Source organism: Chitinophaga caseinilytica, from assembly GCF_038396765.1.
Taxonomy (GTDB): Bacteria; Bacteroidota; Bacteroidia; order Chitinophagales; family Chitinophagaceae; genus Chitinophaga; species Chitinophaga caseinilytica.
The window spans coordinates 3,855,735-3,913,405 of sequence record NZ_CP150096.1; the positions used below are offsets into that span (position 1 = coordinate 3,855,735).

The following is a 57,671-nucleotide window of genomic DNA, read 5'->3' on the forward strand; positions in this document are numbered from 1 at the left end:
AGATATAACTAAAATACGTGCCAAAAGGTTAAATGGTTCCGCAGTGAAAAAATCCGTTCCGCGTAGGTATTTCCGCCACTTTTCCGGAAGTCCGTACTGGGCTTGGATTTAACACTATGTTCATCTATCGGAATTCAAAATGATATAGATAGAAACAATATCTAGTGTTAGTAAATCTATTTGATTTATCCCTTGCAGGAACGGAACTTTGCGGCGGCGATTCACAACAGTCCGACTTGAAAATCAATAAACAGTTACAATAGTATTATGAAAAATGCAGTTTTATCAGTAGGGGCCCAATTCCCTGAGTTCGCAAAAAAGGCAGTAGTTTCCATCGAGAAAGGCAAGGAGTTCTATGAGATCTCTTCCGAAGAGATCAAAGCTTCCGGAAAATGGATGGTAATGTTCTGGTGGCCGAAAGATTTCACCTTCGTTTGCCCCACCGAGATCGCCGAGTTCAACAAGCATTACCAGGATTTCGCTGACCGTGACGCGATCCTGATCGGCGCTTCTACCGATTCCGAGTTCGTGCACCTGGCCTGGAGACAAAACCACGACGATCTCCGCGGCCTGCAGTTCCCCATGCTGGCCGATACTTCCAAATCCCTGGCAGACGAGCTGGGCATCCTGGAAGCCAGCGAGAAAATCGCTTACCGCGCTACTTTCGTGGTAGACCCCCAGGGTATCGTTCGGTGGACTTCCATCTACGACCTCTCCGTTGGCCGTAACGTGAAAGAAGTGATCCGTGTACTGGATGCGCTGCAGACCGACGAGCTCTGCCCCTGCAACTGGCAGAAAGGCGAAGCTACCCTCAACGCGTAATTTCGAGCAACGACTTTATTTCGTGGCCGGGCGGCATGCTGCTGGTCCGGCCATTTTTCTGACATTTCAAATCGATACAACCGATGTTTGGGACCAATACGACCGATACCGCACAACAGATCCTGCAGGCCGTAGGGCTGGGCGCCGCTGAAGTGCCGGCCAAACTGGCCGCGCTGGCCGCTGTGGATGCGCGTTATCTGAAAGACCTGAAAATCAACGTTTCCAATGCGCTCGACGCGGCAACCCTCGAGAAGAAGGAAGCTTTCCTCGTAGCGCTGTCTGTGGCGGTGAACGAGAAATTGCCGGCATTGCAGGGCGGTTTCGAGCAACTGGCGCTGGCTGCCGGGGCTACGGACAAGGAAGTGGCCGAGGTGATCAGCTGCACTTCGCTCATGAACGCCAACAACGTGTATTACCGTTTCCGCCACTTCGTGGAGAAGGAATTTTATACTTCCGCACCTGCCGGTATCCGGATGAGCATCATGGCCAACCCGGTGATCGGGAAGGAGTTCTTTGAGCTGCTGAGCCTGGTGGTGAGTGCGCTGAACGGCTGCCAGATGTGCGTAACGAGCCACGAAGAAGCCCTGCTGAAGCACGGTACGTCGCAGCAGCGGGTGCTGGACGCAGTGCGGCTGGGTGCGGTGGTGAAGAGCCTGGGGGTATTATTCTAATGGATCATTTGTCCATTATTTTGGACAGTGATTCCGGAGTGTTAATAAAAACACTTCCTATAATTTGATATTTACATAAATTAATGCGACTTTTGCAGTCCAAAATTTTTAGAACATGGCTAGAGTATGTCAGGTGACTGGGAAAAAACCGATTACAGGTCATCATGTATCTTTCTCGAACATTAAGACAAAGAGAAGGTTTCTGCCCAATCTGCAAACCAAGCGTTTCTTTTTGGCAGAGGAAGATCGTTGGATCACTTTGAAAGTGTCCGCAGACGGTCTGAGAACCATTAATAAGCGTGGTCTCTACACTGTTGTGAAAGAAATGCGCGCTGCAGGTAGAAAAGACGTTTAATTCATCGGTATCAACTTAACCAGTATACAAAATGGCAAAGAAAGGTAACAGGGTGCAGGTAATCCTCGAGTGCACGGAGCATAAGAACTCCGGTCAGCCCGGGACTTCCCGCTACATCACCAACAAGAACAAGAAAAACACTCCGGAGCGTCTGGAGCTGAAAAAGTACAATCCCATTCTCCGGAAGGTGACTGTGCACAAGGAAATTAAATAAGGTCGACTTTAATTGCCTGGCTGTTAATCGTTTACGTCTATATTCGATTAGCGCTTGACGATTGACAACCTTAACAATTAACGTTTAACATTTATACGAAATGGCAAAACAAGCTTCAAAGAACTCGAAAGTAAAAGACGCGAAGGCTGCGGCTGAATCCAAAGTGTGGACGAAAGTGATCAAAGCTGAACGTTCTCCCAAGAGCGGCGCTTATACCTTCAAGGAGCAGATCATCCACAAGGATACTGTAACTGAGTACTTTAACAAAAAGTAATTCGGCTTTACTAATCATACTGCACAGAAGCTGTTCGTATTAAGACGGACGGCTTTTTGTGTTTATATCCTTATCTTCGCTCCAGTTTTTTAACCACTAGCATCACCAGTATGGGATTTTTCAATAAGCTCTTTTCCCGCGAAAAGAAGGAAAGCCTGGACCAGGGCCTGCAGAAGACGAAAGAGAGCTTCTTTTCCAAAATCGGCCGCGCCATCGCCGGCAAATCCACCGTAGACGCCGAAGTACTCGATAGCCTCGAAGAAGCCCTCGTTTCCGCAGACGTTGGGGTAGACACTACCGTTCGCATCATCGACCGCATCGAAGCAAGGGTTTCGAAAGATAAGTATATGGGCACCAGTGAGTTGAACCGTATACTGCAAGAAGAAATCGCAGCCATTCTCGTGGATGCCCCCGATTCCGGGTTCCGCGACTTCTCCACCCCCGAAGGCAAAAAACCTTACGTGATCATGGTAGTAGGGGTCAACGGCGTCGGCAAAACCACCACCATCGGCAAGCTCGCATATAATTATAATAAAGCCGGTAAATCCGTCCTGCTGGGCGCTGCCGACACCTTCCGCGCCGCCGCGGTAGACCAACTGACCATCTGGAGCGAGCGCGTAGGCGTGCCCATCGTGAAGCAGCAAATGGGCTCAGACCCCGCAGCCGTAGCATTCGATACCGTGCAGAGCGGTGTTTCCCGCGGGTCGGACGTCATCATCATCGACACCGCCGGCAGGCTGCATAATAAGCTCCACCTGATGGACGAGCTTTCCAAAATCAAGCGTGTCATGAACAAGGTGATCCCCGATGCGCCCCACGAAGTGCTCCTCGTGCTCGATGGCTCCACAGGCCAAAACGCCCTGGAGCAGGCCAAACAGTTTACCGCCGCCACGGAAGTAACTTCCCTGGCCATCACGAAACTGGATGGTACCGCCAAGGGAGGCGTAGTGCTCGCCATCGCCAACCAGTTCAAAATTCCGGTGAAATATATCGGGATCGGCGAGAAAATGGAAGATCTCCAGGTGTTCGACAAAGAAGAATTCGTGGATTCGCTGTTTAGTTTAAATAGCTGATTATCATACATCATTATTGAATAGCCGGAAGTTTTGCTTCCGGCTATTTCTTTTAATTTCTATCGGAAAGAACCCAATCTTTCCACAGATAAAGGAATAATTATATTTGTAGGCCGGCAATTCGCCGGTTAACGAACGAAATGATCAAATGGCCAGAAAAACTTCGAAACCAGGCGCCGTATTCTGCATCCCCCTGGAGGAAAATTTGTTCGCATATGCCAGGCAAATCACTGCCGCGCTTTTTGAGTGTTTCGATTTTTTCGGAAATCAAAGGGAAGATGCAACTGTTGTCGCGCAGCAACCCGTATTATTTACGTTGTCTGTCCACAAATATGTACATACGGATAGTAAATGGGAGCCAATTGGAGAAGTGCCGGTGCCGGAGAATTATCCCATGCCGTTGTTTTTCCACCAGGACATTGGTAATGAAGATATTTGTCATTTGGTGGATACAAAGGGTAACCGGACTTATGTACCACGAGCAGCATGTGTAGGCTACGAGCGTCGTGCTGTTTGGGATTATGAGCATGTGGAAAGCCGGTTGATCGATCATTATCATAACCGGGAGAATAAATGGGAAAAACTTCTCAGGGTTAAGTTGTAACCTGACTTCATAGTAGTAGCGCAGTTTCATGGAGCTGCGCTGCTATTTTAAATAATTACGATAGTTGATTGATATTCTGTTGATTGAGTTGATGAGCTACTTTCTGTTTCTTCGGAAGAAACTGAGGCAACTGTGGATCAATCCCGCCGAAACGCACATCGGGCAATAGCCAAATCGGAACAGAACGGCTTTCCAGCCTTTACGGGGAGTGGTGGGTACCGGGCAATTGTTTTGCATGTTTTTTATAGAGATACCCGTTTTCCGGAAATCTCACCCTTTGCGGACAATTTTCCGGGCCTGCTGAAGGCATTTGTATTTCTGGTTGTCGAACGAATGGCGATTTTTATATCCCAGTTCTTCCGCTACTTTTTCCTGTTGCTTTTTAGGAAGCAGGAACGCCTTCGACAATAACAGCAAACAATGCTGCGTCAACCGCTTGAGCACCGCGTACAGCGGGGCCAACGGGGAATGAGCGGGTTCCGGGCAATCTGCCGGATCAGGGAGCGGTTGGGAAGACAGGCGTTCCCTTTCGCGGAGGCGCTTCAGCCATTGCCGGCGCGCCGCCGCTATGAGAAAATGGGAAGGAGGCGCCGTAAGCCGGAACAACGGGTCCGCCGCCCGTTGGCACAATGCCATAAACGCTTCCTGGAAGGCGTCTTCCGCATCCGGACGGGTACCGCCGCGCAGGAGCACCATGCGCTCCACCGCGGGGAAACATTCGGAATAGAGGGCTTCACAGGCGGGGCGGTCGCCGGTGCGCAGGGCCAGAAGCCATTCATTATTTTGTTGTGGGTCCATCATCCGGTAATACCCTTTCCCCCGAAATATCACCCAACTTTTCCTAAAAACCAATATTTTATCCAATTACCCTTTATGCGCTCGGAATGCAGCAATTCCTTAAATTTGGGATAGTGTCATTTGTTTTCACCCATTAAACCAATTCGTGTTTATGCAAGTACAATCCATAGATCGAGTTGACCATATCACACCGGAGGATTTCAGGAAACACTATTATGAGACCCGCAAACCCTTGATCATCACAGGATTGTCCAAACAGTGGCCAGCCTTCGAAAAGTGGACCTGGGATTATTTCAAGTCTATCGTCGGCGACAGGACCGTGGGCGTCTACAACAACGAAAGGGCAGGGGCCAAAACCCTCGTGAACGGGGCCGATGAATACATCACGTTCGGCCAGTACCTGGACATGGTCGCCACAGGGCCGGTGCAGCTCCGCATCTTCCTGTTCAATATTTTTCAGCACGCCCCGCAGCTGACGGGAGATTTCAACTGGCCCGACGAGCTGGCCAAAGGTTTCCTCAAAAAATACCCGATGCTCTTCGTCGGCGGTGGCGGTTCGGTTGCCCATATGCACTACGACATCGATCTCAGCCACATTTTCCATACCCAGTTCGTGGGCCGCAAACGCGTGCTGCTATTGGACAATAGCCAGTCGGAGCTCATCTACCGCATGCCCATGACCGTGGAAAGCGCCGCCAATTTCGTGGGCTGGGCCGAGCAGCTCGACGAAAACCGTTACCCCGCGCTCAAATACGCCAAGGCGTACACTACGGTGCTGGAGCATGGGGATTCCATGTTCATGCCCGGGGGCTACTGGCACCATATGGAGTACCTGGAAGGTGGCTTCGCCATGAGCCTGCGCGCCCTCGACCAATCGCTCTCCGGCAAGCTGAACGGGCTTTACCACATCGCGGGGCTCCGCAGCGTCAACAACCTTCTCATCAAAATGGCGCCGGAATGGTGGTATCATTATAAAAGGAAAGTAGCCACCCAAAGAGCCGAAAAAGCCATGCGCCGCCTCATGGCCTAACGGAAAATGCAGATATTCAAATAATTTACTTACCTTTGCGTCTTCTCAATAGCTCCACTTAGGCTCATAGTCACTTCAAACAGCTTGCCTGCTGTACTCTCAAGAGCGTGTCTGCGTGTCTTCGTGGCAATTCCGGGACGAAACCGGGAGAAATTAAAAAATTGCTTTTTGAAGACGAGAACTTTAAAGAAAGACAAGGTTAATATTATTACGCTGGGTTGCTCCAAAAACATGGTGGATTCGGAGGTATTAAGCGGACAGCTGAAAGCCAACGACATCGACGTAGTGCACGAAAATGCCAAACGCGATCATAACATCGTGATTGTCAACACCTGCGGATTTATTGACAAAGCAAAGGAAGAATCCATCAACACCATCCTCGACCAGGTAGACCTGAAGGAGAGCGGCAAGCTCGACAAGGTGTACGTGACCGGTTGCCTCAGTGAGCGTTACCGGGGCGACCTGGAGAAGGAGATTCCCGGTGTGGACGCCTGGTTCGGTACGATGGAAATGACCGCCATCCTGAAGAAATTCGATGCCGATTACAAGGCGGAACTGATCGGGGAGCGCCTGCTGAGCACGCCTTCCCATTATGCTTACCTGAAAATTTCCGAAGGCTGCAACCGCACCTGTTCCTTCTGCGCCATCCCGCTCATGCGCGGCCAGCACGTTTCCAAGCCCATCGAACAGATCGTGGCGGAAGCGGAAAGGCTCGTGAAGATCGGCGTGAAGGAAGTGATGCTCATCGCGCAGGAACTGACCTATTACGGGCTGGACCTGTACAAGCAGCGCCGCCTGGCAGATCTGCTCAACGCCCTCGCCGATGTGAAAGGGCTGGAGTGGATACGGCTGCACTACGCGTATCCCACGAAGTTCCCCATGGAAATCCTGGACGTGATGCGCGAGCGCGACAACATCTGTAATTATCTCGACATCCCGCTGCAGCACATCGCAGACCCGATGCTCAAAGCCATGAAGCGCCAGATCACCCGCCAGGAGATCGTGGACCTCATCGCCGGCATCCGCGAAAAAGTGCCCGGCATCGCCCTGCGCACCACCCTGATCACCGGCTTCCCCGGCGAAACGCTGGAAGACGTGGAAGATGTGAAACGCTTCCTCGAAGAAGTCCGCTTCGACCGTGTGGGCGTGTTCACTTACAGCCACGAGGAAAATACTTCGGCTTACGAGCTGGAAGACACGATCCCCGCTGAAGAAAAGGAACGCCGCGCGCAGGACATCATGGAAACGCAGCAGGAAATTTCCCTGGAGAAAAACCAGGAGATGGTTGGCAAAGTCTTCAAAGTAATAGTGGATAAAAAAGAATCCGGCCGATACCTGGGCCGCACGGAGTTCGATTCGGTAGAGGTGGATAATGAAGTGATCATTAACACGGACAGGAAGTTGAAACCCGGAGATTTCGTACAGGTTAAAATTACCAGGGCGTTCGACTACGACCTGGAAGGAGAGCTGGTTTAAACTTTTTGCGCCGGCGTCATTAGATCACCCGGTCCGGTTATTAAAACAACCCCGGGCCACCGAAAAAAATTACATGATTACATTCGAAACATTAGGCTTACAGGAAAACCTGCTTAAAGCCGTTACCGACCTTGGCTTTGTGACCCCGACACCCATCCAGGAGAAAGCCATCCCGGTGCTGCTGGGCGGCGACCGCGACTTTGTGGGCCTCGCACAAACGGGAACCGGTAAAACGGCCGCTTTCGGTCTTCCCCTGCTGCATCAGCTGGATTTGAAGGTCCGACAGCCCCAGAGCCTGATTCTGTGCCCCACGCGCGAGCTCTGCATGCAGATCACCAGCGACCTCAAGAACTTTTCAAAATACCTGGGCGAAATCAACATCGTTCCCGTATACGGCGGTACCTCCATCGGCATGCAGCTGCGCGACCTTAAACGCGGTGCGCACGTTGTCGTGGCAACGCCAGGCCGCCTGCTCGACATCATCGAGCGTGGAGCCATCAACTTCGACAATGTTCGCTATGCGATCCTTGACGAAGCGGACGAAATGCTGAACATGGGCTTCCAGGAAGACATCAACAGCATTCTCTCCAACACCCCTGAAGAAAAAACCACCTGGCTGTTTTCCGCCACCATGCCCCAGGAAGTACGCCGGATCGCCCAGAAATTCATGGAAGATCCGTTCGAACTGACCGTTGGCGGCAAGAACACCGGTAACGCCAATATCGAGCACGAATACTACGTGGTGCGCCCCCGCGACAAATACGCGGCGCTCAAACGCATCGTAGACTTCAACCCCGACATCTTCGGCATCATCTTCACCCGTACCAAGATCGAATCCCAGGAAATCGCGGAATCGCTCATCAAGGACGGCTATAACGCCGACGCCCTGCACGGTGACCTCACCCAGCAGCAGCGCGACAAGGTGATGAAACGCTTCCGGGAAAAGAACCTCCAGGTACTGGTGGCTACAGACGTGGCTGCGCGCGGCATCGACGTGGATAACGTTACGCACGTGATCAACTACGAACTGCCCGACGACGTGGAGAACTACACCCACCGCTCCGGCCGTACGGCCCGTGCTGGCCGCTCCGGCGTTTCCATCGCTATCATCAGCGGTCGCGATATCGGAAAGATCCGCCAGATCGAGCGCGTGATCGGCAAGAAATTCGAAAAAGCGGAAGTGCCCGACGGGTTTGCCGTTTGCGAAAAACAGCTGTTCGCCCTCGTTCACCGCGTACATAACGTAACCGTTAACGAAGAGCAGATCGATCCTTACCTGACCCGCATCTACGAAGAATTCGCGGACCTGAGCAAGGAAGACATCATCCGCCGCTTCGCATCCCTCGAATTCAACGAATTCCTCGAATACTACCAGGACGCTCCCGATCTGAACGTGAAGGAAGGCCCCCGCGGTAGCGACGAACATTCGATGACCCGCCGTAACTCCGGCAAATTCACCCGGCTGTTCATCAACCTCGGTTCGGTAGACAATTTCACCCGTGGCGATATGCTCCGCTTCATCTGCGACAACGCAGGCATCCGCGGCAACAAGATCGGCCGCATCGACCTGAAAGGCGTTTATTCCTTCTTCGAAGTAGAAAACGATGTGGTACCCCAGGTACAGACCGGTTTCAAGAAAGTGGATTACAATGGCCGTTCCGTGAGGATCGAAACTTCCCAGGACGGTGATAAACGCAAGCCCGGTGGCGGCGGTGGTTACCGTTCCTACGGCGACCGTCCCAAGCGCACCTGGACCGGCAGCGAAGACGGTACTTTCCGTCCGCGCCGCGAATTCTCGAAAGGTGCCAGCAGTGGCGGATTCCGTCCGAAACGTGGCTAATTGATTTTTCTTATCAAGAAATATTATACCCGCAAGCGTCAGTTTGCGGGTATTTTTTTACCTTGTACCAAAGCACCCAAAGCCCAGATATGACGACCCATCAACCGAACAAACAAAAGCTCCCCCGCAACGAAGAGCCTTTCAGAGAACTACAGCCCGTTGAGCCCTTTTCCCTGTTTTCCGCCAGGGATGTGGAGCAATTCCAGGCCGGTACGCACGACAGGCTGTACGAGAAATTCGGCTCGCACGGGCTTACCTATGAGGGCAAGCAGGGCACGTATTTCGCCGTGTGGGCGCCCAATGCGGCTTTTGTGTCGGTCATCGGGGATTTCAACGACTGGAACGCCTATAGCCATACGCTGTTCCCTCGGTGGGACAAGTCGGGGATCTGGGAAGGGTTCATCCCCGGGATCAAGGAACAGCAGCTGTATAAATATTTCATCCGCTCCAATTCCGGGGAAGAGCTGCGGAAGGGCGACCCCTTCGCCAACAGCTGGGAGCTGCGGCCGAAAACGGCTTCCGTCACCACGAAACTGGAATATAAATGGAAAGACGCCGCCTGGATGAAGAAAAGAGGGGAGAAGAACGGGCTGGACAGTCCGTTTTCCGTCTATGAAGTGCATCTTGGCTCCTGGCGCCGGCCCGATCCCGACGATCATGAGCGTTTTTATACCTATCGCGATATGGCGGCCATGATGGTGCCTTACGTGAAGGAAATGGGTTTCACGCACGTGGAATTCATGCCCGTGGCCGAGCACCCGTTCGACGGGAGCTGGGGGTACCAATTGACGGGGTTCTTCGCGCCCACGAGCAGGTACGGTACGCCGCAGGACTTTATGGCGCTGGTAGATGCGTTCCACCACGCGGGGATCGGGGTGATACTGGACTGGGTGCCTTCGCATTTTCCGTATGACGACCATGGCCTCTACCGCTTCGACGGGAGCCATTGCTATGAATATGCGGACATGCGGAAAGGGTTCCATCCCGACTGGAACAGTTATGTTTTCAACTATGGCCGCAACGAAGTGCGCTCGTTTTTGCTGAGCAATGCCCTTTTCTGGCTCGATCGTTTTCATATCGACGGGCTGCGCGTGGATGCGGTAGCCTCGATGATCCACCTGGATTATTCCCGTAAACCGGGGACCTGGGAGCCCAACGTGCATGGCGGCGCCGAAAACCTCGAGGCGATCTCCTTCCTCAAGGAAATGAATTCCCGCATTTACGAACGTTTTCCGGACGTGCAGACCATCGCCGAGGAATCTACTTCCTTTTATGGCGTGAGCCGGCCCGTGTTCCTCGGCGGGCTCGGGTTCGGGATGAAGTGGATGATGGGCTGGATGAACGACACGCTCGACTATTTCAAGAAAGACCCACTCTATCGTAAATGGTATCATAACCAGATCACGTTCAGCATGATGTACGTGTTCAGCGAGAATTTCATGCTGCCATTGAGCCACGACGAAGTGGTGCACGGGAAAAGCCCCATGATCTACAAAATGCCCGGCGACGACTGGCAGAAATTCGCGAACCTGCGGTTGCTGTACAGTTACATGTTTACGCACCCCGGCACCAAGCTCCTTTTTATGGGCGATGAGTTCGGGGATACGAAGGAATGGAACTTCAAATCGGAACTGGGCTGGCATTTGCTGCAGCACCCGACCCACGGCAGGCTGCGGGAATTCGTGAAGGCGCTTAACGGTTTATATACCGGGGAAGCGGCGCTTTTCGGGCAGCAGTTCGATCCCGCGGGGTTTGAGTGGATCCATTTGGCCGACCAGGAAAACAGCATCCTCGTGTATGCCCGCAAAGGCGCGAACGGAGACGTGATACTCGTGGTACTGAACATGACGCCGGTGCCCCGTGAAGAATATCCGGTACCCATTCCCTGGGGCAATACCTTCCACGAAATCCTCAACAGCGACGATGCCCAATGGTACGGCAGCGGCGTGGTGAACACGGGGCCGCTTACGCCGGTGCCCGGGCGGTTCGGGCGGCCGTACGACCTTATGCTGAGACTCCCGCCCCTGGGGGCTTCCATCCTGAAAATGGAAACGGAAAAACCGAAAAAGAGCAGGAAAAAAGCATAATACCTTCCCGAAATAATCTGGCCGAAAATTTGTGGTTGAATTCCGGTACCAAACGTCCGGAAACGCCCGGCTGCGCCTTTGGTGCGGTAAGGGCCGTTTTTTATCCGGTGGAACGAATTCTCCAGTCGCCCACCTGTATCCAAACAATAAGCAATAGCATTCGCACGTTAAATTGAGTCGCCATTATCTTGTATTGAACCAGGACCATCATCTGTATTGAACGAAAAACACCGTACGCCTCCGTCCATGCCATATTTATTGAGAACGCTTTAACCGGGTACAACATAAAAACCACATCACCTTTAAAACCAAATCTTTAGTATGAAAAACATCCTCCGAAAAGCTGGTTGGCCCGTACTTCTTATGGGCATACTGTCCGTCGTAATTTACGCCTGTAGCAAAAACGAATCCGCCGCACCCGAAAAAGTGCCCGATGGAAAACAAAAAGTCAGCCTCATGCTGACAGACGATCCCGGGCTGTTCGACAAGGTGAATATCGACATCCGTAAAGTGGAAGTTTTGACGGATACCTGCGCAACGACCGTGCGCAATGACGACGACGATGATGACGATGACGACGATTGGGACGACCGCGACCGTTGCGGTTGGTGGGAAGACTGGCACGACCGCTGGCATGACCGCGACTGCTTCGTGTGGGATTCGCTGGGCGTGAAGCCGGGCGTATATGATATGTTACAGCTGCGCAACGGCCTGGATACGAGCCTGGCAACGGGATACGTTCCGAAAGGGCGCATCAAGAGCATTCGCATCACGTTGGGGACGGAGAATTCGCTCGTGAAAGACGGGGTGACGTATCCGCTGCGTTCCATCAACGGGCAGGTGAAGATCGTGATCCGTGTGCGGCATAACGAGTGGGACGAAGTATCGCCCGACAACCTGCAGCTGTGGCTGGATTTCGACGTGCAGCGTTCCATTATCCGCGTCAGCAACGGCCGTTTCATCCTCAAGCCCTACATCCATGTATGGACGGTGAAACAAACGGGCGCTGTTTCCGGAAAAGTATTGCCGGTGGATGCGCAATCCGTGATCACGGTTTACAACAACGCCGATTCGCTGTACGCATTGCCCGGCCGTAGCGGCGAGTGGAAGGTAAGAGGCCTCAAACCCGGCACCTACAGCGTATTCGTGAATGCCGGCAACGGATATAGAGACACGACGGTAACGGATGTAAAAGTGGAAAGAGCGAGGGAAACACGCATCCCATCCATCACGCTCAAAAAATAAATGCTGATCAGCGCATAACCTATGCGTTTCCTGTATAAGGCCGTTCCCGAAAATGGAGCGGCCTTTTTACTTCCGGAAGACTTGTTGGTTGATAAAAAATATTAATTTGTGGGATCGAAAAATCATGAGTATGAAACGCACGGGCATTATGATCCTGTTAGGCTGCGGCCTTTATTTCTCCGCCGGCGCGCAAAGCGCGGAAAACCGGGTAGACGCGAAGAAGCGTAAACAGGGTGTGTGGATGGAAAGGTTGCCCGCGCTGCGGGAAGACCCGGCGTACATTCTGGAGGGCACTTACCTGAACGACCGGAAGGAAGGCGTTTGGAAAAAGACGACGGAAGATGGCGATGTGGTGGCGGAAGAAACGTATAAAAACGGCGCGCTCGACGGGCTGTGCAAATATTATTACCCCAATGGAAAAATAATGGCGACGGGCAGGATGCTGGCCATCGACCTGGAAGGACAAAAAGATACCGTTGTGACGATCGATGTTACGACGGGCGAGGAGAAGCTTGTGGAAGTAACACGTAAGGGTCATTCCGTGCGCCACGGCGAATGGAAGCTCTATGACGAAGACGGCGGCGTGCTCCGGGAAACCTATGAAAAGGGGGAGGTCAGCGAGTCGGTAATGCAGGAAAAACGGCGTGCCACACAAACTCCTTTGCCACATGAGGCACAGCCGGCGAAACGCGGTGGCAGAAAAGAATAAAAACATACCAAAACTAATCCGAAAGACGCGTTGTAACGTATATTTTTATACGGAAAGGAATCCTTATATTTATTCACCGCAACTGTGGTGAATGCCCCGTGATAACGATCCATCTATTTGATTGAACTACTGTAGCAGCCGGCCGGCAAAGCAAGACATGAAAAACCTGGCGCCGGCGACGCTTTATTTTTCCAATTTGTTTGTTTCAAAATCTGTTCGTGATGATGCAAATTTTATCCCGGCTACGAATCAGGGTCCAGGCCATTTACCGGATGGGCGTGGTACAGTCGATCGGTAAGGAAGAGGCCCGCAGGATCAGGGTGGTCAACATCGTGAGCGCGATCACCGGGTGGCTGGTGATCATTTACGGCATTGCATTTTATCTGCTGCTGCACTCGCTGCTTATTCTTTTGCCCGCTTTGCTGGTGTTTGCCCCATCATTTTTCGGGGTGATCTGGCTGAACGGCAGGCGGCGGCATACGGAGGCGCGCGTTGCCATACAGGCTATCTTCATTTCCCTGATCCTGTATTACGGGAGCATTCTCGGGCGGGTGACGGAAGTACAGCTGCTGGCCGTTTTCCTCATGAGCGTGGCCCTGCTCATCTGGAAGCCCCAGGAAAAGGGGCCCCGCATCATCTGTGCGGCCATGCCCATCCTTTGTTTGGTTATTCTCGAGTTTATTTACTACTTTCATCTTATAACGCCGCTTCCATTAAACGAAACGACACAGAATATCTACCGCTGGATGGTAATGCCGGTTGTGCTTTATCTTAACTATCTGGCCATCCATCTTTACCAGGATAATATCATGGACCTGCTGCGGATATTGCGCAACAGGAATATGTCGCTCGCCAAAAGCCGCCGGGAGGTGGAGCGGCAGCGAAAAGAGCTGGAAAAATACAGCCGGGAGTTGGAACAGCTCGTCCGCGAACGTACCTTTGCGCTGATAAAGGCCAACAATGCCAAAACGCAGTTCATCAGCGAGTTGAGTCACGACATCCGGACACCGCTGAACCTGATCGTGGGAATGACGGAACTCCTGTGCGATACCCTTTCCTCCGGCGAGCCGGACGCACCGGTCCAGGCCCGGCAAATGGCGCGGAACATGCAGGCGGCAGGCCATAATATCCTTGAACTCGTAAATCACGTGCTGGAATTGTCAAAAATAGAAGCCGGGAAAACCGATGAAGTAAGACCAGAACCCTTTTCACTCAGAGAATGGCTCCGGCACACCGTCAGCATTTACCAAAGTGTTGCCAGCAAACAATCCGTCACCATCCACCTCGAAGTAGACGGCCGCTTCCCCGAACAGATCCTCAGCGATAAGGTCATGCTCGGCCAGATCATCAACAATATCCTGTCCAACTCCATCAAATTCACGCCGGCAGGCAAAAATATCCGCGTGCGCTGCTTCCATCAGCAGAACCGCCTCTTCCTCCAGATCTGCGACGAAGGCAAAGGCATCCCCGCCGGCCAGCTCGACGCCATCTTCGAACCCTTCGAACAGGGCGACTCCGAACTGTACCGCGAATTCGGCGGCAGCGGGCTGGGCCTCGCCATCGCCAAGCGCAAAGCCGAAACCATGGGCGGCAATATCCAGGTCAGCAGCACCCCCGGAGAAGGGACCAACTTCGTCATCACCCTGCCGCTGCTCGTCAGCGAAGAAGTGACCGGCCTCCCGAAACCCGCCGTGGAACTCAGTTTGCTGCCCGCAGACACGACCGTTGTGGTAATGGACGATAACGAATTCGACCACCTCATCATGAAACACTTCCTCGCCCGCATCGGCGTTACGCGCGTAGCTTTCGCCAGCGACGGGGCAGACGGCATCGAGCTGGCCAGAAAAACCATGCCCGACGTCATCCTCATGGACCTTCACATGCCCGTGCTCAGCGGCCGGGAAACGTTCCTGGCCCTCCGCGCCGACGAAAAGCTGCGCCACATCCCCGTGGTAGCCGTTTCGTCGGACGCGTTCAAGGAGCAGGAAGCTGCGTATATCCATTTGGGTATGGACGGTTATATCCGCAAGCCGGTAGACGGCAAGGTGCTCCACGCCGTGCTGGAAAAACTGCTTCGCTTCGCCGCCCAACCCATGCCGGCCAAGCTCGCCGGCGTGCCCATGGAAGCGCCGCGTTCCGCCTGACAGATCCCATCACTTCACCCGGCCACTGTGGACCCACCGCGTGGTCTACGTAGCATTACCGATTTTCCGGTGTGCGGTTCGTTTATTGTATCCCGCTGTAGTGGCTGGTTTTAGCCTGTTTTGAATGCCCGGTCCCTGCGGCCGGGCAGGCGTATTTTATCTGCATTCCGGGCAATTTCGTTCGGCGTTCCATTTTGTCATATTAGAATTGAATAACTCCATCTCGTTGCCTCAAGGGTTTTCAGATCGGCGGGCGGGTCGTTTCTTGCTGTGTCTAAACCTTCATTTTATCAACCTAAAAGACGCTTATGAAACGATTGCTATTCATGTTGATCCTTACCGGGCTCATGCCGGCGCTGTTTGCGCAGGATGCGGTAAGGAAGGGCGTGGTGCTGGATGAGACGGGCATGCCCCTGGAGCGGGCTTCCGTTCAGATCAAGGGCACTACCTCGGGCACTTTCACCGATGCCAAAGGACAATTTTCCATCAAATCCCCCCAGAATGCGGTCCTCGTTTTCACCATGGTCGGCTTCCTGCGCGCGGAAGTGGCCGCAGCGGCCGTGGACGGCGACTATTCCATCCGGCTGACCAAAAACGAAAGCCAGCTGACCGAAGTAGTGGTGACCGCGCTCGGCGTGAACCGTAACCGGAACCAGATGCCCTATGCCGTGCAAACCATCAAGGGAGACGAAGTCGCCAAGATCAGGACCCCGAACTTCGTGCAGGGCCTTTCCGGCAAGATCGCCGGGCTGAACATCCAGCAGGGGAACGCCATGGGCGGCTCCACCAACATCACGCTCCGCGGCATCCGCTCCATCACGGGCGATAACCAGGCGCTGTTCGTGGTAGACGGTGTGCCTTATGCCAACGCTTCCGGCACCCGCAACATCCTCAATACCACCAACTCCGGGCAGCGTACCGGTAGTGGCGGCTACGATTACGGCAGCACGGCGGCCGACTTCAACGCAGACGATATCGAAACCATCACGGTACTGAAAGGCGCTGCGGCCAGTGCGCTCTACGGATCGCAGGGCGCCAACGGCGTGATCCTCATTACGACCAAAAAAGCAAACCGCGGCCTGGGCGTTACTTTCAACGCCGGCGGTACGCTGGGCATGCTCGATAAAAGCACGTTCCCGACCTATCAACGGCTCTATGGCGGCGGATATGGGGCGGATAAGGACGATGCCACCGGATATTTTTATGAAGACGACCTGGACGGCGATGGCAAACTGGACCTCATCGCGCCGATCGGCGACGATGCATCCTACGGTCACAAATTTGATCCCAACCTCATGGTGTTCCAATGGGAATCGCTGTACCCCGGCACGCCCAAATACCTGAAAAAACGCGCCTGGACGGCGCCTGAGAATAATCCCGACGCGTTTTTCCGCAAGGGGTCGGCCACGAATTTCAGTGTATTCGTAGACGGTGCTTCCGATAAAAGTTCCTTCAAGCTGGGGCTTACACGCAACGATGAAAAAGGCATTATCGAAAACAGCCGCATCCAGAAGAACCTCGTCAACATCAGCGCATCCTTCAATCCCATTCCGAAACTGACGATCTCCGCCGCCGCCAACTACACCAACATCAAAGGCAAAGGCAGATGGGGCACGGGTTACGATGGATCGGAAGGTAAAAACATCATGACCAGCCTCCGCCAGTGGTGGCAAACGAGCGTAGACATCCTGCAGCAGAAAGACGCTTATTTCGTGGACAGGAAAAACCGGCCCTGGAACATCGTGGGATACGACGATCTGCGGCCGTATTACTGGGACAATCCCTATTGGACGATCTACGAAAACTACCAGGACGATACCCGCAACCGCTTTTTCGGCAACGTTTCCGTCAACTACAAGGCTACGGAATGGCTGAACGTGATGGCCCGCGTAGCGCAGGATTATTACGACGAACTGCGGGAAGAGCGCATCGCCATCGGCAGCACCGGCGTCCCGAAATATTTGCGGTCTAACCGTTGGTTCAAGGAAACCAATATCGACCTGTTGCTGAACGCCGACAAGGAAATCGGGAATGGATTGACGCTGAAAGCACTGCTGGGCTCCAACATCCGTAAGCAACGGATCGAGAACATCCTCGCCGAAACGAACGGCGGCCTGGTGGTACCGAGGCTGTATACGCTCAGCAATACCCTCAGCCAGCCGGCTTCTCCGCTCGAATACCTGGGCAGGAGGGAAGTGCAGGGCATTTTCGGTGGAACTACCCTTTCATATAAGGATATGCTGTCGCTCGATCTGACGCTCCGCCGCGACGTTTCTTCCACCTTGCCCAAGGGTGCCAACAGCTATTATTATCCGTCCGTTTCCGGTGGATTTACCTTCAGCAAGCTGCTGCCCGCCGCTACCTGGCTGAGCATCGGCAAGCTCAGGGCCAACTATGCGCAAGTAGGCGCCGACGCCCCGATCTCCGCCGTTCGCGACACTTATTCGCAGGAGCAGATCTGGGGGCCGGTAGTGCAATACAGCACCCGTTCCACCAAAAACAACCTCGGCCTGAAGCCGGAACGTACCGAAAGCGTGGAAGGCGGCCTGGAGCTCGGTTTCTTCGACAACCGGATCGGCCTCGACCTTACCGCATATAAAACCAAAACGATCGACCAGATCATTCCCGTTGCTTCCTCCGCCGCTTCCGGCTTCCTCGCGCGGTATATGAACGCAGGCGTCGTGGAAAACAAAGGACTGGAAGTTTCGCTGACCGGCGCTCCCGTGCGCACGACCGATTTTTCCTGGAACGTAACCGCCAACTGGTCTACCAACAAAAACCGCGTGGTATCGCTGCCCGATGGCGCCGACAACCTGCAGCTGGCCAGCTTCCAGGGTAACGTGACGATCAATGCCGCCATAGGACAACCTTTTGGCATCATCCGCGGTACCGATTACGTGTATACGAACGGAAGGAAAACGGTGGATGACGATGGCCGGTACCTTATTTCGCCGACCACCAACAACATCATCGGCAATCCCAACCCGAAATGGCTCGCCGGGCTCAATAACCAGTTCCGCTACAAGAATTTCTTCCTCAGCTTCCTGGTAGACATGCGTAAGGGCGGCGATGTGTTCAGTCTCGATATGTATTACGGGCTCTCCCAGGGGCTATATACCGAAACGGCGCTTGTTAACAGTCGCGGTGTGAACTCGCGCGAACCCGTGGACAAGAACGGCGGCGTGATCATGGACGGTGTGACGGCAGACGGCAAGGAAAACGAAATATGGGTGGAAAACGAGTACGGGACGTATGGCGACTACTACAATCCCAACAAGGGTTTCGTGTATGACGCTTCGTATGTGAAACTGCGGGAAGCGGTGTTTACCTATACGTTGCCCAAAACGTTGCTGTCGAGGATCGGGTTCGTGAAGGGATTGGACTTGTCGCTGATCGGGCGCAATCTCTGGATCATCCACAAGAACCTGCCGCACGCCGATCCGGAAGATACCCTGGGATCGGGCAACCTCCAGGGCTACCAGAGCGGTTCTTACCCGACCACGCGCACTTTCACCTTCAACCTGAAATGTAAATTCTGATCAACATGAGAAAACAACTCATCACCATAATGCTCGCCGGCGCGCTGGTGTCGTGCACCAAAGACCTGACGAGCCTGAACGACGATCTCAAGAACCCGGAGGTAGTGCCTCCCGGAACGTTGTTCGCCAGCGCCGAGCGCGAACTGTTTACCGCACATGCTTCACCGAACGTGTACATCAATGTGTTCCGCGTGATCACCCAATACTGGCAGCAAACCACCTATAACCAGGAAAGCCAGTACGAGCTGGAAGGGAATGCGCTGTCGGGGGCCTGGTGGCGCGACCATTACTTTTTCGTCATCAAGAACATCCACAGCTGCCGCAAATGGGTGAAAGCGTCGGAAGTGCCGGAAGAAGTGCGCAAGAACCAGCTGGCCTTGCTGGAAGTGCTCGAAGTGACCGCCTATTATTACCTCACGACAACTTTCGGGAACGTGCCGTATAAAGAAGCGATCAACGATGATAATTCCTTCCCGAAATACGACGATGCCAAAGGCATTTATACAGACCTGCTGGCCCGGCTGACAGCAGCGATCGGCGATATGGACGATAGCGCGGAGAGCTTCGGCGATTCCGACCTCATCTACGCCGGCGATGTGGCCGCGTGGAAGAAAATGGCCGCTTCGCTCAAGCTGAAAATGGCCATCCTCATTGCGGACAGCGATGGTACTGCGGCACAGACGGCTGGTGAAGACGCTGTTGAACTGGGGGTTTTTACCAGCGCAGACGATAATTTTGCGCTGCATTTCCTCGCTTCACCGCCGTATACCAACCCGGTTTACGAGGAACTGGTACAAAGCGGCCGTATCGATTTCGTGGCGTGCAAAACCATCGTAGATACGCTGGCTTCTTTCAACGATCCGCGGATGACGCGCTTCTTCAGGCCCGTGCCTACGGTGGGCGGCTTCAAGGGGGCGCCTCCGGGCACCAAGCCGGACTATCGCCAGTTCTCCCGCATCCACCGCGATTTCAACAACCCGGAATTGCCAGGTATCATGCTGGATTATCCGGAAGTGGAAATGCTGCTGGCGGAAGCGAAACAGCGTGGCTGGAACGTATCCGGTTCGGCTGCAGACCACTATGAGGCCGGTGTGCGGGGAGCGCTCGAATCCTGGAATATCCCGGATGCCGAGATCACCCAATACCTGGCGCAGCCGAAAGTGGCGTATGATGCCGCCAACTGGAAAAAGAGCATCGGCGTACAGAAATGGATCGCGTTTTTCAACCGCGGGGCCGATGGCTGGACGGATTTCCGCCGGCTGGATTTCCCGAAACTGCAGCCCGCGCAAAACGCCATATCCGGATTCCCCGTGCGCTACCGGTATCCCGTTTCCGAACACAACATCAACCGCCGCAACTACGAAGCCGCGGCCCAGGCGATGGGAGGAGACAAAGTGGAGACCAAGCTCTGGTGGGATAAATTCTAACAGACATTTCTTTTCATCATAAGCATTATTTAGATTTTGGATGACAGCGACCGGGGATTTTCATCTCCGGTCTTTTTTTACTTCCCGGTCTCCGAATGCGGCGCGTCAACAGGTTTGGATTCCGGCGAGCCCCATTGCCGCAGCCAAATCGACAAAACTACGATCGCCGCTACCGAAAGGAATTCACTCTGCCAGTTCTGGAAAGATTCAAACCAGAATTTGGGATTGGATAAATAAGCGGCGGCAGTTTCGGTGGGAAGGCCTTTGGCGGATTGCTCCAGGTTGAAATGCCCGCGGCTTCCCATGAAATGAAGCCAGAAGGAAACGATGAAAAGGCCGAAGAACGCCAGCGAAAGGGAATGCTTGTAAAGCTGCAACCACCATCCTCCTTTGTTGACGGGCCAGGGCGCATCTTTCGAAGGTTTAGGCTCGCGGTCCACTTCTTCTTTTTTATCGAGGTCTTTGGACTCGGCCGAGCCCCATTGCCGGAGCTTCACCGTCAAAATCACGTACATCCCCATCTGCAAAAACTCACTTTCCCAATTCTCGAACGTGGCTTCAAAAAAATGCGGACTGGCCAGATATGGCAACAGATGGATGGGCGGAAGTTGAAGGTCTTTCAATTCTGCGTTAAACTCCTGCCAGCCTGTGAGCATTTGCGCGGCAAGACAAATAAACAGCAATGACAAGAACACGATGCTGAGCCCGTTACGGTAGAAAAAGGAATGATTTTTCATAACTATGACCTCCTCTGGTATTAAGAGATGAAAAAGCGTGCCATGGCTGATGGGGGGCGCCTGGAAGAAGAATGGGGAAGTTACTGCCGCAAATTGTGGTGGTATGCCACAGTTGTTATCGCAAATAAAAAGCGTTAACTTCCCTGAACAACACTATTTACCGTCTCGGTTTTTCGAACCATATCATTTCATCTCAATTGTTTCTGCATGAAATCGAATTGTATCTGTATGCTTGTTGATGATGATACCGACGACCAGGAAATTTTCCTCTACGCGCTCCGCGACCTGAACATACCGGTGTTGTGCCAGTTTGCAAGGGACGGGCACGAAGCGCTGAAGAAACTGGCCGTTGCCGGCGAAAAGCCCGACTACATTTTTCTTGACCTGAACATGGCGCCGATGGATGGGCGCAGCTGTTTAATGGCCCTGAAAGCCGATCCGCATCTCCGCGAAATCCCCGTCATTATTTATTCCACATCATCCGACCCGCGTACCCGCGACGAAATGCTGTTGCTCGGCGCAGCCGGATATTGGGTGAAGGATGTCAGTATTTCCAGGCTTTGCAGTTGGCTGAAATCATTGCTGGAAGAGCAGCATCGGGTACCGGAAGTTTCCGGCACCATTTTTTCGTAAAAACAAGAAAAGACTATGCTTTTGGACGACCCGGCCATCGTTGGAAAGGAAGAGGTCCCCGATCAGCATCTGGGGAACATGACCAACGATTGCCAGATGATTACGCTGCCTACGAAAGAAGATGCGGAACAGCTTTTCCGTGAATCGCTGGACAGGTTGCTGGAAGTCAACAACTGGAAAGAAACGAGCGAAAAGCCTTTGGCCTCATTCCACCTCTCCGATGGGTCCGGACGGCCTGTTCAGCGCAAAGCCGCCCCGGGCGATTATATCCGTATCCGGCTCCCGGGCCCAGGGAATCCTGACGGGAGCGGGTTCGACTGGGTCGTGATCGAGGCCATCACGGAACAGCGGAACATCCGTAGCGATTCATTATCTGTTGCGATGCGGGTGCGCCCGGCGCCGCAGCCGGAGAAACCGCTGCATAGGGTGTCCCATTTCTTTCAGCGGTACGCCACCAGTACGTTCATGGTTGTTTTGCAGGGCAGAACGGTGTTAGCCTGCGTGTTTGGCCGAAATGAAGTGCCGAATACGAATGTGAAAGGGCTGATCGCGAAGCTGCGCAACCTCATCGTGTCGGCCACCGCTATGTTGGGGTTTTCGCATTTCCAGTGGAAGAGCCTGGTGAACGGGATCCTCGGCATACGGAAGTAATTTTTATTTGCCTGCGCGTTTCAGGCAGGCTAGAAAGGCTTCCAGCGATTTTTCGGCATACCAATGGCGGATGTGTTCCGGATCTTCATCAAGCGCATCGAGCCGGCGCGACTCCACGATATTTTCTCCTTTCGCGATGCCGTACCACGCAAACACTTTATTGCCAGACTCCGGCACGGGCGTTACATATCCGGTGATGGAAATTCCCCAGTCGCTGCGGAACAACCTGCATGCGCCGGCGGCCATTTCTGCCGCCACCCTTTCGCTCACGCAATTCACTTCCTGCGCATGGATGGGCTCAATATGAAGATGCCTGGATTTCTGCCCGAGATTGTAAGCCGTGATTCCGCCCTGGAAAAAACGCATGGCGTCAGGAGTCGCTACGATGGCGGATTGCAGGGCGCCGCCCGTGGCGCTTTCGGCTACGGCTACCGTTTGCCCGGAACGGATGAGCCCGTCGCGGAGGGATGTAAGTAAAGACATACCGATCATGCCGGAATATCCGAAAATAACATGCCAGCCGCGAAACGGGGAATTTTTCCGCGATGAATCCTTACATTACAGGCTCGTTTTTAACCTCGATACCCAATATGACCGCTATGCTCGCATCCATCGAAGAAAAAGCATTCCATCCTGCCAGTCTGCAAATTACCAACCAGGTGAAAGACGCTGGGAGTGAAGACTATGATGGCCTTGACCTTCTTTGCAACGGCAACGTCCGCATCAAATATCGCAAGGCGAAACTAACGCCAAAAAAAGTGGGCAATTTCGTGGCGCTTTGGAAAAGAAGCACCTCCGGCGACACGGAACCTTTCGCGCTTTCCGATCCCTTCGATTTTTACATGATCGCCGTGCATAGTGAATCGCGCAGCGGATTTTTCATGTTTCCGAAACAGGCACTGGCCGATAACGGTGTGCTGACGGACGGGGCGAAAGAAGGGAAACGCGGCTTCCGGCTGTATCCCGATTGGGAGGAAGCGCCCAACCGGCAGGCAATGAAAACACAGCAATGGCAATCCGCTTACTTCGTTGATCTGGATGAAAAGGAGCCCGCTGGCAGGTTGCGGCGGATCTGCCAAATTTAAACTACACTTCTAAAACTATTTTTCATAAGCCCCCGTATCTGTGTTGTCGATTGAATAATCTCGATTTCAATTTTTGTATTCAACACCAAATACGTCACTACTATGAAAAGTACAATGAAAATGGCCATGCTCGCGGCTGTACTGGGTATCGCTTCTCCGAAGGTTTTCGCGTCGGCCGGTTTCTGTGTAGAAACCATGACTGCTGCTTTCGATTGGTCCAAATCCGCGACGGGCACATGGGCAGGCATGCATGAAGGGAAAATGCATTGGTATAAACTGGATGCCAAAGGTGGGCTTTGGCAAAGCCATGATGGCAAGAAATGGGCAGCTGATAAGGCTGGTACATGGATGGACAAGGAAGGCAAATGGTTGAAGGTCCATGAGGGCAAACTGGTTTGGAGTACAGATGGCAATGCATGGTCGGAAGTGCCCGAATGGAAGTGGGAGGGTGCCGATGGCAAATGGTATAAGTTCGATACCAACTGGAAACTGTGGGTGAACGGATAGTCCGGTACGCCCCTTGCGGGCATCAGCAAGGGGCGTCAATTACTTAAAACCGGATATACGGTTCCCCCGTATATTATGCTGTTCGAGTTATTCATAATCTTTTGAAGTTTATACCAAAATATACAGAGGAAGACCTGGTTCAGTTGTTAAAACAGCGGGACGAAACCGCATTCAGGTATTTGTACGACAATTATGCATCCGCATTATACGGGGTGATTTTCAGTATCGTTCCGGAAACGCATACTGCGCAGGATGTTTTGCAGGAAAGTTTCGTGAAGATTTGGCGATTGATGGAGCAATATGATCCCTCCAGGGGGAGGCTCTTTACGTGGATGCATAATATCGCCCGTTCCGGTGCCATAGATGCGGTACGGAGTGCGGCCTGGCGGAATGCAAGGAAGGTAGACCCTGTTCAGGATTATCATCATACGATCGCCGGGGAGCCTATAGAATATACGGGTTTAAAGAAATCGGTCGGCAAACTGACCGCAGAGCATCGGGCATTGATAGAATTATCTTATTTTCAGGGCTATACACATGAAGAGATTGCCCGGTTGGCGAATATCCCGATGGGGACGGTTAAAACGAGGTTGCGGGCGGCGATCCGGCAACTCAGGAAAATGATATCTATATTTTTATTTGCGTGAACGTATCGGCATACATACAAAGTGGGGTGATCGAAAGTTATGTACTTGGTCTTGCTACGCCAGAGGAAAGGGCGGAAGTGGAAAAGTACCGTGCCCGGTATCCTGAGATCGAAGCAGCAATTCAAAAGTGCGAAGCGAATCTGGAGGCGTATTGTTTCGATCATGCAAAGCCGCTGGAGATTAACATGTGGGACAACCTGAAACGCCGGTTTGCTGAAAGCACGGATGTAACTGGTGTCGGGCACCCTTATCCGGGAACGGGAACGTTGGTGCATGATCGGAAGCTTGTCCGCGGGGCATTCAGTTGGGGTAGGGTGGCTGCCGCGGCTGTTTTTTTATTGCTGGTAAGTGTAGCGGGAAATGTTTTGCTTTATCAGCGTTATCACCGGCTGAAGGATGATTATGCGGCGGTAATACACCGCAACGATTTACTGCTTGCGGGCAACAACGCCATCCGGGATACGATTTCCATGGTGTATTCCCACGTCCGTTCCGTTGCTGCACCGGGCACAAGGAAAATTCTTCTTAAAGGCGTGGGTGGAAAAGAGGGGGAAGTTACTATTTACTGGAATGATGATAGTCATGATGTTTTTGTGTATACCCAACATTTGCCGCCGGCGCCGAAGGGAAAACAATTCCAGTTATGGGCTTTGGTCGATGGCAAGCCTGTAGATGCGGGAATGCTTGACAATTGTCTGGGCTTTTGCCGGCTCAAACCAGTGGAGCACGCCGATGCATTCGCAATTACCCTCGAAAAAGAAGGTGGAAGCCCCACTCCCGATCTGACCCAGTTATATGTAATGGGCAATGTTGCCGGTTAAGGTAAGTTCATTCTTTTGCCATACCTTAAACGCAGTATGTAGCAGTCGCGGATGGAATCGAACCACCGTAGAAGGGGGAAGCAAATCATCGCTGCCACATTTGCCTGCATGGCAAAATCCTGAAACTTGAAGCCGCGGATGGAATCGAACCATCGTAGAAGGCGGGAAGCACATCATCGCTGCCAAAGAGCCGTCTGCATGGCAAAATCCTGAAATTTGAAGCACATCATCACTGCCGCAGCGGTCTGCATGGCAAAATCATGAAATTTGAAGCACATCATCACTGCCACAGCGGTCTGCATGGCAAAATCATGAAATTTGAAGCACATCATCACTGCCACAGCGGTCTGCATGGCAAAATCATGAAATTTGAAGCCGCGGATGGAATCGAACCACCGTAAAAGGCGGGAAGCCTTTGCCTGTCCACTCGGCCACGCGGCAAAATCTTTACGGTTGAAACAGCCAGCGTTGCACGGACTCCCGGATCCGCGAGAAATAGAAGGTGATGAGCGCCGCTGCCGACAAAATGCTCACATACACATACAAATGCCTGAAATAGAACAGGCAGGCGATGGCCACCAGCATCACGCGGGCATATTCAAGGTAGAAGAACCATTTTTTCTGTTCGAGGATAGCACCGGTGTTGACGAGGCTCAGCAGCACAAAGAGCACTGCGAATACCGCCAGGCCTGCCGGCACCCAGGCTTCCAGGAGCATGACGATAAACAGGACGCCGATGCTCACGATCGTTTGGATGACGATGTAAACCCGCTGTCCGCGCGTTTGTTCGCGGGTATGCGATTTGCGCAGCCATCGTTCTTCCAGTTCTCCGCGAATGCCGGGATCGATGTCGTCGGGTTTGCCGAAAATCACTTTCCATCTTTCCTTCCAGCTTTGCGCCCGAACGAAAGCCGTGCCCAGCTCCAGCATGAAATGGAATTGCTGCCACAGGAAGCTGTAGCTCCCCAGCGGTTTTGTGAGGCCGTAGACGCAGGGCTCTTCTTCTTTTTCTGCCACGAACGTTCCGAAGAGTTTGTCCCAGATGATGAGGACGTCTCCGTAGTTTTTGTCGAGATACGCGGTGTTGGACGAGTGATGCACGCGATGGTGGCTCGGCGTCACCAGGATGTACTCCAGCCAGCCAAGCTTACCGATCGTGCGCGTATGGATGAAAAACGGATATAAGCCATGCACGAGCAATAAGGCGGTGATCATGGCAGGAGGGAAGCCCGCCAGCGGAAGCACCGCCCAGAACAGGGAGCGCGCGGCCGACTGGAAAACCGTTATCCGCGCAGAAACCGTATAATTGAAATCTTCGCTCTGATGATGCACCACATGCGCCGCCCAGAGGATGTTCACTTCATGCGCCAAACGATGGTACCAATACCAGACGAAGTCGGTAGCGATAAAGAGCAGCGCCCAGGTATACCAGGCCGGCCGGATGTCCCAGATCGTAAAATTCCGGTAAATGAAATCGAAAAAGAAGTAGAACAATCCGGTCACGAACACGTCCAGCAGCCGCTCCGCGATCCCGGTATTCAGGTTGGCGACGGATTCCGCGAAATGGAAATAATTGCGTCCCGTGCGCCGGGAAACGAGGTATTCCAGCCCGATGAAAAGCAGGAACCCGACGATGGACAGGGCGATCCAGTTCAGATGTTGCATAAGGTCTACTAGTTAGTATGGTTGGTCTATAAGAACGGTAGACAAATAAACGGTAAAAAAGCGAAACGGCAAAATCCGTTTCGCTTGGCTATTATTTGAGGATGATCTCTTCGAAGTTACGGGCCAGGCGGATCTCGATCACGGATGCCTGCAGCGCATCCTGCGGAATGTCCATCACCAGGCCGTCTACCACGCAGGTAGTGGGCCGGAAGGGCAGTCCATGGATGCGGAGGCGGTGATGCGTGTAATCCGCTTCAAACTTGCCGACAAATTTCTTTTTCAGCCGGAACTGTTTTTCTTCGGATACCTGTTTGAAGCGCACGAGGTTGTATTGCCCCGTCTTGTAAGCGTAATGATCGCCGGCATCTTCGTACAGGATGCTGTGGGTGATGCCTTCGCCGTAATACACCTGCAGGATCATTTCTTCCACTTTTCGCTGGCCCACCCATTCCATATCGGGGTATTGGGGCACCACGGCGCCGCTTTTCACGAAAATGGGCATTTCCGAAATGGGCGTGGGAACGGTGACGGTCTGGCCGCCGGTATGGCGCTGGTCGTTGAAATAGTAATACCAGGTGCCTTCGGGCAGATAAACCGGTTTTTCCTGCATACCGGGTTCGCTGACGTGGCTGATGAGGATGCTGTCGCCCAGCATGAACTCGTGGTTCAGATCGTGCGTATGGGCATCGTTTTGCGCTACGAAAGCGAGGGGGCGCAGCATGGGCGTGCCATACGCTGCATATTGCCAGAAAGTGGTGTAGATGTAGGGGAGGAGGCGATAACGGAGCTGGATGAACGATTTGATCACCGCTTCATATTCCGGCCCGAAGCTCCAGGGCTCCTGATCGAACCCGGTATCGTTGCTGGCGGAGTGGGTACGCATGAGCGGATGGAACGCGCCCAGCTGGATCCAGCGGGTATACAGCTCGCCGCTGGGCTCGCCGATGAAACCGCCGATATCGCTGCCGGCGAAGCTCAGCCCGGAAACGGACAGGCGCTGGCATTGCACGGAAGCCAGCCAGAGATGTTCCCAGGTGCTCATATTGTCGCCGGTCCAAACGCTGCTCCAGCGTTGTGTGCCGGAATAGGCGGAACGGGTGATGACGAAGGGGCGCCTCGGCATGAGGTGTTTCTTCAAACCGGCCGCGGTAGCCTTGCTCATGAGGTGGCCGTACACATTGTGCGCTTTGCGGTGGCTCACATTCTCTCCGTCGTAATCGTGGCGCACGTCTTCGGGGAAAGTCCCCAGTTCGAACACCGCCGGTTCGTTCATATCGTTCCACACGCCCCTGACGCCGAAATCCGTCAAATCCTTGAACAGCCCCGCCCACCAATCGCGCACTTTCGGATCGGTGAAATCGGGGAACGCGCATTTACCGGGCCATACGTCGCCCTCCATGAGCGCGCCGTCTGCCCGTTTGCAGGCGTACCCTTTCTGCACGAGCTCCTGGTACACGGAATAATCCGGGTCTACCTTGATCCCGGGGTCGATGATGACCACGGTCTTGAACCCGCCGTCAGACAGTTCCTTGAGCAGTTTTTTCGGGTCGGGGAAGCCTTCCTTGCTCCAGGTGAAGCAGCGGAAGCCGTCCATATAATCGATATCGAGATAGAGCGCGTCGCAGGGGATGCCGCGGTCGCGGAATTCTTTGGCGATTTCGCGCACGCGGGTGTCGGGGAAATAACTCCAGCGGCACTGGTGGTAGCCGAGGGCCCAGAGGGGCGGTAATTCGGCCGTTCCGGTGATGCGGGCGTAGGATTCGGCGACTTTCAGCAGTTCGGGGCCGTAAATGAAGTAATAGTTCATTTCCCCGCCGCGCGCCCAGAAACTGGACGCATCTTCGCGCTCACTGCCGAAATCGAACAGGGTGCGGAAGGTATTGTCGAAGAACAATCCGTACCCGATGCCGTTGTGCAGGCCGTAATAGAAGGGGATGTTCCGGTAAAGGGGATCGGTATCCTTCGCATATCCGTACGCATCCGTCCCGAAATTCTCCACGCGCTTGCCGCGGAGGTTCAGGTCGGTGGGCTTGTCGCCCAGGCCATAGAAAGCCTCGCCTTCCTGGATGAGTTTGGTGCAATACACGATCTTGCCGCCTTTCTGGAGATAATATTGCCAGTGGAAGCCCGTTTCGTCCTGGTTGATGATCCGCCCGTCGATGTCGGTGATGGTGATCCGGAGGTTTTCGCGGGCCACATAGACGCGGATGGCGGTGGTGAATATTTCGAAGGACTCCTGCCATTCCCGGATATCGAAGTTTTCGGGGGATTCTTCCAGTTTATCGCTCAGGGCATAGGAGAAATCCCGCTGGAACTGCCCGTCGGCAGCATACCTGAACCTGACGATCTTGTCGGATATCACCCTGATTTCCAGGATGGTTGCAGAGGTGTAGAAGTAGAAATAGTTGCCTTCCTTTTTCCAGGATTGAATATTGTCTGGGTAGTGTTTGACCGAGTATTTACCCGAAGATGTTGCCACTTGCATCGTGCCGATCTGTTTCTTTTACTAATAAATGTCACGGCCTTTCAAGGGGCCGTATTCCATCTAAATTAATTAAAAATTAGTTTTTCCCTGCATTTAACGGGGCATTTCCGGCTTTTACAAAAAAAATAACTGTGTTGGCGAGATTGTCCGAAAATATTGCAGTGAGAAGGTTTAACTTGTAGTAAATGTACTTTTTGCTTTAACCTATTGTTCCGGTTGTGATACAATAAGCGTATTGTTACGGGCGTCCTTTCCAGGGCGCCCTTTGCATTCGGTCACATTCCCCTTATTACGGCGATCCGCCCTTTCGAGCCCGCCAGGTACACCGCTTTCCCGCTTTTGGCCCGCCGCACGGCGTGGAAACCCTCGCCCGGGAGCGCCTGCCAGGTCAGGCCGCCGTCGGCCGACCAGTCGGTACCCGTGGGCCCGGTACAGATCACGATGTTCTTATCGACGTATTCCACGGCGGAACGGTACCCGCGCGGCGGCGTTTTGGGCAGCGCCCAGTTGAGCCCGCCATCGGCCGTGATGAGGCAATTCCCTTTTACGATTTCCGGTTTGACGTAATCGCCGCCCACTGCAATGCCTTGTTTATCAGTAAGGAATGCGAATGAAAATATGCCGGTGGATGCCTGCCCCTGCGTGGCGGCCCATTCGGAAACCTGCCAGGTCCGCCCCTTGAGCCGGTAAAAACGGCTGTGGCTCCCTCCGGTAGCGAAAGCCACCTGTCCACCGGGCAACGCCCGCAACGTAGTGCCGCTCGCCGCGAAGATCGCTTCGGCGGAATCCGCTTTGGGCATGGGCAGGTTGTACCAGGTTTTACCCCCGTCGGGCGTAATAAGCCCTTTGAAGCTGCCGCCCAGCGGGTCTCCCGCGATGAAGCCTTTCTTATCTCCCCAGAAATCCATGGCATCGAGGAACACCGCGGAATCGCTGTTGTAATAAACCTGTTCCCAGTTCTTGCCGCCGTCTTCAGTGAGCATCACCCGCCCGGGAGACGCGATGCCCATGAGCAGCGCCCTTTCCCCGGAAAAACCTTCCACGTCCCGGAAATCAACGGTATCGCAGCCGGGAACGGTGATCCAGGTCCAGGTTTTACCGCCGTCTGTCGTACGGCCCGCCTTGCCCTGGGTGCCGGAAACCCATACCACGCTGTCGTTCACCACGCTCAACCCCCGGATGCTCCCGATGGGCGCATTCACTAGCTCCTGGATCGAAGGATCGGGCCTGGGGGCGGGTTTGGGGGCGACGGGGGCCGTCTGCGCCAGCGCAGGCCGGCATGCGATCACGGTCATCACCATCAACAGTCTGAATTTCATACGCGCTTCGTTTTCGGCAATAATAATGAAGAAAAATGCAAATTCGTTACAAAGTGTAGACGAGAATTATATATTTGCAAACCTCCTAAGACATATTCAACTGCACGATGCGATCATTTTATCAGACAAGCATCCTTATACTTTGCTTGTTCCTGACATGCCTGGTAACTGCCTCCGCACAGGAGCGCAGTTATAATTTCGACGCGTACAGCGTGGATAACGGGCTGTCGCAGAACAGTATCGGCAGCATCATCCAGGGCCCGGAAGGGTTCCTCTGGATTTCGACGTTCGACGGCGTCAACCGGTTCGATGGCTACGTGTTCAACGAATTCCGTACCAATCCCGCACAGGGCCGGGCAGATAAAGCCAACGAGCGCGTGGTCTACAACTCCGCCGCTCAGCTCGGCCGGGCCGTGATAAAGAGTTTCGGGCTTCATGGCACCCGCAATCACCTGTTCTACCTCGATCACGACAACCAGCTCTTCGTTGCCCACAACGCCGGCATCAGCTATTACGACTCCTATAAAGGCACCTTCCGCCTGGTGTTCGCCGACAGCATTTACGTCAACGAGTCCGAACGTGATTTCCTGCCCAAATTCAAAATCCTCGGCGAAGACGCGGCCACACAGTCGCTATGGGTCTGGCGGCCGGCCAAAGGGCTCTACCAGCTGGACAGTGAAACGTTCGAGCTCAAAAAGATCATCCTTTACCCGCCGGCTTACGCGCGGGAAAATAAAATCCCGCAGACGGTGGTCATGCAGGATAATTACATCTGGATCTGTTTCGAAAACGAGCAGTTGTACCGGATGGACGTGCATACCGCCCGGCTCACCACCTTCTGCCTGCCCACGCTCATCGGAAAGCCCGTTATCCGCGCCCTGAGCGCCGATTCCCTGCTCGTGGCCAGCAACGGGCACATCACGATCTTCGACACGAAACATAACCGCTATTCCGATACGAAGTTTTCCATCTACAACGAGCTCCAGGAACCTTTCACCCCAAACGTCATCGAGCTCGACGAGCGCGGCAACGTCTGGATCGGCGGGAACAACGGCGTGCTGGTCTACAGTATCGCCAATCACGAGATCATCAATCACATCACCAGTTTCAACGCCTTTGAAACCAATTCGTTCAACAAGATCACGGCGCTGTACCGCGACCGTGGCAATAACATGTGGATCGGCACGGATGGCGACGGATTGAAGAAATATGCGCCGAACAAAAAGGTGTTCAGTCTTTACCGCTCCCCACGGATTTCGCACAACATCGTCAAAGCCGTGTACAAGCACGACGACGGGCGGTTGTACGTAGGTTTGCTACAGGACGGGCTGGACATTTACGAGAAAGGCGGCAAATACCTCAAGCGGATCTCCAATGAGCTGACGCCCGGGCGCTTCCCGGCCAACAACCTCCACGCCATCTGCCGGGAAGATTACGAAAGCCTGTGGTTCCATTTCGTGCGGGGGCACATCGGGCTGTTCGACATTAAATCCGAACGGTTCCAGGACCTGACCGGTAAAGTGCAGGCGCTGGGCCTGCCACAGCAGTTGGTCATCTATCCCTTCGTGAACAAGCGGCCGAACGGTGAAACGTATTTCAATTACGGGGAATACCTGCTGAAATTCAGCAGCGCGGACAAAGGCCTCACGCCCGCCATCGTTCACCGGTTCGATAACGAGCAACTGACCTGCTTTTTCGAGGATTTCTGGGGCAACCAGTACGTGGGCACCAAAGCTTCCGTCTATTGCCGGAAATCGGAAGGCTCGAAATGGGAGAAGGTCCCGCTGTGGATCAAGGACGTGGAGATCAAGGCCATCAACAAGAATGCGCATAAACAGCTGCTGCTGGCCACCAATAAGGGATTGCTGGTGCTCGACGAAGCCAACCGTAAACTGAAGCACTATAACAGTTACGACTACGCGGGCATGGTGAGCGATTACGTGTACGCCGTGTTGCTGGACGATAAGGACAATATGTGGATCAGCCACAACCGCGGCCTTACCCACATCCGCCAGAATGGCGATAACCTCGTGACGTTCAATTTCGAAGACGGGTTGCAAAGTAACGAGTTCAATACCGGTGCGTATTTCAAATCGATGGACGGTGAACTGTTCTTCGGCGGCATCCGCGGGGTGACGGGTTTCTATCCCCGCAACTTCCGCAACAATCCCTGGATGCCGAAAGTGATCATCAAACGGCTGGAGGTGCTCGACAAGCCTTTCAAGTCGGACACGGCGATCTCGCTGCTGCAACGGGTGGAGCTGCCCTACAACCAAAATACCATCGCCATCGAGTATGTGCCGCTGGAATTTACCAATCCTTTGAAAAACAAGGTGCAGTACATGCTGGAAGGGGCGGACGAAGACTGGCTCATGGCCGGTAACCAGAATATGGCGCGGTATACAAACCTCGCACCCGGCACGTATCTGTTCAAGGTGAAAGCCTGCAACAACGACGAAGTCTGGAACACGGAGCCCACCACGCTGCAGATCGTCATCAAAATCCCGTTCTGGCAGTCGCTCTGGTTCCGGTTCCTGCTATTGTTACTCATATTAGGTATAGCATATTATTTCTCCGCGCTGTATCTTGACTACAAGATCCGGAACGAGAAACTGAAGCTGGAGAAGGAGCAGGCGGTAGACCAGGAGCGGGCGCGCATTTCGAGCGATATGCACGACGATCTGGGGTCTGGCCTGTCGACCATCAGGCTGCTGAGCGAGATCGCGAAGCGGAAGATCAAGGATACCGGGCAAACGAAGGAAATCGAAAGGATTTCCGAAGCGGCGGGCGAGTTGGTGGACAAGATGAGCGAGATCATCTGGGCCATGAGCTCCTCGAACGATTCGCTGGCTAACCTCATCGCGTATATGCGGAGCTTTGCGGCTGATTTCCTGGAGCATGCACATATCCAGCACCATTTCATCATCCCTGAAAGCATTCCCAACGTAAAACTGAACGGAGGCACCCGCCGGCATATCTACCTGGCCGTCAAGGAATCGCTGCACAATGTCGTGAAGCATTCCCAGGCCACGGAAGTGATCATCGAAGTGAAAGTGTTCAAAAATATGACGATCATGATCAAAGACAACGGGAAAGGATTTGACCCCGAAAAGGTACGCCTGTTCGGCAATGGACTGAAGAACATCGAGAAGCGGATGCAGCAGGTGGGCGGGCAGGCCGACATCATTTCACAGAACGGGACGACAGTTTTCTTAGATATACCATTAAATTAATCTACATTTACTTTTTATAACATCTTGGTGTTATGACTTTAAATTGAAATGATGGTATATTCGAAAAAAAAGCTACAAAATAGCATGGATATCATCTCTGTGGCTATTGTTGAAGACAATCACGATATCAGGCAAGCCATGGAGTTGTTGATCAATGGTTCTGAGGGATATGCGTGCATTGGCGCTTTCAACAATGCAGAAAATGCGCTTGAAAAGATTCCTCAGTTGTTACCCAATGTGGTGTTGATGGACTTTAATCTGCCGGGAATGAACGGTATAGAATGCATCGCACGCCTGAAGGGGGAATTCCCCGACATGCAGTTTATGATGCTGACGGTCTATGAAGATGACGACAAGATCTTTATGGCCCTGGAAGCAGGTGCCAGCGGTTATATCCTTAAAAAGACATCTCCCGGCGAATTGCTCGACGCCATCCGCGATCTTCATGAAGGCGGATCGCCCATGAGCTCGCAGATCGCCAGAAGGGTAGTGGCCTACTTCCAGAAACAGGCCAAACCGAACCCGGCCCTCGAAGCACTGACTTCCCGCGAAAAAGAAATCCTCGACCAGCTGTCCAAAGGTTTCCTCTACAAGGAAATTGCCGGCAACCTGTTCATCAGTATCGAAACCGTACGCCGACATGTCCATAATATATATGAAAAGCTGCACGTGCGCAGCCGGACGGACGCGGTCAACAAATATTTTAACCGTTAAAGGTTGACTATTGCCATTTTTGACAGGGGCCTCCCGGCACAGGGGGCCCTTTTTCTTATCCTGCTCATAAAAGTATCCCGCTTCGGCACGATCCTATTAGGAAAGATTCCCGTTTTGTCCTACATTCAACTTCAATTTCCCCCTCTGTTTGAGCGCATTTGACCACGATATGGATTGGATCCGGATGAAAAGCGGCGACCTCTCCGCGTTCGAGCGCCTGTATCGCGCGCACGTCCAGCCCATGATGCGCTACGGTCTCAAAATCACCGACGATCCCGCCCTGGTACAGGATTGCATCCAGGACCTGTTCGAAGAAACCTGGAAAAACCGCCAGCACCTTTCCGATACGCCTTATCCCAAATATTATCTCCTCCGCGCGCTGCGCAATAAATTGTCTAAAGCCCTGTCCAAACAGTCGTTCGTCCGCAACGGCGAGCTGAACCTCGCTGCCGGCGAGCTCCTTTCCGGGTATGTGGAACTGGAGATCGTGGCGCGCGAAACGGAAACCCACAACCGCGAAACCCTCCGCCATCTGCTCGACGAGTTGCCCCGCCGCCAGCAGGAAGCCATCCACCTCCGTTTTTACCATAACGTGTCTTACGAAAACATCGCCGAGATGATGGATATGAACTATCAATCCGTCCTCAACCTCGTTCAGCGCGCGCTGAAAGCCCTGCGGAAAGGGTTTTCGGTAAAGGCTCCCCGCCGCTGAAAAAATAATTCCCGAAAAGTGAGTATCCCGCCAATAATTCGTCCATTACAGGATATATACGCTCCGCATGCCATCATCCGAAGACAAACTGGAATCGCTGTTGCTCGACAACCGCTTTGTGGACTGGGTTCTCAACCCGGGAAGCAGGTACGCGTCGTACTGGGAGTCCTGGTCTGCCGAGCGTGAGGAGAATGCCGAACTGGCCGCTAGCGCCCGCGCGATGGTGCTGGAGATCGGGATGGAAGAGGAATACGGGGGAGAAGAAATGCCGGCCGGCGAAGTGGACGCGCTTTTCGGAAAGATCCGGGAAGGCATCGGCGAAAGGGAACGGCATCGCATGCGCCCCCTCCGCTGGACCGCAATTGCGGCAGCCATAGCATTGCTGGTAGCCGCCGGTGGATGGATGCTTTTCCGCGGAGAAGCGAAATTGAAAGAAGTAGCAACCGTGGCAGAAGGGCGCTCGCCCGAAGTGGTACGGTTCAACGGCAACTCCGGCAGCCAGGCGCTTTTTCTGCCCGATGGCTCCAGGGTTGTGCTGGGCAAAGGCGCGCGCATCGCGTACAACCTGTTGATGGACGGCAGTAAACGCGAAGTGAAACTGACGGGAGAAGCCTTTTTCGACGTAGTCCCCAATCCGCAGCAACCGTTTTATATATATACCGACAAGATGGTCGTGAAGGTGCTGGGCACCAGCTTCCGGGTGAAAGCTTCCGGCGCGGAGGAATCCGTGGCGGTGAGCACCGGCAAGGTGTCTGTCTACCTGAAAGGGCAAGACCTGGAGCAGCGCGCGGCGAGCATTGTGATGCCAAGGCAGTTGTGCCGCTACGAAGCCGCGCTGCAGGAGCTGGTCACCGAAGATTTCGGCGGCAACTTCGTTCAGGAAGCAGAACTGGCCAAACTGAAAACCCTGGTGTTCGAAGAAGCGCCCGTGGCCGAAGTGCTCCGCGCACTCGAGACCCATTACGCCATCCCCATCACATTCGACGCAGACACGTTTAAGAACTGTTATATCACGCTGACGCTTGGAAATGAAAGCCTTGAGGAAATATTGAAAGTCATTACCAGGACTATCGACGCATCGTACACTATGAGTACTTACGGCATCCGTGTAGAAGGAAATGGGTGCCAGAATGAACAATGAAATAGATTAATTAAAAACTAAACTCAGACAACCAAAATGAACGCATGAGACTGACCGGAGCAGTCCGGACGATCTGTGCCCTGCGGCTAATCCCCCGCAGCGACGGCGTTTGCCTTTAAATTAATTGCTAAATCGTTTAATGTTATGAAGAAGAGCTATTCCACATCGAGGATGCGCGCGTGCCTGTACGGCATGCTGGCCCTCACCACCGCTTTGCCGGCCGGGGCCCGTGCAAATGCGGAACAGGGCGTGCTTGACAGAAAGCTCACCCTGTCTATCGAGCACGAAGCCTTCAGGGGCGTGCTGGAGAAGATCAGCCGCAAGGCCGACGTGAAATTCTCCTATACCCGCAACACGATCCCGGAGAAAGAAAAAGTTACTTTACGGGCGAAAGACGAAGCCCTGTCGAAAGTGTTCGACGAGCTGTTCCAGCCCTATAATATCAACTACGAAGCCATCGGCAGCCAGATCGTCCTGAAACGCCAGCGGATCGGCGCGATGGCCGGCGGCATGGAAGAGATGGACGAAGCCATCGCCGCGATGGCTTTCAAGAAAATCAGCGGTGTTGTCCGCGATGCGGTGACCAATGCCGCCATCCCCGGCGTAACGGTGGTGGTAAAAGGCAGCACCAAAGGCACTTCCAGCAACGGCGAAGGCCGCTTCGAAGTAGATGCCAACGAAGGCGACGTGCTCGTGTTCTCGGCCATCGGCTTCAAGTCGAAGGAAGTGACCGTTTCGGGGGAAAACAGTTATAACATTTCGCTGGAGACCGATGAAAAAGGGCTCGGTGAAGTGGTGGTGACGGCCCTCGGCGTGAAACGCTCGCCCCGTTCCCTCGGTTATGCCGTGCAGAACGTGAAAGGCAGCGAGATCACCATCGCACAGGCGCCTACGATCGCACAGGGCCTCATGGGCAAGGTGGCCGGCCTCCAGATCAGCAACGCCTCCGGCGGCGTGGAAGGTGGCTCCTCCCGCGTGGTGGTGCGCGGCAATACCACGCTCACCGGCGATAACCGCGCCATGGTGGTGGTAGACGGCGTCCCCATCAACAACGATCCCATCAACAACAACGGCCTCAACAACGGCGGCGGCGCGCTCGGGCTGAACAAAGGAGCGGACATCTCCGGTTATAACGACTGGGGCACCGGCCTGAACTTCATCAATCCGGAAGACATCGAAAGCGTGACCGTGCTCAAAGGCCCCGCGGCTTCGGCGCTCTACGGATCCCGCGGCGGCAACGGCGTGGTGATGGTAACCCGCAAGAAGGGCACGCAGCGCAAAGGGCTCGGCGTGGAATATTCCTACTCCGCCCGCAAAACCCAGGTCTATGAATACCTCGATTTCCAGAACGATTTCGGTTCAGGGCTCGTAGGCTCGCTGTGGACGGCCGACCAGCAGAAACAATTCCCCGTGAACGGCGCCGGCAAACGCTACCAGATCGGTACCTACACCGGCAGCTATGCGGCCGGCGACTATAAAACCGGCGCATACGGTATGCTGCCCTATAACAACAGCACCCAGGCCTGGGATCTCTTTTCCTTCCCCAGCGGCCTTTCCTGGGGCCCGAAGTTCGACAACCAGCCCATCCTCTGGTACGATGGCGTTGAGCGCCCGTATTCCGCGCAGCCCGACAACTGGAAGGCGTTCTTCCCCGACGGGAATGTAAACCAGCACAACGTTTCGCTTTCCGGTGGAGGCGAATACGGCACCATTCGCATTTCCTACACGCGAGACGATAGCAAGGCCAACATCCCCAATTCAAAATACAATACCAATACGTTCAACCTCGGTTCCAGCATCAAGGTGAGCAAGATTTTGACGGCGGATGTGACCGCCAGCTATATCAGCTACTACCGTTTGAATACGCCGCCGATCGGTTCCGGCAACTACCTCGCAGGGATGAGCTACGCCGCCACGCGCGATTACCGCCCCGATGTGGACAAGATGAACAACTTCACGCCGCAGGGCGCGCGCAGGGACGTGGGCAACTCCAGCAACTTCCCCGCCGGATCGCCCGCATATCCCTTCTATTCCTACATGACGAACGCCTGGTGGAACATCGAAAAGAACAACACCGAGCTTCGCCGTAACCAGCTGTTGGGCGGTATCCGCCTCACGGCCAACCTGACCGATTGGCTGACCCTCACCGGCCAGGGCAGCATCGATAATTCCAACGACGCTACCGAGATCCGCGAGTACCCGAAAAATATCCAGGGAACAGACGGCGCCTATCGCGAAGCCAATTCCCAGAACCTCAGCCGCAACCTTACTGCCATGGCCCGCATTCATAAAGAAGGGCTGGGTAACGGGGATTTCAACGCCAGCCTGACGGGTGGTGTGGAACAATTCTACCGGAAAGATTATACGGTGAGCGCATCCACCAAAGGTTTGCTGCTCAGTCCGTTCGTGTTTGCGCTGAAAAATGGTTCCGAAGTGCCCGATGCGCCGAGCGAAATCCGCTATCAGCAGAAGATCAACTCCACCTTCGGATTCCTCGACCTGTCGTTCCGCAATTATCTCTATTTGCAGATCACGGCGCGTAACGACTGGTCGTCGACCCTCGCCAGGGAATTCAACTCCTATTTCTATCCTTCCGCGAACCTCAGCTACGTATTCTCCGACGGCATTCCGGCCGTACGCGAAGCAATGCCCTGGCTGAGCTTCGGCAAGGTGAGCCTTTCCTACGCGGAAACGGGCAGTGGCACTACGCCTTTCAGCATCCACAACCTGCTGACCGTAAACAATATCAACGGACAGGCTTCCCAAACGTTCCAGAACGCGCTGAAGCTCCCCGACGTGAAGCCCCAACGCAGCCGTCAGTTCGAACTGGGCCTGCAGCTGGGATTCCTCGACAACAGGCTGAACGTGGAATTGACGGGCTACACGATGAAAACGTACGACCAGATCCTGGACGGTACCTTGCCGCAGTCTGCCGGGTTTACTTCCGTGGTGCTGAACCGCGGGTCCCTGGGGAACAAGGGGCTGGAACTGGTGATCAACGCAACGCCCGTTCGCACGAAGGATTTCTCCTGGACGATCGGTCTGAATGCTGCGCATAATACCAATAAAGTGCTGGCGCTGGATGAAGGGGTGGATAACCTCGGCATCGGTAACTTCTTCGGCGGCAGCGGTGTTTCCACCCGCCTGAAAGTGGGCGAAAGCTACGGTACGCTGTACGGCAAGGATTTCACTTACCTGAACGGAAAGAAAGTGCTGAAAAGGGCCGTGAACCCTCAATCGCAGCTGCCTTTGACCTACACGGTGAATGGTACAACCTACTATGCAGGCACACAATGGGTGCTGACGCCTTCCGAAGTGCCCATCGGCGATGTTACCCCGAAACTGACCGGCGGTATATCCAACACGTTCCGGTATAAGGACTTCTCCCTGTACGTACTGGCCGACGCGAAGATCGGTGGCGATACCTACTTCGGTACCTACGCCGCGGCAATGGGCAACGGCCTGCTGCAGGAAACCGTGAAAGAGCGCAATGGCGGCGGTGTGCCGCTGGTGTACCCTGATGGAACGCAATCCAACACCGGTATCGTTTTCGACGGGGTGTTCGCAGACGGGAAACAGAACACCGACGTGGTGGCAGCTCCCTGGTATTACCTCATGACTTACACTTCCTGGAACCACCTCGGTGTGCCGCGTTCCGCTTCGGTGTTCGAGAACTCGTGGATGAAGCTGCGTGAAACGGCGCTGACGTATCAGCTGCCCTACAACGTAGTGCGGAAAACGAAAGTACTCCAGGGATTGAGCGTGTCGCTCATCGGCCGCGACCTGTTCTACATTTTCACCACCATTCCGAAAGGGCTGAACCCCGAAGGCGTGAACGGTATCGGGAACCAACAGGGTATCGAATACTCTTCCATGCCGCGGATCCGTTCCTTCGGTTTCACCGTGAAAGCATCCCTCTAATCTCAAAACGAAAAGCACATGAAAAGCATCATATATAGTTTGCTGGCCTGCGGGCTCCTGATCGGGGGCGGTTCTTGCAGGAAGGGGTTCGAAGATCTGAACAGACCTTACAGCGACGCAGACGAAAGCAGGATCAATATCCCAGGGTTGTATAACGGACTGGTGGAATCGTTCACCAAATATGGCGACGATGCGCTCAATGTGAGCCTCCTGTATCCCATCACCAATCAACAGGCCTATCAGAATACCCTCGCGCCGTACGTGAACTACGCCGGCGGTTTCTGGGGGAACTATTATCCCGCGCTGCACAACTACCGCGCGCTCATCCGGCTCATCGATCAGCAGCCCGACGCGGCTTCTTTCTCGAACGTGCGTTATATGGCCACTATTCTGCTGGCTTCCCGTACGCTGCGGATGGTCGATTATTACGGGGATATTCCCTACAGCAAAGCCGTGAGCGCGGCAGACGGGCCGGCGTTCTTCCGCGTGCCGTACGATAAGCAGGCCGATATTTACAAAAGCGTGCTGGCTGATCTGAAAACCGCTACGGACGGGCTTACCACCGCTGCCGGCCAAACCAGCATCGGCGCGTCGGAAAGCTTCCTGAAAAACGACATCGATGCCTGGCGCAAGTTCGGCAACGCCCTGCGCCTCCGGTATGCGGTGCGGTTGTACAATAAGGAAAACGCGCTGTCTGGCCAGATCATTACCGATATCATCGGCGGCAACAAACCCTTGCCCAATAACCAGAACGTAGCGGCTACCGATATCTGGAAAGACAATTTCGGCCTCTGGCCCAATAACTTCTCGAACGCCGGCACCTTCGCCGCGCTCGACGCCAAGTGGAATTCCTACGCTGAACTGTCTATCTCCAACATGCGGATGAGCAGCAACGTATGGCAGCAGATGTCGTCCAGCAACGATTCCAGCGGAGCAGGTATTTTCGACCCGCGCTGCAAGGTGTTCTATATGACCAGCAACCGCGACAAATGGGCGCCGCAGCCGCAAGACGGATCGCAGCCCGAAGGCGGAAGGCCGTACGAAGGGGGATGACGGTGCGCCGGCCTATCGGTACGGACATCGCCAATAAATTCTCCTGCGTGAACCTCTACATGGCGGCAGACCGCGTTTACCAGCCGATCCTCATCATTACCGAAGCCGACGTCCATTTGCTGAAAGCGGAAATTTATCAGCGCGGGATGGGCGTTGCGAAGGATATCGTGAAAGCGAAAGCCGAGTACGAAGCCGGTTTGCGCTCGTCCGTAGAATTCTGGTACGGTTATGCGAACAATTCCCCGTTCTGGGGCACCAAGCCCGCTGCGCCGACCGTTCTGCAGATGACGGCTTTCCTGACCAATCCGAAAGTGCTGTACAACGGGGCGAACGATGCCGACGCATTGCGCAAGATCGCCACGCAGGCATGGCTGGCCACGATGTTCCAACCCTGGGAAGCCTGGGCCATCGTCAGGAGGACCGGCCTCACGCCCAAAGACCCGAACTACGCGCCGAGTGTGGTGAACAAACTGCCTTACCCGGACGATGAAAATATCAATAACCACGAAAACTGGCAGGCGGCTACCGGCGGTGCGAGCCCTGGCCAGCAGGTATTGCAAAAAATCTACTGGATGCCTTAATTGAGCAACCCGGTCGAATATGGAGCACTGACAGGCCGTCTGCGTTTGCAGGCGGCCTTTTTTCTTATCGGGCGGAAAAAGATGCCAAACCACTAACAGGAAAATGAAATTTTTCCGATATTAGTATTGATAAAGCGTATAATTCACGCTTTATTTTTGCCGGTTATATGCAAACGATTGCACTGAAATGGTGAGAGCCGGCTACAGAAAAGATTCCACGGGATGAGAACGATGCCATTTTTCCCATCGTAACATCCGCTTCCACGATACCGCTCCCCCGGGAGGGCATGCCTATTTGCCCGTTCAGTTCCGGCGGCACGCAGCGGCACGTCTGCAGTTCACACGTAATGCCATGCGGTAAACGCATGCGCCTAACGCTATGACTGTATGACCTATTATGCACATACCAGCTTTCCACGCCGCAGATGCAGGAGCCCCGCAGCTCCGGCAAACCTTCTTTTGCCCGCAGGGCGCATTCCTTCCCATTATTTCCAGTTTTTAAAAATTCCATGTATGAAAATGTTCTTCATGCCACCATCGATCGGGCGCCAGCGTTTCGGCGCGATCGTGGCCGGCCTGTTCCTCATGCTGCTGCCGTTGCTGACGGAGGCCCAGCAGCGCAGTATTACCGTCAAAGGCCTTGTCGCCAACCAGCAGGGCGATGGCCTGCCCGGCGCGGCGGTGGGCGTTCGCGGATCGTCGGAAGGCGTGGCCACGAAGGAAGACGGTTCCTTTTCCATCCGCGTGCCGGAAAACAGCATATTGCGCATTTCCTATGTTGGTTTCGTGACGCAGGAGGTGAATATCGGCACCTCGGCACCGGAAAACCTCCGCATCACCCTGTCGGCCGACAAAGGCGATCTCAACGAAGTGATCGTGGTGGGATATGGTAAACAGAAGAAATCGGACGTTACCGGTTCCATCGTTTCCATCAACGAACAAACCCTCAAACAAACGCCTGTCAACAATATCAGCGCCGCCCTGCAAGGACAGGCCGCCGGCGTCGATATTCAGAAAGGCGGCGGCAACAGCAAGCCCGGTGCCGCCCCGCGCATCCTCATCCGCGGCAACCGCTCGCTCAACGCCTCCAACGATCCGCTGTTCGTGGTAGACGGTATTCCGTACAACGGCAATATCAACGACCTGAACCAGGACGATGTAGTGTCCGTCGAAGTGCTGAAAGACGCCTCCGCCACGGCGATCTACGGTTCCCGCGGCGCCAACGGCGTGATCCTCATCTCCACCCGCCGCGGTAAATCCGGCAAGGCGCGCGTCACCTACAGCGGATATGCAGGCATCGTGAAACCCCGCGGGAAATTCCCGGTGATGAACGGGGAGGAGTTCTTCCGTTTCAAACAATGGGCGAAGTACTGGGGCGCCATCGGCACCGCGGGCGCCTATACCGGCATCGACGATCCGCGCCTCAACCAGGCGGGCGAAGAATTCACGCCCACGGAAATCGATAATTACAAAGCAGGAAAAGGCACCGACTGGCAAGATCTCATCTATCACACCGGCACCACTACCGACCACCAGATCGGCATCAGCGGCGGCAGCGAATCCACCCAGTACGCCCTTTCCGGCGCGTATTTCCGCGAAACGGGGATTTATTACGGCCAGTCTTTCGAGCGGTATTCGCTCAAAGCCACCGTAGACCACGCTTTCAGCAACAAGCTCAAGCTCGGGATCAGCTCGCTCAACAACTACAGCGTTACCATGGGCGAAAGCAACAACCCCATGAGCCAGGCACTCCGCGCCAATCCGCTCGCATCGCCGTACGACTCCACCGGTACGCTCGTGGGTTTCGTGATCGGCAACGCCAACCAGGTGTGGAACCCGCTCGCCAACGAAGTCCCCAACGCGGTAACGGAACGCCGTAAACGGTTCGGCACCTTCACCAACCTGTTCCTCGACTACGAATTCATTCCCGGTCTCAAATACCGGTTCAACGCCGGCGCGGAAATCCGTTCAGACCTTTACGGCAGCTTCTCGGCCAGCAATACCACTTATAATTTGGGGGCATTGTCGCGGTCAACGAACCAGAACCGTCTGTCTACCAACTATACGCTCGAAAACATTCTCACCTACGAGAAAACCTTCGCGCAGAAGCACCGCCTGCATGCCACGGCGGTATACAGTTACCAGCAGTCCAACTATCAACGGAACGATTTTACGAACAACAACGTACCGGGCGATTTTCTCGAGTATTTCGCGCCGCAGTTCGCGCAAAACCACACGGGAACGGGCGAGCAGGAGCAATGGAGCATCATTTCGTATATGGGGCGTGTCAATTATGGGTACGACAACCGTTACCTGCTGACGCTGACCATGCGGTCCGACGGCTCGTCGAGGCTGGCGCCGGGGAACCATTTCCAGATATTCCCATCCGCTTCCGCAGCCTGGAACATCTCCAACGAAGCCTTCCTGCGCGGCAATTCCACCATCAACGCGCTGCGCCTCATCGCTTCTTACGGCAGAACGGGCAATACGGCCATCGATCCTTACCAGACATTGGGCAGCCTGCGCGATGTGCGCTACAATTACGGGCCAGACCAGACTGCCATCGGCGCCTATCTCAACACGATCCCCAATCCCAACCTCACCTGGGAATATACCGCCACCACGAACCTCCGCCTGGAATTCGGGCTGTGGAATAACCGGATTAGCGGCTCGGCGGAAGTCTACAAACAAAACACGAGCGACCTGCTGCTCCCTAAAACCCTGCCGCCCACCTCGGGCATTCCCGAACCGATTTTGCTGAACGTAGGGAAAACGGAAAACAAAGGGCTGGAAATCCAGATCAACACGCAGAACATCGTGGCGCGCTCGCGGGACAACTTCGGATGGAGCACCGACATGAATTTCTTTATGAACCGCGGCAAGATCGTGGAACTTTCGGAAGGCGTGATCAACGACATCGCCAACGGCCGCTTCGTAGGCCAGCCGATCGGCGTGTATTACGACCTCGTGCTCGACGGTATCTGGCAGAATACGCCGGGAGACAGCGCCTGGGCCCGCGAATACAAGCAAACGCTTACCGGCAACGGTTCCGTGATCGGGAATATCCGGTATAAAGACATCAACGGCGATAAGAAAATGAACTCCGACGACCGTACGTTCATCGGTTCCCCGCAGGCCAGCTGGCAGGGCGGGATGACGAACCGGTTTACCTTCAAGGGTTTCGACCTGACCGTTTCCGCGTTCGCGCGGATGGGCGGGATGATTTCCAGCAACCTGCACAAAAGCGGCAACGCCTTCGTTCACACCTATCAAAGCAATTACAACAACCTCCGCGTGAATTACTGGACGCCCGAAAACGGCGAAACCCGGTATCCCAAGCCCAACGCCAACAATACCAACGCACCGAACGTAAGCCTGCTCAGTTATTTCGACGGGTCGTTCGTGAAAATACGCAGTATCGGCCTGGGCTACACGCTTTCGCCGGCGGTGCTCAAGCGCATCGGGCTGGGGAACCTGCGGATTTATTCCACCGTGGAAGATCCGTTCATCGTGTATTCGCCTTTCGTGAAGAAATACGGCGGCCTCGATCCGGAAACGGCGGGGAACCTCGCTGCGGATACGCCGCCCGTTTGGTCTGCCGTGTTTGGTGTGAACGTAACCTTCTAACCTGAAAAAATCGAACCATGAAAAAATATGCAATGATCCTCGCCGCGGCGATCGCTGTTGCGGGATGTAAAGATAAACTGAAGGAACAGCCGCATGCCCTCATCACGCCGGAGTTCCTGAAAACCGCGCAGGGCTTCCAGTTGACGTATGACGCCTGTTATGCGGGCGGCCGGACGGTTTGGGGGACGATGGACTTCTTCTTCCTGACCGTTCCGGGAACGGATGAATTCATTTCCGGGAAAGACGGCGGCAGCGACCTGAACCGCTACGCAAGCGGCTACACGCCATCCACCGGCACGATGAACAACCTGTGGCGGCCCGTCTATCAATATATCAACAACTGCAACGGGCTGATCAGCGCTGCTCCCAATGTGAAAGGGATAGATGCAGATAAGAAGAAACGGATGGTGGCGGAAGTGAAGTTCCTCCGGGCGAATTATTACTTCCAGCTGGTACAGCAGTTCGGCGACCTGACCGTGTCCACCGAATTCAATACCCTGCCCAAAACCAGTGCAGACCGGCATCCGGTGGCGGCGGCCTACGACCTGATCGTCGCCGACCTTACGGAAGCGATCAACACCCTGCCCGCAGGCCCGGGCGTAGACGGCGTTTTGCCCGGAAAGGCGCACAAGGCGGCGGCGATGCACGTGTTGTCGAAAGTATTGCTCACCCGTGGCTACAGCAAAGCCGCGAAGCCCGACGATTTCACGAAAGCGGCGGAATGGGCGACGAAGCTCATTAACGACGTGGCGCCCCAGGCGGGCCTATCGCTGCAGGAAGATTTCGGGAATGTATTCAAGGAGGGGAACGAGGCGAACAGCGAGGTGATCTGGACCGTCCAGCACACGGCGAACCTCCCGTACAACGGGCCCAACAACAGCAGCGGGCACGACAATATCCTGAACCACCTCTGGGTGCCGAAATATGAAGACCTCGACGGTATGCAGCGCGACACCAAGTACGGTAGGCCCTACATCCGCGTGGTGCCTACCCGCTGGCTGACGGATACCGTTTTCAGGGAAAGGACGAACGATACCCGCTACCGTAAAACCTTCCAGACCATGTGGATCAGCAACAACGGCGCGAAACTGCCCAAATGGCCCAGTCCGCTGCCCCCGGGAGCCCCTGCAGGTGCGGTTTCCGGCCAGCCGAAATTCCAGGTGGGCGACACCGCGATCTGGATGCCGGGGTACGATGTGACTGACGCGCAGATCAAGGCGGCGCCGTATACCCTTATTCCGCCGCGCAAATATTCCACTTCCATGAGCCCGGCGATGACGAAATATTACGACACCAAACGGCAGGATATGAACTATCCTTCCATCCGTTCCGTGATCGTGTACCGGCTCGCGGATACCTACCTCATTGCCGCGGAAGCGTTGCTGAAAGCCGGCAGGGCAGGAGAGGCGCTGCCGTATATCAACGCTATCCGCCGCAGGGCCGCCTTCCCGACGGGGAATGCCGCCGCCATGGAGATCACGCTGGCGGATCTGAATCTCGATTTCATCCTCGACGAGCGCTCCCGCGAACTGTGCGGCGAGCTTACGCGCTGGCCCGACCTCGTGCGCACGGGCAAGTTGCTGGAAAGGATCGTGCTGCACAATACCGACGGGCAAAAGAACATTCAGCCGAGGCACGTGCTGAGGCCGATACCGCAGGCGCAGATAGACGCCACTACTACCGGGCCGAAATATCCCCAGAATCCCGGCTGGGAAGATTTGTGATTACATTGTAAAAAGCAAAAAAAGATCCGCCCGATTCCGGGCGGATCAATTTTTTTACGTTTGGTTCGGGTGGTGAGGCGATCAGCGCGTGGCGGGCACTTTCTGCGTAGTGACGCGCTGCATGTACTTACGGGCGAAATGCGCCAGTAATACCACGGAAGCGATGCATAGACATGCGAGTTTGAATAGTAGACCGGTTTTCATAGGTATAGGGATTATAAGTTTACGAAAGGTGAAAAATCGAAGGGAAGATGGCTTCAGGACATCGCCCGCCAGGATTCCAGGTGCCTGGAAAACCCGATGCAGGTGTCTTTCAACCGGCGCATATCGCGCTGCTCACGTCTGACAAGTAGCACTACGATCAAGGCGATCAGTAAAACAGATACGACGATACCAATAAATACAGTTTTCATCAGGATATCTATTTAATAATGACAGGATAGATTTGCCGTATTCCGGTGTAAATATAGATATTTTAATTATATAAAATATTATTTGAATGGAAATTTTGTTGACATCGAATTCACCGGGAAAACGTTCAAAAAAATATACATTTTTTGATAACGTGTTATGATACGAACGGGGGATTTTGCCGCTGCGGTGCGGGCGCAGCAGGGTGACAGTGGGGAACAGGGGGCGTGGATAATGTTACTTCCTGTTGAAAACCAATGCAGAAGGTATGGTGCATAAAATCTACTTGGCATATTCCGCGAATCCTTTATTTTTGCCAACGACCGGGTTTTGCTAAAAGATTTAGTAAGGGGCCGGGGTCAACTCCACCCCAACGGTTTAATCATCAACAGGTTAACAGTCAGACTTATGGCAGAAAACAAAGAGTTGTTCAACACCTATACGGAGGATTCCATCCGCTCGCTCGATTGGCGCGAGCACATCCGCCTCCGTCCGGGTATGTATATCGGCAAACTGGGAGACGGCAGCAGTCAGGACGATGGCATCTACATCCTGATCAAGGAGGTGGTAGACAATAGCATCGACGAGCATATGATGGGCTTCGGCAAGCAGATAGACATCAAGGTGACGGAACACGCCGTGACGGTGCGCGACTATGGCCGGGGCGTGCCCCTGGGCAAGGTGGTGGACGTAGTGAGCAAGATCAACACCGGCGCGAAGTACGATAGCAAAGCATTCCAGAAATCAGTGGGGCTGAACGGCGTGGGTACAAAGGCGGTCAACGCCCTGTCCAGCTACTTCAAAATCTCCTCCATGCGCGACGGCCGCGTGAAAGTGGCCGAATTCGAGCGGGGCGTGCTTACCAAGGAACATAAGGAAGCCGAAACCAAAGAAGGCAACGGCACGCTCGTGACCTTTACGCCGGACGATACCGTTTTCAAAAACTATCACTACATCCCCGACTTCCTGGAGAACCAGATATGGAACTACTGCTTCCTGAACGCGGGGCTCACCATCAACTTCAACGGCCAGAAATACCTGTCCAAAAACGGGCTGCTGGATTTGCTGCAACGCAAAACCACGGCCGACGATCTGCGCTATCCCATCATCCACCTGAAAGGGGAAGATATTGAAGTGGCCATCACCCACGAGAACCAATACGGCGAAGAATATTACTCTTTCGTGAACGGGCAGCACACCACCCAGGGCGGTACGCACCTGGCGGCGTTCCGCGAAGCGTTCGTGAAAACCCTGCGCGATTTCTATAAAAAGGATTACGACGCAACCGACATCCGGGCGTCTATCTGCGCGGCCATCGCCGTGCGCGTGCAGGAGCCCGTGTTCGAAAGCCAGACCAAAACCAAGCTCGGATCGCTGACGGTCTCCGAAGGTGGACAGTCGATGAAAGCCTTCGTGCTGGAATTCCTCAGCAAACAGCTCGACGATTACCTGCACAAGAACCCCGCCGTCGCCGAATCCCTCAAGAAACGCATCGAGCAAAGCGAGCGGGAGCGGAAAGAACTGGCCGGCATCAAGAAACTCGCCAACGAGCGCGCCAAAAAAGCGAACCTCCATAACCGCAAACTGCGCGACTGCCGGTTCCATCTCAACGAAGAAGCCACCGGCAAACATAAAGACGAGCAGGAAACCAAACAGCGGGAAACCACCATCTTCATCACGGAGGGCGACTCCGCGAGCGGTTCCATCACCAAGTCCCGCAACGTGGAAACCCAGGCCGTATTCAGCCTCCGCGGTAAACCGCTGAACTGTTACGGGCTGTCGAAAAAGATCGTGTATGAGAACGAGGAGTTCAACCTCCTCCAGCACGCCCTCAATATTGAAGAAGGGCTCGACGGCCTGCGGTACAACAACATCGTCATCGCCACCGATGCCGACGTAGACGGTATGCACATCCGCCTGCTCATGCTCACGTTCTTCCTGCAGTTCTTCCCCGACCTGGTGAAGAACGGGCATATCTACATCCTGGAAACGCCCCTGTTCCGCGTCCGTAACAAGCAGCAAACCATTTACTGCTATAGCGAAGAAGAGAAACAGAAAGCGGTGAGGAAACTGGGCAACAAACCGGAGATCACCCGATTTAAAGGTTTGGGCGAGATCAGCCCGGAAGAATTCGGGCAGTTCATCGGCGACGATATGCGCAAATCGCCCATCATCCCGTCGCAGGAAATGCCGGTCGCCAAAATGCTGGAATATTACATGGGCAAGAACACCCAGCACCGTCAGGATTTCATCATCAGCAATCTCCGGCTGGAGAAAGACCTGGTGGAAGAAACGGCGGAAGCGTAATTATAAAGAAGAAGACGAATACCGACAATGATATTGCATATTGTATTCGGGCAGTCGAGCGTCGCCAACCTGAAAGCGGCCTTCGAGCTGGACCCGCAACTGGAAGGGGAGATTTTGAGTTACGAGGACGATCTGGCCGTGGGCCCGCTCTTCATCCTCGACACGCCAGACGGGCGCGTTGCGCGCCGCGACTGGTGGAACGCCCTGCAAGACATTACCCTGCCGCCGCCGGCAGAAGGGGAGCAGGTCCCCGTGCCGGAAGATCCCGTTCGCAGCCTCAAGGCACGCCTGCGCGAGGAAGAGGAACTGGTGATCTGGATATGGGCGGGCCAAAACCCGACCGACGTTTGCGGGTATTACTGGCTGATCAGTCAGCTCGACCGCTTTTCGGGCCGCATCCACCTCATCTATCTCAACAATCTGCCTTTCCTCAACGAGAAGAACGGCGTGTTTTACCCTACGCACCTCAGCCAGATATTGCCGAAAGAATACCTGAAGGCAAAAAAACTGGCGCGGGAAGTGTCGCTGGCAGAATTCGAGCTGGATGGCGACGAGTGGCGCCGGTTGATGAACGAGAACGCAGGGGTACGGCTGCTGGAAGGCGGAAAGAAGATCCGCGGAGAGGCGGCCACGTATTACGATAAAGAGCTGCTGGCTGCCACGGGCAAGGAGTTCGCGAAAGCGGGCAAATCGGCCTCGGCGGTGATCGGCAAAATGAAATATCCCGTGATGGACCATTACCTGAACTGGCGGTTGAAAGAACTGGTGAAGGAAGGGAAACTGGAAGCGCGCGGGGAGCTGAAGACATTAAAAGATTACGAGATCAGGCAACCGGGCGGCGGAGGAGAATCCGAAGCGGCAGCACCGGAAACCGCAGAAAATGCATAACGATGGCACAGCCGGATATACAGCCGTTGCGGCAGATAGGGAAAGATGACCGCGGAAGCGGATATGAATGGGAAAGTTTCCGTACCGGGACATTCCTCCTCTGTTACCGTAACGCCGGCAGCAGCAGCGGACAGCATTATCACCAGGGGAAATCCGATTACAAGAACCCCGAGATCCTGTACCTCCTGAGCGGCACCGCGGAACTCCACTGGTGCCCGCTCGAAGAATCCGAAATCCGGATGGATACGATCGTGGCGCCGGCCAGGGTGGAAATTCCCATCAATATCTGGCACCAGCTGATCGCCGTCACCGATTGTTCCTTCATCGAACTGAATACCCTCAACGACGTGCACATCGATTCCGTGCGCGTTTGGCGGGAAGATTTCGAGGCCGGGAAACGTTAGTTTTTACTTTTCTGAATCAAGCATATGAGCAATACACAAGAAACACCGGACGAATCACTGCATGGCGCAGCGCACGTAGACGAGAAATACAAGGACTGGTTCCTGGACTACGCCTCGTACGTTATCCTGGAGCGCGCGGTGCCTGGCGTGGAAGACGGGCTCAAACCCGTTCAGCGCCGCATCATGCACGCCATGAAGGAAATGGACGACGGGCGTTTCAACAAGGTGGCCAACGTGATCGGGCAAACTATGCAGTACCACCCGCATGGAGACGCCTCCATCAGCGACGCCATCGTGAACCTCGGTCAGAAAGAACTGCTGATCGATATGCAGGGCAACTGGGGCGACGTGCGCACGGGCGACGATGCCGCCGCCGCCAGGTACATCGAGGCTCGCCTTTCGAAATTTGCGCTGGAAGTTGCTTTCAACGGCAAAACCACCGAATGGCAGCTGAGCTACGACGGTCGTAAGAACGAGCCGCTCGCACTGCCGATGAAATTCCCCCTGCTGCTCGCACAGGGCGCGGAAGGCATCGCCGTGGGCCTCAGCACCAAAATCCTCCCGCATAACTTCACCGAACTGATAGACGCCTCCATCAAATATCTCCGCGGAAAGAAATTCGAGCTGTATCCCGATTTTCTCACCGGCGGCATGATCGACGTGGCCAACTACAACGACGGTAAACGCGGCGGGAAAGTCCGCGTCCGCGCCCATATCGAGGAGAAAGACAAGAAGACCCTCCTCATCAAGGACGTACCGTATGGCGTTACCACCACCGGCCTCATGGATTCCATCGTGAAAGCCAATGACAACGGCAAGATCAAGATCAAGAAAGTGATCGACAATACCGCCGCCGATGTGGAGATCGAAGTGCAGCTGGCACCCGGTATTTCGCCGGACATCACCATCGACGCGTTGTACGCCTTCACGGACTGCGAAGTGTCCATCTCCCCGAACGCCTGCGTGATCGTCGAAGACAAGCCCCTTTTCCTCGGGGCTTCCGACCTGCTGCGGCGCTCAGTCGATTTCACGAAACACCTCCTGCAACGGGAACTCGAGATCCGCCTCGCCGAGCTCGAAGAAAAATGGCACTACACTTCCCTCGAAAAAATCTTCTTCGAAAAAGGGATCTACAAAGAGCTGGAAGAAAAACATAAAGACTGGGAAGCCGTACTGGTAGCCATCGACAAGGGATTCACGCCCTACAAGAAGCAACTCAAGCGCGAAATTTCCCGCGAAGATATCGTGAAGCTCACCGAAAAACCGGTGCGCCGCATCTACCGCCTCGATATCAACGAACTGAACGAACAGATCAAAGGCATCGACGCCGATATCAAACAGGTAAAGCACGACCTCGCCAACCTGACCGATTTCGCGGTAGCTTACTTCGAAGGCCTCCTGAAAAAATACGGTAAAGGCCGCGAACGGAAAACCGAGATCAAAACCTTCGATACCATCCAGCAACAATCCGTCGCCATCGCCAACACCAAAATATACGTGAACCGGGCAGACGGGTTCATCGGCACCTCGCTCAAAAAGGACGAGTTCGTGGCCGATTGCTCCGATATCGACAATATCATCGTTTTTCGCCGCGACGGCGTGATGCTGGTCACCAAAGTGTCCGACAAAACATTCGTCGGCAAAGACATCATTCATGTGGACGTGTTCCGCAAGAACGATGAGCGCATGACCTACAACATGATCTACACCGACGGCAAAACCGGTTACAGCCTGGCCAAACGCTTCAACGTTACCGGTATCACCCGCGACAAGGAATATAATCTCGCCAAAGGCGAAAAAGGCTCCAAAGTGCATTATTTCACCGCAAACGCCAACGGCGAAGCGGAAGTGGTAACGGTGAAGCTCAGCGCCAATTGCGCCGCCAAGAAGAAGGAATTCGATTTCTATTTCGAGACCATTCCCATCAAAGGCCGCAGCTCCATGGGCAACGTGGTGACCAAATGGCCCATCCGCTCCGTGAAGTTCAAAGAGAAAGGCGTTTCCACCCTCAGCGGACTGAAAATCTGGTACGATGATGCCGTGGGCCGCCTGAACACCGACCAGCGCGGGGTGTTCGTAGGCTCGTTCGAAGGGGAAGACAAGATCGTCGTGTTTTACAAAAACGGGACGTACGAACTGACGAACTTCGAGCTGACGAACCGGTTCGATGCGGAACAGGCCATGTACATCGAGAAATTCAACCCGGAAAGGATCGTTTCCACCGTATATTTCGATGCAGACAAGAAGCAGTATAACGTAAAACGCTTCAAGATCGAAACGCAGACCCTCAACAACAAGTTCTCCTTCATCAAGGAAGGCGCCCATAACCATGTAGAGCTGGTGACCACACAGGCAGAGCCCGTCGTGATCCTCCGGACAGGCAAGAAGCGCGACCCCGAAGAAGAAGAAATCTCCCTCCACGAAGCCTATGAAGTGACCGGCTGGCGCACCGTAGGTAACAAGATCGCCGGAGACGATTTCGTGAACATCGAGCTCATCACCGAAGACGAAGAAGCCGAACAGGAAGAGGATGACGCCGGGAATGTACAGGGCGAATTATTCTGATAATCAATGATTTAGTATAAAGGCGCAAGGGCAGCGAAACCCTTGCGCCTTTTTTGTTTTTATCCAGTGAGACGTTTGGGACGAACGGATTGGCCGTATGCAGATTTACCGCTATATTCGGTAAGGGCTTACCAGCCCAACCTAACATTTTCAAACCTGTATTCTATTCCTGAACCCTGGAAATTTCGCCCATGAAGAAATCACCCCTTTTATTTCCATTGCTGGTGCTGGCGTTCTCGGCATCCGCGCAAAAATCGCCCAACAAACCTGCCAACATTTTCATGTCCAAATTGCCGAACGGTTTGGAACTATTGGTGCTGGAAGATCATTCCGTGCCGCTGGTAACCATTGAAATGGCCGTCCGCAACGGATCTTACACGGAAGACAACGAGTATAACGGCTTGTCGCACCTCTACGAGCACATGTTCTTCAAAGCCAATAAAGACATTCCCTCGCAGGAGAAATACCTCGAGCGCGTGCAGGAGCTCGGCATTTCGTTTAACGGCACCACCAGCCAGGAGCGCGTCAATTACTTTTTTACCCTCGGCAGCAAGGACCTCGACAATGGTCTCCGGTTCATGAACAGCGCCATCCGCTACCCGCTGTTTTTGCAGGAGGAAATGAAGAAGGAAAACCCCGTGGTAGACGGTGAGTTCCAGCGCGCGGAATCCAATCCCGCCTGGGCGCTGTTCGACAAGGTGAACCACAAAACCTGGGGCGCGCATTACTCCCGGAAGAACCCCATCGGCGACCACGATATCATCCTGACCGCCACGCCGGAGAAAATGCGCATCATCAAAGACAAATATTATTATCCCGATAATTCCATCCTCCTGATCGCCGGCGATGTAAAGCATGAAGATGTTTTTCGTCGCGCCAGGGAAGTGTTCGGGGATTGGAAAGCCGCCGGCTTCGATCCGTTCCAACGCTGGCCCATCCCTGAATTCGAAACGCTGAAAGGCAAAGACAGCCTGCATTTCGTGACGATCAGCCCCAACGCAAAAGTGCCTATTTTGCTGCAGGTGTGGCACGGGCCGGATACGCGCAACGATATCAAAGCCACACTGGTGGCCGACGTGTTTTCCTACATCCTGTCGCAGAAAAACTCCCGGTTCCAGAAAAACCTGATCGACAGCGGGTACGCCCTGAACGTGGGGATCAGTTATCAGACAGCGAAATTCGTGGGGCCGATCCAGGTTTTCTGCGTGCCGAACCCGGCGAAATTCAAGGAATCGTTCAAGGCGCTGGCAAGGGAAATCGCGCAGTTCGACAGCGACGATTATTTTACGGACGAGCAACTGGAAACCTCGAAGATCAAGCTGGCCAATAGCGAGAAATTCAATATGGAAGCCACCACCGACTACATCCATTCCCTGAGTTTCTGGTGGGCCTCGGCTACGCTGGATTATTATTTCGATTACATCGCCGAACTGAACAAGGTGACGCGTAAAGACATCCAGGATTATGTCCGCAAGTACATCAAAAACCAGCCTTCCGTGGCGGGTTTGCTGCTGAGCCCGGATATGCAGAAAGAATGGAACGTAACCGACCTGGACGCTTTATACCGCTAACCTTTTAAACAACGAACATGAAACGAATTATCTATATCATCCTGTGCGTTTGCGGCGGTACGCCCCTGTTTGCCCAAACCACGAAAGAGTTGCAGGTAGACGGGATCAAAGTGATTTTCAAGAAGACGGAAAAATCCGTCGCCACCGTGAACCTCTGCATCCGCGGCGGTGCCGCCAATATCACGGAAGCGCAGCAGGGGCTGGAACCCCTGGCACTGCGGACCGCGCTGAACGGCGGTACGGCTTCCGTGAACAAAGACGCGCTGTCGGCCGAACTGGAAAAACTCGGGACGGAGTTTTCCGCCGGTGCTAAAAACGACTTCACCTTTATGACCATGACCTGCCTTCGCGACAATTGGGACCGCAGCTGGGCGCTGTTTTCCGACGCCGTGCTGCACCCCGCGATGGACGAAGGCGAGTTCAAGCTGGAGCGCGACCGCATGGTGTCTGGCGCCAAGCAACTGGAAGCCGATCCCGATCAATACCTCCGCATCCTGGCCGCCCAACAGCTTTTTGCGGGAACGGACTATGCGAAGCGCGTGAACGGCGTTCCGGAAACGTTGGAAAAACTCACCCTCGCCGACGCGAAGGATTTCTACAAAAAACTTCTGGGCAAGCAGCGGATTTATCTCGTAGTGGTCGGCAATCTGGATGAGAAAGACATTGTCTCGAAAGTGAAAAGTACCCTGGCGGCGCTCCCGTCCGGCGAAGCCCCGCGCAAGCCTACGGCTGCAGCCATCAAGCCCGGCGTGAATGTTTCCGACCGCCAGTTGGCCACCAATTACATCATTGGTTTCGGAAATGCGCCGAAGTATTACTCGCCCGACGGGCCACTTTTCCAGTTTGCCATGAGCATTCTGTACGATCGTTATTTCGTGGAGCTGCGGACGAAGCGAAGCCTGTCTTACGCCCCGGCCGCCGGCTACAACAACGCATTCATCGAAACGCCGGCCGCGCAGCTGTATATCACGACGGTAGACCCGAAGCAGTCGCTGGAAGTGATGACGGCTATCATCAACGACGTGAAGGAGAACGGTTTCAAGCCGAAGGAAATCGAGAACAAGAAGAAATCCTACCTCACGAATTACTACATGACCAACCAGAGCAGCGGCGCGCAGGCCAACGTGATGAGCACCTGCGAGGCTTCGGGCAACTGGCGCATCTTCGACGAGATCAATACCCGTATCGGGCAGGTGAAGACGGAAGATGTGAACCGCGTTTTCGGGAATTACCTCAACGAAGTACAATGGACGTACCTCGGTAATAAGGATAAAGTGGCGGAGTCGGACTTCAAACAACCGGCGCCGGCGAAACTGCCCGCTTCGAACGTGAAGAAGCCGAAAGATTAAGGGAATTCAAATTGCTTATACTGCAGAATCCGCCGCAAAAGCGGATTTTGCGTTTTGGTACATATGGATGGGAGCGCAGGGGAGACGTGTGGCTTCATGATGCGACGAAGATGCAGCGTTCGATTAGCTTTTTTCATTATATTGTGCCTATGAAGCAGTACACATGCATGTTTGCGACCCTGTTGGCTGTGGCTTGTGCTTCGTCTGAAAGGCAGCCGAATGAAATCCGCGAGATCCGGGCAACGAGCGAAGCCGTGCTGGCAACGATCGAAAAGAAGGACATCAAGGCCTTCCGCGAGCTGGTGGGGGTGCCGCTGGAGCAGATCGGCCAATCGGAAGCAACGCTGGCCCGGAAGTTCGACCGTATTTGCCGGGTGTATGAAGAATATGCGCCGAATGAAAGGCCGCCGGTTTTTGTGACCGACTCTGTTTCAACTTACAATAAACGCGTCGTTTTTATTCCCATTTACAGCGGGAAGGGCCTGAAAGGTTCGGTAGGGCAGGTGCGACTGATGCTGCTCTTCGGCCCGAAGTCGCATTACCCTTACAATAAGATCTCAGATATCGAGCTGCACGTTTTCAACCACGAAATGAACGAGCTCCCGCTGCCGG

46 protein-coding genes and 1 tRNA gene (1 of these 47 only partly in view) are annotated in these 57,671 nt (G+C 54.2%); 38 read left to right on the forward strand and 9 right to left on the reverse strand.

The window, feature by feature from the left end; all coding sequences use genetic code 11:
• Nucleotides 1-267: 267 nt before the first annotated feature.
• The 7 genes from WJU22_RS15810 (at nucleotide 268) to WJU22_RS15840 (ending at nucleotide 4,013) form a co-directional block, all read left to right on the forward strand.
• On the forward strand, nucleotides 268-822 hold the full coding sequence (locus WJU22_RS15810) for a peroxiredoxin (protein ID WP_341839149.1): 555 nt from the start codon (nucleotides 268-270) through the stop codon (nucleotides 820-822).
• An 83-nt stretch (nucleotides 823-905) separates the two neighbouring features.
• Nucleotides 906-1,493: a carboxymuconolactone decarboxylase family protein gene (locus tag WJU22_RS15815; RefSeq protein ID WP_341839150.1), complete on the forward strand. Its 588-nt coding sequence runs from the start codon at nucleotides 906-908 to the stop codon at nucleotides 1,491-1,493.
• Nucleotides 1,494-1,608: 115 nt separating this feature from the next.
• Nucleotides 1,609-1,848, forward strand: coding sequence for a 50S ribosomal protein L28 (gene rpmB, locus WJU22_RS15820; protein ID WP_126249338.1), 240 nt, complete (start codon nucleotides 1,609-1,611; stop codon nucleotides 1,846-1,848).
• 31 nt (nucleotides 1,849-1,879) lie between these two features.
• Complete coding sequence (gene rpmG, locus WJU22_RS15825) at nucleotides 1,880-2,062, forward strand: 50S ribosomal protein L33 (protein ID WP_089918539.1); 183 nt, start codon at nucleotides 1,880-1,882, stop codon at nucleotides 2,060-2,062.
• Between the two features lie 100 nt (nucleotides 2,063-2,162).
• Nucleotides 2,163-2,336 (forward strand): DUF4295 family protein, encoded by a 174-nt coding sequence (locus WJU22_RS15830; RefSeq protein WP_126249337.1) that lies wholly within the window; start codon nucleotides 2,163-2,165, stop codon nucleotides 2,334-2,336.
• A gap of 110 nt (nucleotides 2,337-2,446) precedes the next feature.
• Nucleotides 2,447-3,409 carry a signal recognition particle-docking protein FtsY gene (gene ftsY, locus WJU22_RS15835; RefSeq protein WP_341839151.1) on the forward strand — a complete coding sequence of 321 codons (963 nt, stop codon included), beginning with the start codon at nucleotides 2,447-2,449 and terminating at the stop codon, nucleotides 3,407-3,409.
• Nucleotides 3,410-3,557: 148 nt separating this feature from the next.
• A complete protein-coding gene (locus tag WJU22_RS15840) occupies nucleotides 3,558-4,013 on the forward strand; it encodes an Imm26 family immunity protein (protein ID WP_341839152.1) in 456 nt (151 codons plus the stop codon).
• 270 nt (nucleotides 4,014-4,283) lie between these two features.
• Here WJU22_RS15840 and WJU22_RS15845 read toward each other — a convergent pair whose 3' ends face one another.
• Nucleotides 4,284-4,811, reverse strand: coding sequence for a sigma-70 family RNA polymerase sigma factor (locus WJU22_RS15845; RefSeq protein WP_341839153.1), 528 nt, complete (start codon nucleotides 4,809-4,811; stop codon nucleotides 4,284-4,286).
• Between the two features lie 151 nt (nucleotides 4,812-4,962).
• Between WJU22_RS15845 and WJU22_RS15850 the strand changes: the two genes are divergently transcribed.
• From WJU22_RS15850 to WJU22_RS15890, 9 genes are all read left to right on the forward strand, one after another.
• Nucleotides 4,963-5,841: a cupin-like domain-containing protein gene (locus tag WJU22_RS15850; protein ID WP_341839154.1), complete on the forward strand. Its 879-nt coding sequence runs from the start codon at nucleotides 4,963-4,965 to the stop codon at nucleotides 5,839-5,841.
• Between the two features lie 168 nt (nucleotides 5,842-6,009).
• Nucleotides 6,010-7,317 carry a 30S ribosomal protein S12 methylthiotransferase RimO gene (rimO, locus tag WJU22_RS15855; protein WP_341839155.1) on the forward strand — a complete coding sequence of 436 codons (1,308 nt, stop codon included), beginning with the start codon at nucleotides 6,010-6,012 and terminating at the stop codon, nucleotides 7,315-7,317.
• A 73-nt stretch (nucleotides 7,318-7,390) separates the two neighbouring features.
• Nucleotides 7,391-9,157 (forward strand): DEAD/DEAH box helicase, encoded by a 1,767-nt coding sequence (locus WJU22_RS15860; RefSeq protein ID WP_341839156.1) that lies wholly within the window; start codon nucleotides 7,391-7,393, stop codon nucleotides 9,155-9,157.
• Between the two features lie 89 nt (nucleotides 9,158-9,246).
• Nucleotides 9,247-11,244 carry a 1,4-alpha-glucan branching protein GlgB gene (gene glgB, locus WJU22_RS15865; protein WP_341839157.1) on the forward strand — a complete coding sequence of 666 codons (1,998 nt, stop codon included), beginning with the start codon at nucleotides 9,247-9,249 and terminating at the stop codon, nucleotides 11,242-11,244.
• A 321-nt stretch (nucleotides 11,245-11,565) separates the two neighbouring features.
• Nucleotides 11,566-12,489, forward strand: coding sequence for a DUF4382 domain-containing protein (locus WJU22_RS15870; protein ID WP_341839158.1), 924 nt, complete (start codon nucleotides 11,566-11,568; stop codon nucleotides 12,487-12,489).
• Between the two features lie 130 nt (nucleotides 12,490-12,619).
• Nucleotides 12,620-13,198, forward strand: coding sequence for a hypothetical protein (locus WJU22_RS15875; RefSeq protein WP_341839159.1), 579 nt, complete (start codon nucleotides 12,620-12,622; stop codon nucleotides 13,196-13,198).
• Nucleotides 13,199-13,419: 221 nt separating this feature from the next.
• Nucleotides 13,420-15,342 carry an ATP-binding response regulator gene (locus WJU22_RS15880; protein WP_341839160.1) on the forward strand — a complete coding sequence of 641 codons (1,923 nt, stop codon included), beginning with the start codon at nucleotides 13,420-13,422 and terminating at the stop codon, nucleotides 15,340-15,342.
• A 308-nt stretch (nucleotides 15,343-15,650) separates the two neighbouring features.
• Nucleotides 15,651-18,881 carry a SusC/RagA family TonB-linked outer membrane protein gene (locus WJU22_RS15885; RefSeq protein ID WP_341839161.1) on the forward strand — a complete coding sequence of 1,077 codons (3,231 nt, stop codon included), beginning with the start codon at nucleotides 15,651-15,653 and terminating at the stop codon, nucleotides 18,879-18,881.
• Between the two features lie 5 nt (nucleotides 18,882-18,886).
• On the forward strand, nucleotides 18,887-20,308 hold the full coding sequence (locus WJU22_RS15890) for a SusD/RagB family nutrient-binding outer membrane lipoprotein (protein WP_341839162.1): 1,422 nt from the start codon (nucleotides 18,887-18,889) through the stop codon (nucleotides 20,306-20,308).
• Nucleotides 20,309-20,385: 77 nt separating this feature from the next.
• Here the strand turns inward: WJU22_RS15890 and WJU22_RS15895 are convergent, their stop codons facing one another.
• A complete protein-coding gene (locus WJU22_RS15895; protein ID WP_341839163.1) occupies nucleotides 20,386-21,045 on the reverse strand; it encodes a DUF6766 family protein in 660 nt (219 codons plus the stop codon).
• A 228-nt stretch (nucleotides 21,046-21,273) separates the two neighbouring features.
• Here WJU22_RS15895 and WJU22_RS15900 point away from each other — a divergent pair, with 228 nt between their 5' ends.
• Entirely contained in the window at nucleotides 21,274-21,678 is a 405-nt protein-coding gene (locus WJU22_RS15900; RefSeq protein WP_341839164.1) for a response regulator, read from the forward strand.
• A gap of 15 nt (nucleotides 21,679-21,693) precedes the next feature.
• Nucleotides 21,694-22,329 (forward strand): hypothetical protein, encoded by a 636-nt coding sequence (locus tag WJU22_RS15905; RefSeq protein WP_341839165.1) that lies wholly within the window; start codon nucleotides 21,694-21,696, stop codon nucleotides 22,327-22,329.
• A 3-nt stretch (nucleotides 22,330-22,332) separates the two neighbouring features.
• Here WJU22_RS15905 and WJU22_RS15910 read toward each other — a convergent pair whose 3' ends face one another.
• Nucleotides 22,333-22,812, reverse strand: coding sequence for a CinA family protein (locus tag WJU22_RS15910; RefSeq protein ID WP_341839166.1), 480 nt, complete (start codon nucleotides 22,810-22,812; stop codon nucleotides 22,333-22,335).
• A gap of 116 nt (nucleotides 22,813-22,928) precedes the next feature.
• Between WJU22_RS15910 and WJU22_RS15915 the strand changes: the two genes are divergently transcribed.
• The 4 genes from WJU22_RS15915 (at nucleotide 22,929) to WJU22_RS15930 (ending at nucleotide 25,389) form a co-directional block, all read left to right on the forward strand.
• The gene (locus WJU22_RS15915; RefSeq protein ID WP_341839167.1) at nucleotides 22,929-23,414 is read left to right on the forward strand and encodes a MepB family protein; all 486 of its coding nucleotides are present in this window, start codon (nucleotides 22,929-22,931) and stop codon (nucleotides 23,412-23,414) included.
• A 102-nt stretch (nucleotides 23,415-23,516) separates the two neighbouring features.
• Nucleotides 23,517-23,921: a hypothetical protein gene (locus WJU22_RS15920; RefSeq protein WP_341839168.1), complete on the forward strand. Its 405-nt coding sequence runs from the start codon at nucleotides 23,517-23,519 to the stop codon at nucleotides 23,919-23,921.
• Nucleotides 23,922-24,022: 101 nt separating this feature from the next.
• Entirely contained in the window at nucleotides 24,023-24,568 is a 546-nt protein-coding gene (locus WJU22_RS15925; RefSeq protein WP_341839169.1) for an RNA polymerase sigma factor, read from the forward strand.
• Nucleotides 24,569-24,594: 26 nt separating this feature from the next.
• Nucleotides 24,595-25,389, forward strand: coding sequence for an anti-sigma factor (locus WJU22_RS15930; RefSeq protein WP_341839170.1), 795 nt, complete (start codon nucleotides 24,595-24,597; stop codon nucleotides 25,387-25,389).
• A gap of 173 nt (nucleotides 25,390-25,562) precedes the next feature.
• Here WJU22_RS15930 and WJU22_RS15935 read toward each other — a convergent pair whose 3' ends face one another.
• From WJU22_RS15935 to WJU22_RS15955, 5 genes are all read right to left on the reverse strand, one after another.
• Nucleotides 25,563-25,742 (reverse strand): hypothetical protein, encoded by a 180-nt coding sequence (locus WJU22_RS15935; RefSeq protein WP_341839171.1) that lies wholly within the window; start codon nucleotides 25,740-25,742, stop codon nucleotides 25,563-25,565.
• A 19-nt stretch (nucleotides 25,743-25,761) separates the two neighbouring features.
• Nucleotides 25,762-25,829, reverse strand: a tRNA-Gly gene (locus tag WJU22_RS15940).
• A gap of 7 nt (nucleotides 25,830-25,836) precedes the next feature.
• Nucleotides 25,837-27,054 (reverse strand): sterol desaturase family protein, encoded by a 1,218-nt coding sequence (locus tag WJU22_RS15945; protein ID WP_341839172.1) that lies wholly within the window; start codon nucleotides 27,052-27,054, stop codon nucleotides 25,837-25,839.
• Between the two features lie 91 nt (nucleotides 27,055-27,145).
• Nucleotides 27,146-29,539, reverse strand: a complete 2,394-nt coding sequence (locus tag WJU22_RS15950) for a glycoside hydrolase family 31 protein (protein WP_341839173.1) — start codon at nucleotides 29,537-29,539, stop codon at nucleotides 27,146-27,148.
• Between the two features lie 275 nt (nucleotides 29,540-29,814).
• Nucleotides 29,815-30,858 carry an oxidoreductase gene (locus WJU22_RS15955; RefSeq protein ID WP_341839174.1) on the reverse strand — a complete coding sequence of 348 codons (1,044 nt, stop codon included), beginning with the start codon at nucleotides 30,856-30,858 and terminating at the stop codon, nucleotides 29,815-29,817.
• Nucleotides 30,859-31,004: 146 nt separating this feature from the next.
• On the opposite strand from WJU22_RS15955, the gene WJU22_RS15960 reads away from it, so the two are divergent.
• The 9 genes from WJU22_RS15960 to WJU22_RS16000 all read left to right on the forward strand — a co-directional run bounded on the left by WJU22_RS15960 (nucleotide 31,005) and on the right by WJU22_RS16000 (nucleotide 47,564).
• The gene (locus tag WJU22_RS15960; RefSeq protein ID WP_341839175.1) at nucleotides 31,005-34,091 is read left to right on the forward strand and encodes a ligand-binding sensor domain-containing protein; all 3,087 of its coding nucleotides are present in this window, start codon (nucleotides 31,005-31,007) and stop codon (nucleotides 34,089-34,091) included.
• Nucleotides 34,092-34,175: 84 nt separating this feature from the next.
• Nucleotides 34,176-34,805 carry a response regulator transcription factor gene (locus WJU22_RS15965; RefSeq protein ID WP_240646501.1) on the forward strand — a complete coding sequence of 210 codons (630 nt, stop codon included), beginning with the start codon at nucleotides 34,176-34,178 and terminating at the stop codon, nucleotides 34,803-34,805.
• A gap of 148 nt (nucleotides 34,806-34,953) precedes the next feature.
• Nucleotides 34,954-35,517, forward strand: a complete 564-nt coding sequence (locus tag WJU22_RS15970) for a sigma-70 family RNA polymerase sigma factor (RefSeq protein WP_341839176.1) — start codon at nucleotides 34,954-34,956, stop codon at nucleotides 35,515-35,517.
• Nucleotides 35,518-35,584: 67 nt separating this feature from the next.
• The gene (locus WJU22_RS15975) at nucleotides 35,585-36,658 is read left to right on the forward strand and encodes a FecR family protein (RefSeq protein WP_341839177.1); all 1,074 of its coding nucleotides are present in this window, start codon (nucleotides 35,585-35,587) and stop codon (nucleotides 36,656-36,658) included.
• 144 nt (nucleotides 36,659-36,802) lie between these two features.
• Nucleotides 36,803-40,579 carry a SusC/RagA family TonB-linked outer membrane protein gene (locus tag WJU22_RS15980; protein WP_341839178.1) on the forward strand — a complete coding sequence of 1,259 codons (3,777 nt, stop codon included), beginning with the start codon at nucleotides 36,803-36,805 and terminating at the stop codon, nucleotides 40,577-40,579.
• 18 nt (nucleotides 40,580-40,597) lie between these two features.
• Complete coding sequence (locus WJU22_RS15985; RefSeq protein WP_341839179.1) at nucleotides 40,598-41,632, forward strand: SusD/RagB family nutrient-binding outer membrane lipoprotein; 1,035 nt, start codon at nucleotides 40,598-40,600, stop codon at nucleotides 41,630-41,632.
• Nucleotides 41,629-42,213: a SusD/RagB family nutrient-binding outer membrane lipoprotein gene (locus WJU22_RS15990; RefSeq protein ID WP_341839180.1), complete on the forward strand. Its 585-nt coding sequence runs from the start codon at nucleotides 41,629-41,631 to the stop codon at nucleotides 42,211-42,213. Before WJU22_RS15985 ends, WJU22_RS15990 begins: the two co-directional genes overlap by 4 nt.
• Nucleotides 42,214-42,726: 513 nt before the next feature.
• Nucleotides 42,727-45,840, forward strand: a complete 3,114-nt coding sequence (locus WJU22_RS15995; RefSeq protein WP_341839181.1) for a TonB-dependent receptor — start codon at nucleotides 42,727-42,729, stop codon at nucleotides 45,838-45,840.
• 17 nt (nucleotides 45,841-45,857) lie between these two features.
• Nucleotides 45,858-47,564, forward strand: a complete 1,707-nt coding sequence (locus WJU22_RS16000; protein ID WP_341839182.1) for a RagB/SusD family nutrient uptake outer membrane protein — start codon at nucleotides 45,858-45,860, stop codon at nucleotides 47,562-47,564.
• Nucleotides 47,565-47,645: 81 nt separating this feature from the next.
• On the opposite strand, the gene WJU22_RS16005 is transcribed toward WJU22_RS16000, so the two are convergent.
• Nucleotides 47,646-47,768 carry a hypothetical protein gene (locus WJU22_RS16005; RefSeq protein ID WP_262707042.1) on the reverse strand — a complete coding sequence of 41 codons (123 nt, stop codon included), beginning with the start codon at nucleotides 47,766-47,768 and terminating at the stop codon, nucleotides 47,646-47,648.
• 615 nt (nucleotides 47,769-48,383) lie between these two features.
• On the opposite strand from WJU22_RS16005, the gene WJU22_RS16010 reads away from it, so the two are divergent.
• The 7 genes from WJU22_RS16010 to WJU22_RS16040 form a co-directional block, all read left to right on the forward strand.
• A complete protein-coding gene (locus WJU22_RS16010) occupies nucleotides 48,384-50,282 on the forward strand; it encodes a DNA topoisomerase IV subunit B (RefSeq protein WP_341839183.1) in 1,899 nt (632 codons plus the stop codon).
• 27 nt (nucleotides 50,283-50,309) lie between these two features.
• Entirely contained in the window at nucleotides 50,310-51,170 is an 861-nt protein-coding gene (locus tag WJU22_RS16015; RefSeq protein WP_341839184.1) for a DUF1835 domain-containing protein, read from the forward strand.
• Nucleotides 51,171-51,172: 2 nt separating this feature from the next.
• A complete protein-coding gene (locus tag WJU22_RS16020) occupies nucleotides 51,173-51,574 on the forward strand; it encodes a hypothetical protein (protein WP_341839185.1) in 402 nt (133 codons plus the stop codon).
• 24 nt (nucleotides 51,575-51,598) lie between these two features.
• The gene (locus WJU22_RS16025; protein WP_341839186.1) at nucleotides 51,599-54,139 is read left to right on the forward strand and encodes a DNA gyrase/topoisomerase IV subunit A; all 2,541 of its coding nucleotides are present in this window, start codon (nucleotides 51,599-51,601) and stop codon (nucleotides 54,137-54,139) included.
• 191 nt (nucleotides 54,140-54,330) lie between these two features.
• Entirely contained in the window at nucleotides 54,331-55,710 is a 1,380-nt protein-coding gene (locus WJU22_RS16030) for a pitrilysin family protein (RefSeq protein ID WP_341839187.1), read from the forward strand.
• Nucleotides 55,711-55,727: 17 nt separating this feature from the next.
• Nucleotides 55,728-57,059: a pitrilysin family protein gene (locus WJU22_RS16035; RefSeq protein ID WP_341839188.1), complete on the forward strand. Its 1,332-nt coding sequence runs from the start codon at nucleotides 55,728-55,730 to the stop codon at nucleotides 57,057-57,059.
• Between the two features lie 149 nt (nucleotides 57,060-57,208).
• Nucleotides 57,209-57,671, forward strand: the 5' portion of a protein-coding gene (locus WJU22_RS16040; RefSeq protein WP_341839189.1) for a hypothetical protein. It continues 23 nt past the right edge of the window; the window shows 463 of its 486 coding nt (coding positions 1-463); its start codon is at nucleotides 57,209-57,211; the stop codon falls past the right edge of the window.

Coding starts and splice junctions, on each gene's coding strand:
- WJU22_RS16030 (WP_341839187.1), top strand. CDS start 54,331: ATGAAGAAATCACCCCTTTTATTTCCATTGCTGGTGCTGGCGTTCTCG.
- WJU22_RS15980 (WP_341839178.1), top strand. CDS start 36,803: ATGAAGAAGAGCTATTCCACATCGAGGATGCGCGCGTGCCTGTACGGC.
- WJU22_RS15885 (WP_341839161.1), top strand. CDS start 15,651: ATGAAACGATTGCTATTCATGTTGATCCTTACCGGGCTCATGCCGGCG.
- WJU22_RS15900 (WP_341839164.1), top strand. CDS start 21,274: ATGCTTGTTGATGATGATACCGACGACCAGGAAATTTTCCTCTACGCG.
- WJU22_RS15975 (WP_341839177.1), top strand. CDS start 35,585: ATGCCATCATCCGAAGACAAACTGGAATCGCTGTTGCTCGACAACCGC.
- rpmG (WP_089918539.1), top strand. CDS start 1,880: ATGGCAAAGAAAGGTAACAGGGTGCAGGTAATCCTCGAGTGCACGGAG.
- WJU22_RS15890 (WP_341839162.1), top strand. CDS start 18,887: ATGAGAAAACAACTCATCACCATAATGCTCGCCGGCGCGCTGGTGTCG.
- WJU22_RS15990 (WP_341839180.1), top strand. CDS start 41,629: ATGACGGTGCGCCGGCCTATCGGTACGGACATCGCCAATAAATTCTCC.
- WJU22_RS15840 (WP_341839152.1), top strand. CDS start 3,558: ATGGCCAGAAAAACTTCGAAACCAGGCGCCGTATTCTGCATCCCCCTG.
- WJU22_RS16035 (WP_341839188.1), top strand. CDS start 55,728: ATGAAACGAATTATCTATATCATCCTGTGCGTTTGCGGCGGTACGCCC.
- WJU22_RS15810 (WP_341839149.1), top strand. CDS start 268: ATGAAAAATGCAGTTTTATCAGTAGGGGCCCAATTCCCTGAGTTCGCA.
- WJU22_RS15915 (WP_341839167.1), top strand. CDS start 22,929: ATGCTCGCATCCATCGAAGAAAAAGCATTCCATCCTGCCAGTCTGCAA.
- WJU22_RS15945 (WP_341839172.1), bottom strand. CDS start 27,054: ATGCAACATCTGAACTGGATCGCCCTGTCCATCGTCGGGTTCCTGCTT.
- WJU22_RS15870 (WP_341839158.1), top strand. CDS start 11,566: ATGAAAAACATCCTCCGAAAAGCTGGTTGGCCCGTACTTCTTATGGGC.
- WJU22_RS15880 (WP_341839160.1), top strand. CDS start 13,420: ATGATGCAAATTTTATCCCGGCTACGAATCAGGGTCCAGGCCATTTAC.
- ftsY (WP_341839151.1), top strand. CDS start 2,447: ATGGGATTTTTCAATAAGCTCTTTTCCCGCGAAAAGAAGGAAAGCCTG.
- WJU22_RS16000 (WP_341839182.1), top strand. CDS start 45,858: ATGAAAAAATATGCAATGATCCTCGCCGCGGCGATCGCTGTTGCGGGA.
- WJU22_RS15935 (WP_341839171.1), bottom strand. CDS start 25,742: ATGCAGACCGCTGTGGCAGTGATGATGTGCTTCAAATTTCATGATTTT.
- WJU22_RS15845 (WP_341839153.1), bottom strand. CDS start 4,811: ATGGACCCACAACAAAATAATGAATGGCTTCTGGCCCTGCGCACCGGC.
- WJU22_RS16005 (WP_262707042.1), bottom strand. CDS start 47,768: ATGAAAACCGGTCTACTATTCAAACTCGCATGTCTATGCATCGCTTCC.
- glgB (WP_341839157.1), top strand. CDS start 9,247: ATGACGACCCATCAACCGAACAAACAAAAGCTCCCCCGCAACGAAGAG.
- WJU22_RS16010 (WP_341839183.1), top strand. CDS start 48,384: ATGGCAGAAAACAAAGAGTTGTTCAACACCTATACGGAGGATTCCATC.
- WJU22_RS15950 (WP_341839173.1), bottom strand. CDS start 29,539: ATGCAAGTGGCAACATCTTCGGGTAAATACTCGGTCAAACACTACCCA.
- WJU22_RS16020 (WP_341839185.1), top strand. CDS start 51,173: ATGGCACAGCCGGATATACAGCCGTTGCGGCAGATAGGGAAAGATGAC.
- WJU22_RS15955 (WP_341839174.1), bottom strand. CDS start 30,858: ATGAAATTCAGACTGTTGATGGTGATGACCGTGATCGCATGCCGGCCT.
- WJU22_RS15905 (WP_341839165.1), top strand. CDS start 21,694: ATGCTTTTGGACGACCCGGCCATCGTTGGAAAGGAAGAGGTCCCCGAT.
- WJU22_RS15860 (WP_341839156.1), top strand. CDS start 7,391: ATGATTACATTCGAAACATTAGGCTTACAGGAAAACCTGCTTAAAGCC.
- rpmB (WP_126249338.1), top strand. CDS start 1,609: ATGGCTAGAGTATGTCAGGTGACTGGGAAAAAACCGATTACAGGTCAT.
- WJU22_RS15830 (WP_126249337.1), top strand. CDS start 2,163: ATGGCAAAACAAGCTTCAAAGAACTCGAAAGTAAAAGACGCGAAGGCT.
- WJU22_RS16025 (WP_341839186.1), top strand. CDS start 51,599: ATGAGCAATACACAAGAAACACCGGACGAATCACTGCATGGCGCAGCG.
- WJU22_RS15910 (WP_341839166.1), bottom strand. CDS start 22,812: ATGTCTTTACTTACATCCCTCCGCGACGGGCTCATCCGTTCCGGGCAA.
- WJU22_RS15995 (WP_341839181.1), top strand. CDS start 42,727: ATGAAAATGTTCTTCATGCCACCATCGATCGGGCGCCAGCGTTTCGGC.
- WJU22_RS15850 (WP_341839154.1), top strand. CDS start 4,963: ATGCAAGTACAATCCATAGATCGAGTTGACCATATCACACCGGAGGAT.
- WJU22_RS15965 (WP_240646501.1), top strand. CDS start 34,176: ATGGATATCATCTCTGTGGCTATTGTTGAAGACAATCACGATATCAGG.
- WJU22_RS15875 (WP_341839159.1), top strand. CDS start 12,620: ATGAAACGCACGGGCATTATGATCCTGTTAGGCTGCGGCCTTTATTTC.
- WJU22_RS15895 (WP_341839163.1), bottom strand. CDS start 21,045: ATGAAAAATCATTCCTTTTTCTACCGTAACGGGCTCAGCATCGTGTTC.
- WJU22_RS16015 (WP_341839184.1), top strand. CDS start 50,310: ATGATATTGCATATTGTATTCGGGCAGTCGAGCGTCGCCAACCTGAAA.
- WJU22_RS15985 (WP_341839179.1), top strand. CDS start 40,598: ATGAAAAGCATCATATATAGTTTGCTGGCCTGCGGGCTCCTGATCGGG.
- WJU22_RS15815 (WP_341839150.1), top strand. CDS start 906: ATGTTTGGGACCAATACGACCGATACCGCACAACAGATCCTGCAGGCC.
- WJU22_RS15920 (WP_341839168.1), top strand. CDS start 23,517: ATGAAAAGTACAATGAAAATGGCCATGCTCGCGGCTGTACTGGGTATC.